Below are 57671 nucleotides of genomic sequence, written 5' to 3'. Positions count from 1 at the left end.
CTGAGTAGTGAGCAACTGGTGTTCAAAATCAGAAATGATCAGTGATAAATCGCAACGCAAAATTGCGGCGATCTCCCGTTTAGCCAGCTCGCTGTCGAGCAGGCTATTCAGGGTGAAATCTTGCTGAGTGCGATGTGCCGCATGGCGTGCGTTGCGAAGACATTGCAGGTCCTCGGTGTCGAGGATTTTAAGCGCATCGGGTGCAAATTTATCGACCCGCCAGCCAAACTGTTCTTCCATCATAAAACGGTCAAACATCACGATATCAGGCTTAAGTTGCGCGATATAGTCGTCAAAACTACTGCAATTGAGAGCGATGGGGGTACAGGTGATCTGTTCCTGACTTAAATCCGCCATATGCTCTGTTTGCTGGGCCGGGCTGGCAAATTCAACTTGCCAGTTCTGCGCGCGGAAAAAGCGCAGTAAGGACATCATATGACTGCCGGCGGCCGACGAGTTCGGCTCCGGCCAGACATAACCTATTACTAAAACTTGTGTCATTTAAATGGAAGATTCTCTGAGTTGCAGCGATACATCCACCAGGGTCCGTACCGCAGGTTGCGATTTATTCATAATTTCTGCCAGTGCCTGGCAGGTGCGTTTACCGATGTCATCTGCATCAATTCGCACGGATGACAAAGCGGGTTTCATTAATCTGGAATCGGCCAAATCATCAAAACCAACTACTTTGATATCTTTGCCTGGCGTGAGCCCGTGCTCTCGCATTGCTTCCATTACACCATAAGCAATGACGTCACTAAAACAGACGATAGCCTGAGTATCCGGGGATTGCGAATACAGAGTATTAAACGCTTCGCGACCTCCCTGGCGGTTGGTCTGAGCGGTAATTTCAGGCATGGGTTCGGGGACTTTGCGTAGTGTGAGTGCGCTGCGAAAGCCAGCTAAGCGTTCATGGTAATCCGAAATCTCGGGTGTACCGCCGACAAAGGCCAGGCGCTGAATCCCCTGTTCGAGTAAATGCATGGTGGCCAGGTGTGTGCCTTTTTGATTATCGGGCAGAATACAGGGGGCGTTACTGTAAGGGATCTCCCGCATAATATTGATAACAGGGAAACCAGAATCGACGAGTTTATTGACCCACTCCATAGTTGTGCCCGGTGCCGGCACCATGACAAACGCGCTGACATTGTATTCTTTGAGCGTATTGACGACCTGTTGCTGACGCGTCAAATCTTCACTGGTATTCACCAGCATAGGCACCATACCCAGTGCATAAATGTGCTTTTCAAGACCCACCGCCAGCTGTGCGGAATAAGGGTTAGTCAGGTCGTTGATCACCAATGCGACCAGGTTGGAGCGCTTACTACGCAGTGCTGCGGCATCACGGTTATAGACGTAGCCTAATTTTTCTATGGCAGCGAGTACCTTTTCCCGGCTCTTGTCGCTGACTTTGTCGGAATGGGTAAGGACTAGGGAAACGGTCGATTTAGATACTTGCGCTTCTCTGGCAACATCGAAGATGGTTACTTTGTCTGGCTTTTTATTGTTGTTCATAATGGCCTGAATAGCTGCTCAAACGGTTGACGAACGCTTAGTTTACCGTAACTTCGCGCCTAGATGCACGTTATACCACTAACATTAGTGCATAACCAATCTGAAGGCTTTAATTGGTCGCTAACGGTATTATAAAATTCTCATTCAGAACAACTAAGTATCAGATATTTTGTTGTTTTAGCGACGAAAATTTTTGTGCTCCGGGTTGACCTGTGAATTGCGTGGATTGCTATTAAACTAGTGCACATTTAGGTAATTTCGTTATATCATGAGAGGTTGAGATAAGAATTCAAGGGTAGAAAAGTGGTGAAAAAGAGCCCGGCTTTGCTGTTTTTTTTAGCTTGTTGTTTGTGGGTTAATACTGCGCTGGCGGCATCGGAAGGTTATCAGGTGCCAAGAGAAGAAATTGCGCAACTGGTAGGTGTGCCGCCAACGCCAGAGGTGCTGCTCAATGAGCAACATGTCTGGATGGCGCTATTAACCAAGCAAACAAGCGTGCAACGGCCAGATGAAGCAGGTCTGCGTTACGGCAATTTACACTTCGATCCCACTACCTTTATGCGGCTGGGCGTGGTGACCTATTCAGGCCTGAGCTTTAAACATGTTGCGACGGGTGCCGAAGTAAAAGTAGAAAACTTGCCACCTGGTGAAGTATTTGCTCCACGGTGGAGTGCAGATGGTCGCTATCTGGCCTTTATCTTGCGCACCAAGCAGGATGGCCGTTTATGGGTCTATGACATCAAGCAGCGAGAACTACGCGCTGTGTCTCGTTTTCCACTTAATGGCGTAACCACGGAAGTCCCTTATCATTGGCTGCCTGACAGCTCCGGGCTGGTGGTCAATAGTGCCGTTAACCACACCGGAGAACGGCAACAAGCAGCTCTTCAATCTCGGCTGAGCGGACCGGTTGTTGCGCAATCACATGGTGCACTTAGTGTTGTGACTGACACTACAAAAAGCCTCTCTACAGAAGCTTTTGCGCATTATGCACAGGGACAGCTAATTAAGGTGCCGTTGCAAGGTCGGTCCGTCGCCATTGGCGGCCCGGCTTATTTCCACCATTTTACACCCTCACCTGATGCGACTAATCTGCTGGTGGCCATGTCCTTACTCGAAGCGCCACAGCAATCACAGCCGCTACAGCGCACGCTGGCGAATCACCCGAGTGTCTGGCAGGTTTGGGGGATGACTGGATTCGCGTTATATGAACTGTATCGACCAGTAATGCCACCCGAATCTTTAAGTGAAGAACAAAATGTGCTGGCGGCTATTTCAACACCTCCGGCTGTTCCAATGCGTAGCCATTTCCAGTGGCGTGCAGACAAGGGAGCAACTGTTGTCTGGGCGCAAGAAGGTGATGCTGAGAACGCGTATGGCCTGTACCATATCTCGTCGCCATTTAAGCGCGCCCCTCGATTGTTTATGGCGCTTCAGGAGCCTCTGGTGTCTCTGAACTGGGGCGATTCTAATATTGCCTTACTCACTCAGGCAGAAAGCGAGCGTTTCTGGCGGACTTCTGTGATCAATCCATTGGCACCGCAACGCAATCCCCTGGAGGTCGCGAGATATAAAGTCGCTGATGCGCAGTCTGAGCAGTGGCTGATGACCCGCAACGATTTGGGTGCCCCGGTTCTGAAAGTTGTGGGCAGCAGATATTTGTTTATTCAGGGAACAGAAAAGGTGCAGAGCGAGGAGTTACCCTTTCTTGACCGGTTTGATGCCAGAGCCAATACGCGTACCCGGATCTGGCAATCTGAGGCGCCTTATTTTGAGCAGTTTGTGGCGTTACTGGATGATGAAGGCATGCGCTTCATCACGTTGAGGCAGTCTAAGCAAGACCAGCCAAATTACTTTGTGCATGATCGGACATTTAATTCTCAGGAGCAGATCACACATTTCAGACATCCGTACCCTGCGTTACGCGGTTTGTCCCGTGAGGTGCTGAGCTTTGATCGTGGGGATGGCACACAAATAACAGGTACGCTCTATTTGAGCGCAAACTATGATCCCAGTCTGGGTCGGGTACCTGTCTTGATGTGGGTAAAATCGCCAGAAAAGACACAACCAGCATTTAGCTCCCCTCATTACTTTGTGCCTCTGGATCCTCTTGGCCCTTTGCCCCACCTTTCGCAAGGTTATGCGGTATTTGAAATAGACGGGTTCACTTTACCTGACGAGCAGGGCAATGCGGCTCAGTTACGGAAGCAGTGGCAGTCTACGGCTCAAGCCGCAGTTGCGGTATTAGCACAACAGGGCATTGCAGATGTTAGTAAGGTAGCAATTGGCGGGCAGGGGGCCGGTGCAACTGTGGTCGTTGATTTGCTTGCCCATACAGATTTATTTGTTACCGGTTTAGCGCGCAGTGGTACTTACAACTTTACGCTGGCCCCTTTTGCCTATGAGCAACAAATTGGCACCTTTTGGCGAGATCCTCAAGCTTATCTGACAGCATCACCTATGACATATGCGGACAAAATTAAAGCGTCGTTGCTTTTAGTCCATGGCTACCAGGACCGCCAGCCTGGGCGCTTTGCAGTGCAAAGCGAGCGCTTATTCAGCGCATTGAATGACTTGGGTAAACGCGCGCGCCTGGTGTTGTTGCCAGAGACAGATCATGACTACACAAACCGACAGGATGTGTTACACATGTTGTGGGAGCAGCAAAGTTGGCTGCAACGCCATTTTGATCCATTGCCGTTGATTGAAGAAATCAACCAGGTGCCAGAGGCGTTGCGATTTGAGCTGGCGCCCGAGTCTGTCACGCCCTGGCCGATGTAATTCTATTGTTTGGCGGACAACGAGCTACCTAATGAAGCGGCGATCACCATAAAGATCGCCAGCCACTGCCAGGTACTTAGTAGTTCTCCTAAGATCACTAAGCCAGCCAGCGCTGCGATGGCCGGCTCCATACTCATCATAATACTAAAGCCCTGGGCTGGCATTTTCTTTAACGCAACCATTTCAAGGCTATAGGGCAAGGCACTTGATAATAATCCAATCGCAATACCAAGAGGGATCAAAGACCAATCAAGCAATGCCGTTCCCTGTGATACGACCCCAACGGGAACAACGGCAAATGCCGCAACACTCATACCGATTGCGACTGTCGCACCGCCACTCCCGTGACCACCACTTTTCTTGCCAAACAGAATATAACCTGCCCAACACGCGCCGGCGGTGAGTGCAAGCAATACGCCGATCGGGTCCAGGCCATCTACTTCGCCCATCTGCGGCAGTAACAGCAATATGCCTGCAAGCGCCAGTGCTACCCAGAGGTAATCTCGTTTACGTCGGGATGAGAATAATGCCACCGCAAGTGGTCCGGTAAACTCCAGTGCGACACCAATGCCAAGCGGGATGCGTTCTATCGCATAATAAAATGTCAGATTCATAATACCCAGGCTTAGTCCATATAAAATCACTGGACGCCAGTTTTTGGGCAAATGCCGCCAGGGCCGAAAGACCAAACATAATATCAGTGCCGAAAATCCCAAGCGATAAGCCGTCGTGCCCTCTGGCCCGACATGAGGAAATAGCTGTTTGGCAATTGAAGCACCAGACTGAATGGTAACCATAGCCAGTAACAAGCACGCGATGGCATACAGAAAGCTTTTGTTTAAAACATGCATCGAGAAATCTCGCTATAAATAAAGGCCGCCAGTCTACTTATCAAAATGGTACTGCTCAATAGTTTTGTATACATTATTCCGTAATTTCCGATTTTGAATAATTCGAGGTGACTTTAATTTAAAAATAATTATCAAATTGTATTTTTTTCTTATAAATGGTGTATTCGTTTTACTTTAAGAGCCTCGTATTTTTGTGTCCGGATATTAACTGTCCCTCAGTTTCATTATATAATCGTATTCGTATATAGGAGAGCCGTGCAGTGAAAAGTATCTATTTGAAAGGTGAAAATCCAGACCTGATTTGGTTAGTTGGTGCTTTGTTAAAGCATCATAATCCAGATGTCTTGCTGGGTAATACGATGACCACGCAACAGATCAGTTTTGGGGCAAAACAAGCGCTATCCGAGTTTGGACTGAGCAGAAACCTGAGCTTCAGTCAAAACGACGTTAATGAGGAAGAGTGCGATATTATGCTTCACCTTACTCAGGGGGCATGCTCTGAACAGGAAGGAAAACAAACACCGCAAACACTGTTCTGGCAACTTGCTTTAGAGGACGTTGATGCGTCTTTTAACCCATATCGTAAGGCTTTATATGAGTTAAATTGTAAAGTGCGTAATCTGTTGGCTGAGCCGCAACAAATCGAGCCCATTACCCCAATGGCTTTTTATAAAGCTATGAGTGACGAGTTAAGGCTGAAAACGCTGCTGCTGATTTTGCAGGAGCAGGAGCTGTGTGTCTGTGAGTTGATGGTGGCACTGGATGAGCCCAGTCAGCCTAAGGTGTCCAGGCACCTGGCACAACTCAGAAAAGCGGGTATTCTGACTATACGAAAGCAAAGTCAGTGGGTGTACTATGCATTGAATTCAGAGTTACCAGGCTGGATGCAGCAAGTTTTACAGCGTACTTTGCTTGGAGAACCCGCTAGTATTGAGATGGAGCTGGCCAGGCTAGACTTGATGGGAGACAGGCCTGCGCGCCAACAAAGCTGTTGTGCTTAGCGTGCATTGAGGTAGGTGAGCCAGTCATTCTCATGCCTGAGCATCATTGCATGCTTTTTTGACCCCAAATGCGCGAGTTTATCTTGCTCGCTCAAAAAGGGTCCTGCACGGCACAGAGCACAATGATTTTGTGTTAGGTAGGGCGGCAGATAAAGCGACTCGCGCAAAACTGCGTGAGATTTTGTCGACCAGTAATAAGTGATGCCGCTGGTATCTTTAACATGTTTATCTCTGTCTACATTGCGGATCCGATAGCCCTCGAATGCATCTATATTGAATTCACTCTGGCCCAGATAATGGTAGTCCAACCCGTTACATAGCGAGTCCTCTAGATTCCATTCACAATAAGGTTTGACATCTTTCGAGGTGATCAATGCGAGCATTGGGCCTGCCGGGTCAAGCGCAAAGCGGTGGCTGAAATCGATAAAGTTACGTAACAAACGTCGATTCAGTGTGTTTGTCGATAGTGGCTGAGCATCAAATGCCTGTTTGCTGGTAAATGCTGGGATTAAAGGAAACTGGAAAATCACAGCATCAAACAGCTTTCCTTGTAAGGCTTCCCAGCAGCTTGGATTATTGACGTCAAATTCGCTCAGCACAGGCACATTTGAATCGCGCAAATGGTCCAAAGCATGAAGCTGGTATTTGTTTCTTAGGGTGGTTTCATCGTCATAGATACTGGCACATAAATTACCGGGTTTTAACTGCCTGCTCAGTGATAAAGAAAAGCTTAGATCACCATCGCCAACGGTCAAAATGCGCCAATTTGCATCTATTAACATAACAATACTACCCAGGAAAATAACAAAGGCGCGATGATAGCAGATGCAAGGTGGGGGATAAACCTGGCGACTCAGATCTGAGTCGCCAGAGATAAAACTAGTGTGTTACTTCATCTAATAATCTGAGCACGTCACGACTCGCCTGTTCCATGCGATTAAGTTCGCCGATGGCTTTTTGCTTTTCACCGGCAACAAACAGAGTCATTGCTTCGACACCGGCACGATGGACCTCTCTATGTGGGCCGTCAATACGATTGAGTAATCCCGATTTATTCATCACTTTGCCTGCTTCACCACTGAGCCACTTACCCAGACGACAGCTTGTGTGATCGGCAAACTCTGTGATTTGCTTGTTACTATTGCCTGCAATGACGCCGTATACTTCACCTTTCCATACAACATGATCGAGCTTTGCTGTTTGTACAAAAGTTTGCAGCGATGCTGAGACAATGGTTTGCTTCATAGAGCCGCAGCAACTGACAATATTACCGTACTCATCGTTGAGGTGGGCAATACTTGAAGATAAATCGTTGTTGGAGTTTTGGATGACATTCACCCCATCGACAGTAAGCTGAGTTGTATCAATGATTTTCTTTACCAGATCTGATACTTCGTTTGCTGATTCGTTGGTATTGTTTGCCAGCGCCCGAACCTCATCAGCAACCACACTAAAACCTCGGCCAGCTTCACCGGCACGGGCTGCTTCGATAGCGGCATTGAGCGCGAGAAGGTTAGTTTGATCAGAGATTTTTGAAATCGTGGTGACAAAAGTATTAATGTTATCTGCCATATGCGACAGGCCAGAAATATTGTCGGTCATGCTGGCCATGTTGGTCGACAGGCTGGACATGCCCGAGAGGATTTTTTCCAGTGACGACTCAGAGGTTTCAAACGAGGCACTGACCTGAGAAATAGAGCTGCTCTCTTCTTCTATCTGATGCAGGCTGCGTAGCACGGCGTCACGTACTTCGTGGATCTGACCAAGCCCGGAAAGTGCACATTGTAAAAGCTGATTGTCCGTGTTGTCGTTTAATTGCTGTTGTGCTTCAACAAGCTCATTTTGCATTGCTTGTTTTTCTGCCTCCAGTTGCTCATATGCCTGTCGTTGTGCGGCCAATTCTGCTTTCAACTGTTGGATTTCCGATTGTTGACTGGTATTGGCAAAAAGATTCTTTAACACTGAGGTTCCCTCGACTATCAAAACTGCCAGCAGCATAACAGTCAAGCCACTAAAGTGCTAGATTTATGTAAATAAACAATGAGCTACATAAAAAATAAGTAAAAACAGCCGGAGCTGGATATAGTTAGAACACCGAAAACTACATAGTTAATACTAAGTATTTATCTGTGTTATCTGACGGAGGTGCGGATACTTTTATTAGCTTTGTTCTCATACATACCGATATCGGCCTTGTGGAGTAATACATCCGGGTCTTCAGCTGGGTCGGCCGCAGTTCTGCCTATGCTCACCCCAACCCCATATTCAAAGACCTCCTCTACCAACTGCGCCCGCAGGGCATCTTCTTTTAATACTGTCTCACTGGTAAAGGCCACGAACTCATCGCCACCTATCCGAAAGCAGGCATCTGCTGTGAATTCTCGGGTCATCGCTTCAGACACTTTTTTTAGTATTTTATCGCCAATATTGTGACCATATTTATCATTGGCTTGCTTAAAGTTATCCAGATCGAAGTAATACAGGTAAGCACTGGAGCTACACAAACGCTCAAATTGCTCAAAGCAGGCACGTCGATTTCCCAGTCCGGTCAATTCGTCGTGTGTTGCATCAAACTTTAACTTTTGTTCCAGCTTTTGGCGCTCTTCAATTTCGTGGTTGAGTGCACAGATGGTTTCGCGTTTTTGCTTAATAATAGTATGCATGCCGTAGCACACCAGCAGAAAGCCCAGATGCTTTAACGATGTGTCAAAGGTGTTGACGGGGATAAGCTCAATGGTCATCAAATCATCAAGGAGATCCAGTAACAGGCCAATACAGTAGATCCCCCAGGCATATAAAAGCAGCTTATGTTGCAGGTGAGGCAGGCTGAACACCAGCACAGTTAATGAAATGGCAAACCATATCAGCTCTTCTACCGTTGCCCCAAAAGAGGCATGATTGCCGTAGAGTAAAATGATGACACAAGCCGTTGCAAGCCAGATCAGGGCCAGTAGTAATTTTTGACGCATGCGCAACCCTCCGTATCCCCTTTAGTTATAGCAGGTTTTAAACGGGCTGTAGCACTGTGAGTTTACCCGGCAAATTCAACTGCCTGTGCGACCATGAATAAATGGCTGACAAAGACAACAGAAGTTAGCGTGAAGCGCATTTTTTGATAATCCTGATGTGTCTCCTGCCAGGCCGGAGCGCTGCGTTCAAAAATCAACACCAACCAATAAGCCACTGACAGGTAGCTTAACACCACAACCTGAGACGCGACGGCAAGCAATGGGAAAGGGACGATCACGAGTATGGCGACTACGGCACGTTGCTGTGACTGCTCCCCCGGACGCCATAAGCTGCCAGCCAAAAAGGCCAAAACGCCCAGGCTGTAGTAGCTAAACGCGTCGATAACGGCCGTTGAGCTGCCAACCATTAATGTGAGTGCGACACAGAGTAGAAAAGGAATAAAGCCAATGTAGGCTAGCATAATGTGGTTAAAGTATGGGTGCATCCAAGTCTCTTAAAAGTTTGTTCTGACTAATGTTTTAATTATATCTGATATACGCATAAACTTTGCCAAAGTTTCATCAATTTTTTGGATTACAGTAATCCGAACAATCCATTTTAATAATATTTAAATCCCCCCTATCTTAGTAATCACACAGAGACAACATGGCTGATACAGCATCAGACCTGTGACCCTTTAACCTAAAAACTGAGAGAGAAAAAAACATGACTACCTCTTTGATTAACACCCAGATCCAACCTTTTAACGCAACCGCTTTTCACCATGGTGAGTTTGTTGATGTGAGTGAAAAAGACCTGCTTGGCAAATGGTCTATTGTCTTTTTCTACCCGGCCGATTTCACCTTTGTATGTCCTACCGAGCTTGGTGACTTGGCGGACCATTATGCACAATTACAAGAGATGGGCGTTGAGGTTTATTCCGTGTCAACAGATACACACTTTACGCACAAAGCCTGGCATGACGCGTCAGAGACCATCAAGAAAATCCAATTCCCAATGATAGGCGACCCGACAGGCAAAATTACCCGCAACTTCGGTGTGATGATCGAGGAAGAGGGACTGGCGTTACGCGGTACTTTCGTCATTAACCCGGAAGGCGAAATTAAAGTGGTTGAAACCCATGACCTGGGTATTGGCCGCAGTGCCAAAGAGCTGGTCCGTAAAGTTCAGGCGGCTCAGTACATTGCCTCACATGACGGCGAAGTATGTCCTGCTTCATGGCAGCCAGGAGAAGAGACCCTTGCTCCGTCATTAGACCTGGTTGGCAAATTATAATCAGTCACGGTGTTCGGGCCGAGTTGGCCCGACCCTGTTAACCCGCAGCAAACTCACCCCTGGGGGTCGAAGAAAATGGTCTATTGGCATAAATTTCGAGGATGTACAGAATGTTAGACAAGCAAATTAAAAGTCAGCTGCAAACCCATTTTGCTGCACTGACCGACCCAATTGAGCTGATTTTAGCGCTGGATGACAGTGACAAGTCAGCAGAGGTGGCGTCACTGGCACAGGAGTTAGCTTCGCTTAGTGATCTGATCACACTGGTGCAGGCGCAAAGTAGTGAGCGCACACCCAGCATGACCATTTACTCGCCAAAGCGAGATACTCGGATCGAGTTTGCCGGGGTGCCCATGGGGCACGAGTTTACCAGCCTTGTGTTGGCACTGTTGCACAGTGGTGGGCATAAGGCAAAAGTGTCTGAGCAGGAATTGGCGGTGATCCAGTCACTGCAAGACGAACTGCATTTTGAAGTTTATATATCTTTGAGTTGCCAGACTTGTCCGCAAGTTGTGCAGGCACTTAATTTAATGGCCGCACACAACCCTAAAATTAAAGCGACGATGATTGACGGCGCGCTGTTTCCTGACGAAGTTGCGCAGCGCAACGTGTTGGCGGTACCCAGTGTATTTTTAAATGGTGAGCTGTTTAGTCAGGGCGCAATCACATTGAGTGATGTACTTGCCAAGCTGGATAACACGCTGAGTGAACAACAAGCTCAGGCGCTTGGCCAAAAGTCGGTATTCGACGTATTGGTTGTTGGCGGCGGACCGGCAGGTGCTGCGGCAGCCATTTATTCGGCCCGTAAAGGTCTTAATACAGGTGTTGTGGCAGAGCGTTTTGGCGGTCAGGTCGCAGATACAATGAGTATTGAGAATTTTATTTCTGTGTCAGCCACGCAGGGACCCAAACTGGTTGCTCAGCTTGAAGAGCATGTGAACGATTATCAAGTAGACGTGATGAAAAACCAGCGTGCCAGTGGCTTGTCTGTGGGCAATAATCTTGAGCTGACGCTGGAAAATGGGGCGACACTAAAGGCCAAATCTCTGGTGATAGCGACCGGTGCACGCTGGCGCACAATGAATGTGCCTGGCGAACAGGAGTATAAAGGGCGTGGTGTTGCATATTGCCCACATTGCGATGGGCCACTGTTCAAAGGTAAATCTGTTGCGGTCATTGGTGGTGGCAATTCAGGTATCGAAGCGGCCATTGACCTGGCAAATCTGGTAGAGCATGTCACTGTGCTGGAGTTTGCTGACACGTTGAAAGCCGATGACGTTTTAATTAAAAAGGCATACAGCCTGAGCAATGTGACCATTATTACGAATGCACAAACGACCGAAGTGCGAGGGGATGGGCAAAAAGTCACCGGGCTGACCTATATTGACAGACAAAGTGACCAGCAACATCAGCTTGAACTTGCCGGGATATTTGTACAAATAGGTCTGATCCCCAATACTGAATGGCTGGAAGGCAGTGGCATGGCACTGACCCCATTTGGTGAAATTGCCATTGATGCAAAGGGGGCGACTAGTATACCCGGTGTATTTGCCGCAGGTGATGTAACCACTGAGCCCTTTAAGCAAATTATTATTGCGATGGGCGGCGGGGCAACGGCCAGTCTGAGTGCATTTGATTACTTGATCAGACATCAGTCAAATTTGGCTGAAGAGGCGGCCTGAAGAGCGCATAGATAACCCAAATTACACCCAAGTCTGTACTCATCTGAGTACAGTTAAGCCACAACTGGATTTGCACTGGTTGTGGCTTTTTTGTCTGTAAGCTTTACAACCATGAGGTTCGACTATACTTGCGGATGTACTTCTATGTGCTGACGATAGGTCACTTTGATTATTGGGCTTGCGCAGGTCGGACAGTATGCAGTAAAAGTGAGCACAGCACCTGAAGAACATGGTGATATGGCAAGGTATCAGTACAGTGCTATATCAGTCTGCATACGTATACAAGGCTGCAACAATGAAAACCTCAATCGCGTCTGGTGCCCCGCGAAATACCTTAGGTCTGGTTTTTTGCTCGTCACTGTTACTTGCGCTGGCTGGATGTGGGGTTGACTCCCCCAGTGCAAGTACTACTAACACTCCACCGACTCAATCAGATCCGCCACAGTCTGATCCACCTCAATCCGATGCGCCTACAACAAAAGGCTACAAGGTAGAGCTGAGTGCAACTCAGTCAATATCGGCTTATGAATTAAAACTGGACTTTAGTGTTGCACCCAATGAAGGGTCAATGTCCATGAGTAACAGTTTTATTGTGTCTGACGGCACTCTGGTTGCTTTGGGCCCTGTGTCGACAGAAGAAGGCAAGTCTTTGCATTTTGGTGCACTTACCTATGGCAATAGTAGTGGTTTTACAGGCTCTGCAGAAGTACTGACATTTGAAGTCAGTGTAGACTCAGGCACGACGCCTGAAGTGTCAAGCAGTAAAACACTTTGCATGAATCGTCTGGCGCAGCAAGTTAATTGCAGCATTTCGGTCAGTGAACAGTGAGGGCGTTACAATGAAATATTTATATATTACAGCGCTACTGAGTTTACTGAGTGCACCTGCTTTAGCCACTGAAGGGTCGACAGCAGGTGAAAACTATGACAAATCACTGGCTCGTTCAGTCCCTGTTGAACAAGCAGCGGCTGTTGGTATGACGCCGATTACTTTCAGTGAATTTCCCAATGGCACAGCGATTACCAACCAGTATGCTGATCGAGGTATTATATTTGGCGGTGATTCACCGTTTATTACATCAGACAGTGCTAATCCAACAACCCCAGTGTTAAGTGGGTCCCCGAGGTTCAACGGAGCCATTGAAGGGCGTTTTGTTGATCCGCAAACAGGCGAGCCGACAACCGTAAACAGTTTTTCTTTAGATGCCGGGTATTTTGACAACTTAAGCTCGACCCGGTTGCAGTGGTTTAACCCGGAAGGTCAATTGATCAGAGAAGTGCTGGACTCACAGTTTGGGATTGAGCACTTTTCGATTCGGGACGAAAACATAGCCTCATTTCGGATAGAGATCATTGCTCAGGAAGATGCTGGTTATGCAATTGATAATGTCGCATTTAACCTTATGGATGCCGCGTTTGACCATACCTTTAACCTGGATAAGGTGATTTTGTCACCAGGCTCTCTTAGCGCAAACCAATTCTCTGTGTATTTTAAAAACTTGGAAGCGCTTAACGGTGCTGCGCTTGCGGATGTCTGTAATTATCAGTTCCATGCCGAAGATAGCAGTTTGAAAGTCACGGCTCAGAACTGTGATGTTAGCACGGATAAAAAGACATTCCGCATCGATTTTGCTTTGACTCAGGCGCCTTATAACCTGAGTGGCGCTCAGGTTTCGGTGTGTAAAGAGGAAGAGTGTGAAGTTATTGACGATGTCAACAATTTGAATGTGTACACCACGGCATTTAACGTTTCTACAGATGGCTTTTCTTTTCAAAATGGCGATTGGAACCGCTTTATGCTTACCGAAGTAAAAGATGTTTCTTTGTCTTCATTCTTATGCTGGAAGTTTGATCGTTGTACACCCGACCAGTTGTCTTACCTGGGCTTCATGCGCAAAGTCGCAAGGTCTTTTGCACAATTCCTGGCGCCGGCAAATAAACGCAAAGCGTATGATGTGATTGGTTATTACCGGCTGGAAGATTATACCCAGGGTCTGAACAGGCTTGACCGGCGGTTTCTCGGTGTATGCCATGGTATGGCAGCATCGGCAATTGCCAACTACAACAATGCCAGCGAAGGGGTAGCTTGGGGAGCTAACATTGATGCGACATTAACGCGTGCCCAGCTAACATCAACCTTCCAGAGCCACTGGGACAACCGCAATAGTGAGTCGCCCAAGCCCTATGTTAAGGCTGTGGGCAGTTACGATGTGAAATCGGATGCTGCGGATGCTTTTCATGGCTTGTCTAAAATCGGTTATTACTTTTTGTCGCAGTCTGCGTTTAAAGGCAGTGCCTGGATAGGATCTCACCCGCGTACCATATTCCCGGGGATATCCGCGATGAATGCGTTTTATTCGCCGCACTTTATGGAAAACAAAATTGCCAGTCTGCGCTTTAGCATTAACCGTCCGAAAAGACGCGGCGGACACTCTATTCTGGCTGCTGGCTTGATCCAGTATAACGATGTGTCTTTGTACATTACCCATGATAATAACTTCCCTGGTGAATATACCATGATGGAGTTTACCAATGGGCTGACATTGAAGCATTTCATCTTCTTCGGTGCGCCACAAAGCGACAGTGAAAAGTATGATCAACATGGTGACTTTAAACTGACAAACTACTATAGCGCGTCGAGCTATGCGCAATTTGGTGCTTATACCGATGTCACAGATCAGCTGCGCATTTATGGCCAACCGGGTGCCAGTGAACGTGCCAATGATGTTCAGAATGCAGAGGATGAGACACCAGTCAGTGTGGTTGAGCTGGAACATCCACAGCATATTACAGTGTTAATTGCAGGGGGACGGCTTGTTGGTGTTAATAAAGTGAGCGACCAAAGTGCTGTCGTATTGCAGCCTATTCTGGACGAGCCTGACACGATGCAAGCCTATCTGAAAAACGCTGAGCTGGTTACCGAGTTTATCTTGCCCTTAACGGATACTTACTCAATTCAGGTGGAGAAATACCCTCAGTATCCCGAAGTTGAAGTGTATGTCACCATTCCACAAACCAATGGCAAGGTACTGGTACTTAACTATGAAGATGTACTGACTCAGAGTGACGAGGACAGTGCCACTGTGCAGCTGAGCGTTGGTCAGGAAAATGAGAATGCCAATATCAGTATTAACGGCGTAGCTCAGGCTCCGACGTATGCTGAGGAAAGCAGCTTTGTTGTGGCGCAGGTTTCTGCACTCAAGGCCATAGTGAATGGACCTGTTGTTTCGCTGAGTTGGCAAAACCCGCAAGGCAGTAACCTGAAGGAAGTGGTGGTGACCAGAACGGTGAACAGTTTGCCCACCTCTATAGACGATGGCGCTAGGATCTTTACCGGTTTAGAGTCGGAGTTTGTTGACAGTGCATTTGCCAATACGCGCTATTACTACAATGTTTATTCGGTTGCTGATGATTCAACTTCTGAGCCCAACAGTATCTATGTTGATACGCACCAGGCAACCTTGCACGGTAAGGTTTCAGATGCCAGTGAAATGGGGATCGCCAGTGTCGAAGTGGTGTTGACCAATGGCGTTGGTTTGAGTCAGGTCGAAATTGCGCGTCAGCTAACTGATACCAACGGCATCTTTAGCTTTGCTAATCTGGCTAAAGGCTTGTATAAGCTCAGTTATAGCCACGCTTCTTACCGTTTTGATGTTTCAGACGATGCGGTTAATCTGACTGAGCCCAGCCAACAGGTGAACCAGCTTGGTGTGGCGGTGCCGGTTTTGTTAATCAATGTGGAGAATGCCATCGGCTCTGAGCAGCAGGTTAGTATCAATTGGTCGGGATTACATATCGCTGATTCAGACACTGTTGATATTGTTTATCAGGTGGGAGATGAGACGACTGAAATTGCCACTGGTGTTGCATTCTCTCAGGGTCGCTACTTGTGGGATGTATCTGCCCCAGGTGATACATCGATATCAGTGCAAATTATGCTGAGTGATGACAAAACCGTGATCAGTGAACAACAGGTTTTTGTTCTAAAAGAAGTCAGCCCGTTTGACTTTAGCGGCGATAGTGTTTTATCCGCGGATGATGTGACAACGATTGTAACCGGATGGTCGGCTACGACGGGCGATACACAATTTGATCCGCGCTTTGACCTAAATGAAGATGGAGAGATTGATCTCAAAGATATTATGCAGGTAGTCGCTGCGCTTAATCAGGAGTAATCCGTGGAGTAATCCATGGAGTAACCAAAGTTTGCTCAGGCCGCGCGTGTTGCCCGGCTTGAGCAAACACCTCGTATGTGTTGTATGTCAGTGTCCTAACCGCATCTAAGTTGAGATTGCAAGGCGGTTCCACAGTTTACAGCACAGCGAGACTCATCAATTAACCCCAGATAATACAATCCGGTCGATTGTCTTTAAATGTCCAGCACGCATTAATTGAATTGCAAAAGTTAGTATTCGGGCAGTTAGGCAAGCCTGTTGCTGCGCCGCCAATCTGAGGGGTTTGCTGAGGTGACAGCTGATTGTTTTGGGATAGCGACTTGATTTTTTTCTTGTTTAAATTGAGTTTCATGCTCATTTCCTTTGTAGTGAGAAAAGCCCAATGCCGGGCTCCGTTATGTTGACCTCCCGCGCACTTCGAAGCGAGCTGGAGGATGTATACCAACCCTGCCTTTGAAGTAAGCCATTAATAGGGTTGGTGTTAATTCCTGTTATTGTGTTGTATTCGTCTCCGCCTCCGGTGCGACTTCATGCCAGGAGAACTCGTCGTAAAAGTTAGTGCAATTTAGGGTGACCTCAGCGGCATTTGCCAGGTAGAGCTGATTAGTATCCGACTGAGGATAAGTAAAGTAGTTGCTACACTGAGCGCTTTGACCTGGGCCGATTACTACCTGAGTGCCTGCTTTTAAAGTGCAACGCACCAGCATATCCAGTGGTGAGTACTTGGGACAAATATTGAATTCGGCCCGGTATTGCGCAACCCCTCCGAGCGGTTTCTCCAGTGACCACCACTTGCCGAATTTAGACCCTTCGTAGGTGCTGTTCCAGGCTCGCCAAATAATGAGATCTTTGCTTACTTCATAGTTGCGTGCGTTACAAAGCCCACCCTGACCGGGCGGGGCAATCACGTTTCCAGGTATGCTCTGTGCTGGCAGTGGGACCAGGTTTGGGTGTTTGAGCTCCGTGAGCGGACAGCTTGCCTCGACACTGGCATTTGTCGACGGTGTTGGGGCTGGTAGCTGGCTGCAGCCTGTGAGTATCAGCAAGGAAAGAGACGTTGCTACGCCAATCTGAATTTTCCTAATCATTATATTAATTTAAATGCAAACTTTTAATAACTATATGGCGTTTTAAATCAGAATAAAAGAGTGTTGGAAATTTTAAGTTAGTGATTTTGTCTTACTGTTTGTCTCGCAAGAGCGATTTATCGTGTTGAACATGATGACCGGATACGAAAGGCAATCTGCTGCGCCTACCCGATTTAGAAAAATTCAACTTCCCTGGCTTGAGGAGTTGCTGTTTAAACACTAGGTTTACTTTTTTAACAAAAAAGGAACTATCCATGTGTCGCTTAATACTTATCCTGCTCGGACTGAGCATCAGCCTTAGCTGCTTCGCTACCGTTTTGCCTGCTACGCACCATGCGCTTATTTACGAGGGCCGGGTACATAAAAACTATCAGCAAGGGAGTGTGGAATTTAACTGGCCGGGTACGGCCATCCACACTCAGCTGGTGGGTAAGTCCATCGCAGTCAGTTTAGTCGGTAATGGTGACCAGTTTGATGTACTGGTCGATGGTCGGTTGCACCAAAAAATCGTGACGGCATCAACGGGTGAAGCTCAGCGCTTTGTGTTGTTTGAACAGGCAGAGCCAGGTCGGGTGCTCATCGAAGTGGTGAAGCGCTGGGAGCATTATGGTGCACGCACTCAACTGTTGCAATTTGAGGTCGATGGGGCTTTGGAGGGGGTATGGGAAACACAGCCACACATACTGTTTATCGGAGATTCAATTAGTGCGGGATTCGGCAGCGAATCGACTAAGCGACAATGTGACTGGCAGGAGATTGTTAATTCGAGTAATGCGCGGCTGGCCTTTCCTTATGTTGCGGCGCAACAATTAAACAGCACGTTTACTCAGGTGTCGTATTCTGGTCTGGGCTTGATCCGCAACTGGAATGGCAACCAAACACATCACACTCTGGTAGATTATGTTGATCAGATATCCGCAGTATATGAGGATGATTTGTCATATCAGGAGCGCTTTCCTCAGTTAATTGTGTTGGAGTTTGGGACTAATGATTTTAGTACCGACCCTCAGCCACACGAACCCTGGCAAACGATAGAGGAAGTAAAAATGGCCTGGGAAGCAGCCATGGTCGAGTTTGTTCATTCGCTGCGAAGCCGCTATCCGGATGTTGCTATTGTGGTGATGCCTCGTCCTGCATACCCCTATGACTTTATTATTCCAGCAACACATGCAGCGTTGCAACAGCTTGCCAATGAAGGGGTTGAGGATGTGTATGCCAATACTTTTGTATCTCCACTGGAAGGCTGTATCTGGCATCCTACGGCGCAGGAGCATGCGAGTATTGCCGGTGAACTGGTCACATTTATTAAGCAGCACAATTTGCTTTAATTGCATTGCCTGACGTTTTGGGGCGCGAAAGTCGTTTTTCTTCAATCTTGTTGTGGTGTCTCTGGGTAGTCTGTAAGCCATGAATGACACTTAAGGAAAAATGATGAAAAGAGCAAGTTATTTACAATGTGCCCCAAAACTGATGCAACACTTGTTTACTCAAGAGCAATTATTAAATGAAGAAGTCACACGTACACTGGATACGAAACTCTGGGAACTGGTTAAACTCAGAGCGTCTCAGTTAAACCAGTGCGGCTATTGCATTGCCATGCACAGCCGTCAGGCAATGGAGCAGGGCGAAAGCGCCCGGCGCATTATTGCCCTGAATGCTTGGCGAGATATGTCAGGATTTACTGCAAAAGAGCGTCTGGCACTGACTTTGTGTGAACAATTGACAAACGCTCAGCCGATTGATGATACTTTATACTGCACTTTGTCTGAGGAGTTCAGTGACGATGCACTGGTGACTCTGACGGTTGCCATTAATGCCATCAACGCCTGGAATCGAGTTGTCAAAATGTTTAAACCTGAGCCAGATGAATAACGAACTAATGTTGCAACGCCATCAACCGGATGGCAGATCCCAGCGGTATGTGCAAGCTGTATGGTTTGCACGCAGCCTGCACTCTGGCACTCGCTGGCTACCTTGCGATGGCGCACAAGGGATCGTCTTTGTGCTCAAAGGTGAGGTGTCACTGGATGAGCATAAACTGACAGCACCTTTTCACATTCAGCCACCCTCAAAGCATGCTGTACAACTCTCTTATAGCGCGGACGCTGAGTTTGCCGGGATCCGATTGTATCCAGCCAGATTGAAGGCGCTCCAGCAGGCTGTTTATCCCTTGTTATCTGAACCCGGATTGTGCGCGCTCGCTGAGCAACTTAGCCAAGCACCGACCCTGTGTACGTTAAAGCAATGGTTACAAACTTTGTCGAGCGCTGCACCCGACCCCAGTTATGCCATGCAGCATACCTACCAGCTCATCAGTTCACTGATGCAGTTACGTCCCCTGGAAGACGCTTATCGCGGCGTGCCGCTGGGGATACGTCAGCTAGAGCGGCAAGTCAAAGCGCAATCTGAATTAACGCCTAAGTATCTGGCACGCATCTACCGGGTTCGGCATGCACAACAACAACTCAGAGATAACCCACTGATAGATTTGGCTCAATTGGCACAGCTAAGCGGCTTTTCTGACCAGGCACACCTGACTCGTGAGTTTAAACACATTCTAAAGATCACGCCGGGCAAATATGCTCGTCAATTATCTGCGTCAGTCACGATTTATTGATTGCCAGCAGCGCAAATTGGGCGTATATATCGCGCTCAAATTTCTAGTTAATCGTCAGGTGAGTGATTGGACCTAGTATGGGTTGTTGTGCTTATTAGTATGAGCGCTGTATTTGCGTTATGCGAGATATCTCTGGCTGCGGCACGTAAAGTGAAATTGCAAAGCAGGCTGGATACGGGTGACCTCCGAGCCAGAAAAGTGATGCATTTGCAGGCAAACGCACATCAGTTTTTCGCTGCTGTTCAGGTGGTATTAAACGCCTTAGCCATTGTGGCAGGCATGATCGGTGAGTCGGTCTTTACGCCATATCTTTACCAGGCATCACAGCTTATTATGCAGTTGTTTGTCACTGAGGTGGCGCAATATCATACGCTGCTATTGCAAGTTTCCACGGTCCTGTCTTTTTTGTTGATCACGGCGATGTTTGTGTTGTTTGCTGATTTGCTCCCTAAGCGGGTTGCTATGGTGATCCCTGAGTCAATCGCCATGCGCTTTATTGGCCTGATGCTGGCAAGCGTGTGGCTGTTTAAGCCCGTGATTTGGCTATTTAACCTGCTGGCGGATGTCATAATCCGGGCATGTAAGTTACCGACTCAGCGCGATGAGTTGATCACCCGGGATGATCTGTTTGCGGTGGTTGACCAAAGTGCCGAGCAGGGCGAACTTGGGGCACATGAGCACAATATCATTGGCAATGTACTTGACCTGGACCAGACCAGTATCACTCAGGCGATGATTAACCGTGACGCAGTGGAATGGCTGAATATTCATGACGATCAACATGTGCTTGCACAGCAAATTCAAAGCCACAGTTTTCAGCAATATTTGCTGTGTGATGAAAGCCTGGATCAGGTGATCGCCGTGGTAGAGGCTAAGCAATTATTGAGTAATCTGATAGCTGGCCGGCTCTTACTTGATGCGCAGCATGAGGCTTTTCTGCGACCTGTGATTTTGCTCGATACGCTGAGTTTATCTGACGCTTTGAATGCGCTAAAGGCCCATCCGTGCAGTACTGGCGTGGTAATCAATGAGTTTGCAACTGTGGTGGGCATGGTGACATTGTCCAGTATCCTGAATTTTATCGCATTAAAAGACGGTGAAGCGATAGAAGCACAATTTCGCCAAAAAGATGCGTCACGCTGGGTGGTGCAAGGGGATATGTCGATGAAAGACTTCCAGTTGTCCGTTGTAGAGTATGAATTTATGCCCGTTGACTCGATTGAGACACTGGCAGGGTACCTAATTCATCACTGCAAGCGCTTTCCGTATCAAGGGGAGTCCATTGAGATAGAAGGCTTTGTGTTTAAAGTGACTGAAATACAAGGTCTGGCCATCAAACAGATTGAGGTCAGTCGTGGGTAAAGTCCAGGGCATTATTCGCGATTGGCATCTTGCAAAGTCTGAACGTGAGATCTGCCCAGGTCGCATGACATTGTGATAGATCAAAGCGCCTGACAGTAGTTGCAATGGTCGTTTTCACTGCCTTTACAACCCCGCTTCTGTCTTCTAGAGTTTTGAATATCCGTTAATTTTAGTGGAGCTGCGCAGTAACATCGGCTCCCTGTCGAGCGAGCAGTGCAATTATCTACACCTTCTCTACTGCTGATGGCTGGTGCCGGGGTGGTTGCCTCTGCGCTGGCCTTGGTGTTTATGTGGCTGGCAAACCGAGATGTCAAGGCGACGCTTTACTGGGCGTTGTCTCCCATCTGTCTGGCATTGAGCATGATATTGTTCGGGGTGCAAAATGAGCTGCCATTGAGTGTACGGTTCTTGTTGCCAAACTTATTTGGTCAGGCTGCTTTAGTACTGGTGTTGATTGGCTGCTATCATGCGTGTGAGAAAACGGTGCCGCTACGTCAAATCAGCTGTTATTTTGCGGCGTTTTTGTTCATCCATTGTATCTTTACTTACGTCATATCAAATTACGCGTCACGGCTGATCCTGGGGATGATCACGTTGACCATCACTTCAGGTTGGATCTGGGCGTGTTTGTATCGTTTTGGCCGACCTCGTTATGCAAAGTCTTTTGTCCTGATCAGTCTGAGTCTGGGGTTTGTTACTATTTTTGCGCTCGGAAAAGCGTTTGATGTTTTATCTCACCCCGGCACTACCAGCCTCCAGCAAGATCACACTCTAAAGGCTCAGCTGTTTGTTGTGTCTCTATTTATGAGCCAATTGGTGTTTAATTTCGCATTTGCGATCATGACCGGAGAATATCGAAATGCCAAAAACCGCGAGATTCAGCGCCAGTTACTGGAGTCCAATCAGGCGCTACAGCAGGAAAAGCAACGCGCCGAGCAACACTCGAAGATGAAATCAGAGTTTCTTGCCAATATGAGTCATGAGATCCGCACCCCAATAAACGGCGTGATTGGGTGTCTGAACCTGTTGCTGAGTCACGACCTGGATGCGCAGCAAAAACAATATGCCAAACTGGCAGACGCCAGCGCGCATTCATTGCTGGGAGTGATTAACGATATTCTGGACTTTTCTAAAATCGAATCTGGCAAACTGGAGATTTCCCCGGACTCTGTTGATCTGTATGAGCTGGTTGATTCAGTGGCAAAATCATTTGCCATTCCATTAGACAAAAAACAGCTCACACTTTTGGTGGACTGCCATGGGCTTAAGCATCGGTTTGTGCGTCTTGATCCGATCAGGGCACGCCAGATCCTGACCAACTTATTGAGTAATGCCGTTAAATTTACGGAGTCAGGTACACTCCAGCTTATCGTGAAGTGTGATGAAGTGGATGTCACAGCCGTCAGCCATCCGGTTACAGTGTTACAGTGTGACGTTATTGATTCTGGGATAGGCATAAAACCTGAAGTCAGGCACAAGCTGTTCAGTTCATTCAGTCAATGTGATGCGTCCACAACGCGCAAATATGGGGGGACCGGACTGGGGCTGGCTATCGTCAAACAACTGTGTCAGTTAATGAATGGCGATATTGAACTGGTTGACAGTACGGAGCCAGGTGCACATTTTCGCTTTCATTTTCAGGTTGAGGCGCAAAAGGGCGGCATATGGGGCAGGGGGATCCCCCCTGAGAACGCTCAGGTGGCGGTGTTGTCTATGCAGTCCCGGCTGGCAAACATCCTGTGCAGGCAGCTCGAAGTACTGGGGTGCCAGCCACAAACATTAATGTTACCACTTAAAACAGAGTTGAATCATGACATACTGGTAGCGGATCTGAGCAACTCATCGTATCAACATAAACTGATTGAGGCGCTTAGCCATCTGCCGGGTAAACGGCGGATCCTCGCTCTATGTAATATGCAATGCGAAATCCAACATGACCCTGTTTTTGCTCAGCATCAGATTACAGTGGTTTACCCCCCGGTCACAGCCAAAGATTTGGTACAGATGTTTACAGATGAGCATAAACCTAACTCACCAGAACCTGCTAATGGGGTGTCACCTTTGCGGGGTGTGCGTGTTTTACTCGCCGAGGATAATCCAATAAATCAGGTGGTTGCAAGTAAGATGCTTGCTGCCTGGGAAGTGGAAGTGCAACTGGCTGAGTCGGGTAAGCAAGCCGTGGATATGCTGAGGGAAATGCCAGAACATGGATTACCTGATTTGATTTTGATGGATTGTCAGATGCCAGAGATGGACGGGTATGAAGCAACCCGGCATATTCGAACTCATCCGGAACTGGAAGCTTGTCGGGACTTACCTATCATTGCGCTGACTGCCAATGCGATGCAGGGTGAGCGAAAAACGTGTCTGGCTTGTGGTATGAGTGGTTATGTCAGCAAGCCCATTCAGGCTGACTTATTGCAAGCAGAAATGCTCAAAATGCTGGTGGATAAAGCCGCAGGTCAGGCATAATTGAGACCAGGCGGCGATTGGGTTTGTTTGTCTTTATTCAGAGCTTTCTTCCCAGGCGTTTTTCAATCTGGCGCTTCTCCCATTTTGCACCGAACAGATCAAATACTTCGAATGCGCTTGCCCAGTGACTGAACAGCCCTATACCCCAACCGAGTGCAGGCCACAAGGCCCAGATATAATCAGGACTGGTAAACATATTTATGGCAAAAAGCCCGCTGTTGACTACAACATAGGTAATTAAGTGCGAGTAAAAATCTTTAATTGCGCGTACCTGCTCTATGATACGTTGTTCCTGATGGGTTATCGTTTCATGGCTCATATCATCTGGCTCCTCTTTGAGATCTGCAACAGTAGTTTCAAAAACAGCAGCTAATGACTTTAATGACTCCAGGCTGGGACTCTGACCGCGCTCTATTCGCTGAATGGTACGAACACTCAATCCGCTAAGCGTTGCCAGCTGCTCCTGCGACCAACCGCGTTGTAATCTGAATTTCCTGATAATCATTACTGTTTTCCCATTTGCTGCTCTGCCACTTGTTTTACGCATATTCTCGTCGACAGAGTACGTCAGCGTAACGACATAGCAATGACAAAGTAAATATTTCAATAAGTTAAGTAGAGGGTGATATGTTTGTTCTGTGCCACTAACTAGTGAACATTATCTTCACAGTATAATATTATTTGCGAATTTAAGTACACCGACCTCATCATGGCTCAGTAGCTGTTACGAGCTTGGTAGCCCATTGGGTAGATTGCAGCCAGACACGGATTAGTTTTCCAACGCTTGCGGGATCACGATACTAAATACCGTGCCTTCTCCGGGTTGGCTGGATAAAGCAATATTGCCTTTCAAACGGGTTTCAACCAGTTTTTTGACTATATATAAACCGAGGCCGCTGCCGCCTGTACCGACGCGTGTTGTATAGTACTTGTCGAAGACTTTACTGGTCCTCTCACATTCAATGCCTTTACCGTTATCTTTTATATACAGGGCTATGTTGCCGTCCTGATGTTCGACGTGGATATCAATTGTACCGGCGACATTGTCTTCAAAAGCATGGATAAGCGCGTTATTGATTAAGTTGATGATGACCTGAGACAGCGCGCCAGTATCAGAAATAAGGTGCAATGTTTGCGGGCAGTTGATCGACACCGTATGCGGTGTGCGCTTTAATTTGGGTGTCAGAACATATTGGATATTGTGCAGGTAATCATGCAAGTTACACTCTGAGACTGTGCCACTGAATTCACCCACAACAATGTGCTTAAAGCTGTCTATGAGGTGCATGACATTGTCCATGCTGGAGAGCACAATTTCACAGCTTTGTGCTGTGTTATCAATAAAGGCGTTTAATTCCTGCTTGGCCAGTGACTGTTTTTGCACTTGCAGCGCAAGCTCCTGCTGTTTTTCATTCAAGTGCGAGATAGCGGTTTTGACAACGCTGAGCGGTGTGCCTAGCTCGTGTGTAAGTTCTCCAACCAGCTCGCCAATATGGCTAAAATGCTGAGAAGTTTCAAGTTGTTGCTCTTTGAGCTTGGAGAGCTTTTCCAGTTCAAGGGTTTTATCTCGGAGTGTTGAAATGAGCTCGTCACGTAAATTGATCAGGGCTTGTAGCTGCAGGTGAGTTGTCACGCGTGCCAACAGTTCTTCTTGCCGTATGGGTTTAGTCACATAATCTACGGCGCCCACACTGAATGCTTCGACGATGTCACTGAGCTCACTTTTACCCGTGACAAAGATAACCGGGATCTCTTTAATTTTGCCAAGAGATTTAAGTCGACGGCAGGTTTCAAACCCATCTATGCCAGGCATCATCACATCGAGCAAAATTAAATGAGGGAGGAAAATGGTTGCTATATTGATGGCTTCTTTACCAGAAGTGGCGAATGCGACTTCGTACCCTTCGGGTTCCAGAAAGTCAGTCAGTAACTCAAGGTTTTCAGCCTTGTCATCAACAATTAGAATCTTGCAATTGTTCAGTGAAACCGGATCATCATCCATCTTGCACCTCGTCGAGCGCTGCAATAAAGCCTGTCATATCAAACCTACTTATAAATTTAGCCAAGTATTTCGTAAGCTGCCTGTTATTTGGCTGTTGTGCGTCAATTTCTTTGAGTGTTTGCTTGATCCGAGAGCTGTTATTGACCTGAGCATAACTTATTAACTGGGCCCGTTGTTCAGCGGGCAACGAATAATCGGCAAGTGTAATCTCATCTGATGGCGCGCTATCTGTAGACGAAGAACTTGTTAACTCAGCGCTTTCAAAATGTTCCGGGAAGAAAGATAACAATGAATCGAAAATTTGTTCGATTGTATAGGGTTTACCAATAAACTGGTCAAAACCAATACTGAGATAATGCTGTACTTCATGATGTAAGCTAAAGGCTGAAATGGCCACGCATTTTAGTTCAGACAAACCCAGATCATTACGAATGACGACGACGGCCTCATCACCACGCATGACGGGCATTAACAAATCCAGAAAAACAATGTCAAAGGCGCTTTTTTGAATGAGCTCAATGGCTTGTTTACCATCCTCAGCATAATCGACCTCAATACCGCATGCCGCAAGTGTCTGGCCAAGTATTTCGCGGTTGTAAGCAACATCATCAACACACAAAGCGCGCAGCGTTTTGTCCGCCCGCACACTTATCTGCTGTAATGTCTGTTTTTGAGTGTGGGTAGTGGTTATCTGTGCAGCTTGTAGTGGCAAAGTAAAAGAAAAGCAGCTGCCTTTGCCGGGCTCAGAGCTCACCTCTAGCTTACCTCCCATCATTTCTACTTGTCTGGACGAAATGCACAGACCAAGCCCGGTGCCACCTTTCTCTACACCGGCACTGCCTTGCGTAAAACTATTAAACAGGTTCTCCAGTTCTTCAGGCAAGATACCGGGCCCGGTGTCCAGTACTTCGAAGCGATGTAAACCTGCTTTTGGTTGTGTGTAGCGAAGTTTAATCGTGCCACTGTCCGTAAACTTGACTGCATTACCCAGTAAATTGATAAGTACCTGCCGCAGTTTACCCTGATCGCCATGAACCCCGGTCGGTTCACTCAGTGTGCTGTCTAATTGCCAGGCAAGTTGTTTTTGCTCACACTTGAGTTTGAACATGCTCCCCAAATCTTCCAGCAGCGCATTGAGCTCAAAGTCAACGGGGTTGAGTTTGCTAGAGCCAGCTTCTATCTTCGAGATATCCAGCACGTCATTGATTATGTCCAGCAAATGGTTGCCAGCTCTGATGATTTTGTTCATGGTGTTTTTGTGACTGGCATTGAGATCTTTTGCTCGTTCGAGCAGCTGGGCAAAACCCAGTACCGCATTGAGTGGTGTACGTATCTCATGGCTCATGTTTGATAAAAACATGCTTTTTGCCAGATTGGCTTGTTCTGCGCGTTCCCGTGCCGCTTGTAATTCTGCGGTACGTTCCTCAACTAAGCTCTCTAACTCAATATTATTGTTGCTGAGCCTTTCCTGCAACTGAGTATTGCGCCAGGCAATGCCTAAATTATGGCCCAGGTTCAGTAAAAGTTGCGCCTCCTGCGCCTCGATTGGATTGCTGTAGCAGGCAATGGCAAAAATAGGAGACCCGTCTGCCTTATCTCCCAGAAATAACACGGCATAGTTTTCTAATATCGCACTGCGTTCTGATTGCGCATTATATTGCGCGATGAACTGTGTTTTCACGGATTCCGGTATGGTGAGGGTAACGTCCTCCTGAGGAAAAAGCTGCTCAAAGGCGTCGGTGCTAAGGTCCAGTTTGACAACAAACACACTCATGGGGGCAGGCTCAAATTGCTGGCTTAGCGGCAAGGTTTCAGTCAGGGTCTGAAATACCCGCAGTTCAAATTCAGCCAGTTCGGAGTCGCTAAGCAGCGCATTAGTACAGGTGATGATTTTGTCTAACCCGGATTGTACCTGCTGTGTTTTATCCAGGTGCGAATAGGTTCTCAGAGCAACTAACACGGAGGCTTTGAGCTTGCTGCTGGTCAGTTCTGTTTTGGTTTTGTAGTCGTTAACATCATATTCCCGGGTAATGTCTGATTCCGGCGCCATGCCTGGTTGACCGGTACGCAGAATAATACGCACTTTATGATTCTGCGCCTCCTCACGTACGTATTTGGCAAAATCCAGACCTGCTTCGGCAGTTTCCATCACGACGTCGAGCAAAATCAGGGCTATGTCATCATGTTCTGCCAAAACCTGTTGCGCCTGAGTGCCGCTGTAGGCATTGAGAAAGGTAACACCCCGGCCATCCAGTTCCATTTGTTCCAGCACTAACCTGGAGATCTGATGAATGTCTTCTTCATCATCGACTAACAAGATTTTCCAGGGTGGCAGGCTGGGTGACTCTTCAGGCTCGTCATCTGAGCCAAACAGGAGCGTGTCATCGTCGAACATATTAGATCCCACTTAACGTACTGAACTTAAAGTGTAGTGAATGATCAACAAAAACGACCAGTGATTTGCATGTATTCGCTCAGAAGGGGATGAATATTGAGATCAGTGACACTGTAATTTTTGACGAGAAATCAGCTGGACAGACTGATCCACTAATAGCAGGTTAGTGGGCATAGGAAGTGATAAAGGCTATTGAGTATAAAGACTCACAGTGTTCATACTCGCAAACCTATTGGGCGAACACCTGAGCGCAATTAATGGGCTTCAGTTAATCTGACTTCCATTGGCTGATAAACAAGGCCGCCAGACTCTGCAATCTCTCCGGCCAGTATAAAGCCATAGCTGTGATAGGCGGGTACGGATGTCAGTGACGCTGACACGGTAACCTTTGGTTCCTTTGCTAGTTTAAGTGCTGCTGCAATAAGGGCTTTGCCAATGCCCTTGCGCTGTGCAGACGGTGAGACAAACAGCATCGCGATATGTCTGCCTGCTTTTAATTCAATCATGCCCACGGTCTGCTCAGCTATTTCGGCAACTAATATCTGGTTGTCTTCCGCCAATCGTGTTGCCAGGGCTACTGGCGCGGCAACAGCCCTGAAGGTGTCACAGCCCTCACTCGACAATGTTGCTGCAAGCGCGGTGTTAAAAGCCTCCAAACAAATCTGACTGAGGGTATCTAAATCCCCGGGCTCTGCGGGTCTTATGTGCATTGTATTGTCTAATCCTGGCGCTCTTGCGCTGCCACCCATAACACCCCAACGCTTTTTTTGACCACTTTGACTGTGGTGCCTTTTGCAATAGGCGTTTCGCTTTTTAGCTGCCAGGTGATCCCGGAGTAAGCATGGGTGAGTTGGCTTTGCTCGTTGAGGTCTTCGCTGAGTGTAAAGGTGATATCAGCAAAGTCGCTATTAACTTCTGTGCTCTGGGCTTTGGCCTGCATGCGCTTGAGCGGTTGCCACAGCAAGCCGGCCAGCGCCGCTGTGAGCACAGCATTAACCCACAATGCATTCATGAGTGTTGCGTCCAGCAGGCCCACAGTCATCATCAGGCCACTCAGGACCAGTGACAGACCCAGAAAAAACAGCACAAAGGTGGCAAAGCCCAGCACGGCAACTTCAACAATTAATGCCAGTAATCCGAGTACAATCAGGATCTGACTCAGGTGCTCAACCAAGAGTGTCACAGTTGCTCCTTTTGTTTCTTATTCAAGCTGTTAATGATCGACATGCCCTGTGCAACCAGAGAGCTGGGGTCAGTGCCGCTTTCAGGAAGCAGTACGACTGATGATTCCCGGGCGATGGCTTCTTTAGCGACAATGGCTTTACTGGCCAAATCAAGCTGGATGGCTTTTTGTCCTTCCTCTGTGTTGGCCGCTTCACCGACTTTTCTGAGGGCATCTGCCTGGGCTTCTGCAACGGCAATAATGGCTTTTGCCTCACCTTCGGCTTTTAGGATTTGCTCAGCTTTTTCTGCTTCTGCGGCCAGTACCTGGGCTTGCTTCTTACCCTCGGCGACATTGATGGCTGCCTGTCTGTCACCTTCTGACTCCAGTATCTGTGCGCGTTTAACACGTTCGGCCTTCATCTGTGCTTCCATCGCTTCCATCACTGAGTTGGGGGGCACGATATCTTTGATTTCATATCTAAGTACCTGAATACCCCAGGGATCAGAAGCAGCATTGATGGCAGAGACAATATTGGTATTGAGCATATCCCGCTCTTCAAAGGTTTTATCCAGCTCCATTTTACCCAGCTCACTACGCATCGTTGTCTGGGCCAGCTGAGTGACGGCAAAGATGTAATCGTCGACACCATAAGTGGCTTTGTAGGGGTCCAGCACTCGAAAATACAGAACGCCGTCGACAATTAAAGAGATATTGTCGCGGGTTATGGCTGACTGAGAGGGAACATCAACGGCTTGTTCTTTGAGGCTGCGATCGGCAGAGACCTGATCAATAAAAGGCACGATAAAGTTCAGGCCAGCCTCTTTGGTCGACTGGTATTTACCAAATCTTTCTATTATCCAGGCGCGATTCTGCGGGACAAATTTAATGCTCCCTTTGAGTACAAAAATGATAAAAATGAGCAGAAACGCCTCAACCGTTAGCAGGTAATTGAGAATGAGCGTAATTGGGTCCATGTTTATTCCTTATTTATATCCATTTATTTACTATAGCAACAATGCTGAAAGTGGACCATTACCAGCCAGAGAAGCGTGGCCAGTAGTCCACTTCATCATCACAGATGACGTGATAGCCCTGGTGTTGAGCAGCGGTAGCACAGGCATGATTGGGCAAAATACGTAATAAAGTACCGATTGCAAAGTGGCTAGTGTCGAGTGTATCTGGAAGCGCCACAATGCCGTGCTCCTGGTTAACACTAGTGATGCACAGCCCGGGCAAAACGTCGCCCTCACTATTACATACCAGTCCGTAACCGCATGGCTGCGATGCAAGCCCCAAATCGCGCGACAGTGCCATCCATCCAGCGTCGAGGATCAACCAGTTTTTTTCGCGATTGTGGCCTATCACCCGGGTGAGAACACTCAATGCAATGTCTTGCGGTTGACACACGCCTAGTCCTGCCATGACCAGGTCCATACTGGCATATACCCCGGCGCGTACTTCTGTTATGTGCTCAAATCCGTCTCCCAGTAAAGCCGTTGGTGTGGAACCGACGCTGACGACGGAGCAGTCTATTTGTTGCGAGCGCAGTGTGTCGGCCGCAATTTGGACAGCATGTTGCTCCTGTTGCGCCATAGCACGAATTTCATCCAAACTCTGGCAGTCATAAGAACCTCCCGCATGAGTCAGAAGGCCTGTAAACAGCCCGGATGAGTCCAGGATTTTGGCAATTGCAATCAGTTGCGGATCCCTGGGTTTGACACCGGCGCGTTTGCCATCGCAATCTACTTCAATAAGGCAACTGAGCTGACAGTCATTTTCGAGGCAAAAGGCATGGATAAATTGTGCCTGCTCAAAACTGTCCAGAAGAATATGTAAAGTGACTCCCTGGTTTTGTATGTCCAAAACTTCCACAAGTTTATGTTCACTGATCCCCACTGCATAGGTAATGTCTTTAAAACCAGCCTGGGCGAATTGCCTCGCTTCTTGGAGAGTCGACACTGTGCAAGGAGCTGATTGATCCGCCAACATATGGCGCGCAACATCTACTGACTTTAGGGTTTTGAGGTGCGGTCGCAATGTAACTTCAAACTGTGACAAATGTTTATTGAGCCGTTCAATGTTGTTTAGCAGCTTCTTTTTTTCCAGTAACAAACAGGGGGTGTGTAAAGCATTGAGTGACATAAAAACTCCTTGTGTAATGGATCACTGACGCAAACTACTTCGGCTTATAAAGGGACTAATCCCTGCATGTTTTCAGATGTTCTGGACCCAGGTTACTTGTATTGGTAAACACTGTGTATTTACACTGAGGTGTGGCAACCAATGTATACGCATTTGTCCCTAAATCAAAGTGTTAATCATCACTGAATCTCAGCCATGTTTAACCAAATTGTCATAATTATGCCTTGATTATTGTCTATGATGGTTTTGAATCAGGAACAAATGACATTGGTTGGAGCGTAGCAACTATGCCTATGCAATATTATGAAGACAACGCATTACAATTAGCGAAATTGTACCAGTCTTACCGCTTTGAACTGCTGCATGCTTCATGGCTAAAATTTGTTACCCCTTTAATGGAAGAATCGGGTCTAAAGTTTTTGGATATCGGCGCCGGGGCTGGCAGAGACGCAAAGTTTTTTGCTGAACAGGCGGAGCAGGCTGAGGTAGTGGCAGTAGAGCCCGTGTGTTCGTTAAACCGCCTGGGGCAGGCCTACACACGAGATATGCCGATCAGCTGGTACCAGGATGAGCTGCCTTGTTTGTATAAAGTTCGCAAGAACCACCAGAGTTTTGATGTGATTTTGGTGAGCTCGGTATTCAACTATTTGCAGTCCAGTTCAGGTCAGCAAGCAATGCTGACCTTACGCAATTTACTAAGCCCCGAAGGGCTACTGGTGATCAAGCTTCGTCATTGTAGTGATGAAGAAGCACTCAACTTACGTGGAATGCAAAACTGCTCTGTGGATTATTTGTTAGATATTGCACAAAAAGCGGAGTTAGCTTGTCTCGAAGTCACCGAGCCTGAAGAGGATGCACAAGGTCGGGCATCTGTCACCTGGCAAACCCTCCTATTTAAGCCAGTTTAATAGACAAAATTTCCTGGCTGTTGCTGCTTGACCAGGCTTGCTCAGCAGCACGTTGCTGGGTGAGCCAGCGATAAGCCAGGTGTTCCCCAGGTGCGAGCTGCACGTCACAGTTTGCCGGCACGCAGATACTAAATACATACTCAGTGTTAATATTCGCACCCGCTATATACCTATGCCGCCATTGCTCTCTGATGGTGTATTGATTGCATTTTTGATGGTCCTGAATACTCAGCCCAAGTGCTTTGGCGTTAATACCGGTCTCTTCTAGTAGTTCTCTATATGCGGTTTCAATGGGCGCTTCTCCGGGGTCAATTCCACCCGTAACGGATTGCCAGAAATCAGGGTCATCGGCACGTTGCAACAGTAAGAATTCATTGTGGCTGTTATAAATGATGACGAGTACGGAGTGGGGGTGTCTGAGTGTCATGGTATTAGTCATGCTGTTTTTAGCAAATTTACCCAAATACAAGCCATGTTGGCAAGTAAAATGGGCCGGGAGCAAAGCAAAAAAAAAGGCAGGAAATGTCCTGCCTAACCTCCAATAGCAACAAAAACTGTGCCAGGAAATACCCAATAAACCAACATCCTTGTTGGTAAGCTCTACTTCTCGGGAGTTCAATTGGAATGACTTGTGTGATGAGTCATGCCCTAAGGAACACCCACATGCTATCGCAGTGTTTTCCAAATGTAAACAAGAAAATGAGAATTCTCATATTAATATTTTTATATTTGTGTTTTATGCCTATTTTTTACCAGTAAAATTAGTTGCTTCTTTTCTTGTTTCTCTACTGGGTTCAAATGTAAAACGCAAACGTTGTTAACATATATTGTTTTTTTGTATTGGTTTTTTGTGGCTTATTTGAGCGGATTGCATTAATGCTGACCAATCTGCCTGGAAATTGTTCTCTGGTATATTAATTGTATCTGTACCATGCTTAACCAGAATGTAATTAGGTGTCACTGACTTATGCTTACAAGCTTGTTGTTTTCCGCCGCTGTCGCTTTAAGTCCAGCGGAGCTGTTTAAAACGCTTAACCAGTTGAAAGAGTTGAACGATAAAAACCCGGCTCAGGCGGTTGCACTGTTTCATCAGGCGCAGGATAAATTGCCGACGGAGCCAAGCAAAGGCCTGTTACAGGTTTACCTCGCCGGGCTTGAATCGGGCGTTCGGGCCCACGACTATGATGCGGTGTCTGATATTATCGCGCAGTTGAGCCGGAACTCGTGGCAGGCATACTTACAGGGAGAGCATATTCATGTTATTGGTTCAGTCGCGATTTATCATCGTCGCATGCATGATTACGAGTATGCTGAGCAGTTAAACAAATGCGCGCTGAATTATGTTGCCGACGAGAAACAATATGCACGTATAGCCAATAACCTGGCAGTGGTTTATCGATTTACAGGACAACACAAGAAGGCAACCGACATACTCAAAGAAGCAATGATGCTCTCGGATGATAGAGAGATAATTGCCAATATTAAAAACAATCTGGGTAATCTTTACTTTGACAGCAGCAGCTATCGAAATGCCCAGCTGATGTATATTCGCGCCTTTTTATTCCACTCTGAGACGGAGCAATTTGGCCATGCGGCCGGTACCGGCCTGAATTTGCTGAATACTCAAATCCATTTACGAGACTGGGGCGGCTTTTTGCGTTTTAAGGCATCGGTTGCTGTTCAGGTAAATGCCAGTGGCCAGACGGTATTCAGTGACTTTTATCAATGGCAATTGGCTGTATTTGATACAGTGGTTGAAAAGCGGCAGTTGCAAGCGACTACGCAAGAAAAGCTGATTGCTTCCATGCCAACCCTGATAGGCTCAGAGTTGACTCCGTCGGTCGATCTATACGTTCAGCTGCTTAACAATATGCCCATTAGTGAAGCCTGGCGAAAGGCAAAAGCAAAGCAACAACCTACGCAGATCAATAAGCCCGATGGCGGACGCATTGTGATAAAGCGGTGGTGTAATCGAGGTGCCAGCTCTACAACTCAGAGCTAGGGTTAGATGGGAGCAGTGTCACTTTGTGTGTCTGTTGATGAGATAGTAACGAAAATTTAAATTTGATCAGTTGTAAATTTGCGGTTAATAATTAAGTTCCTATTTTCATATCTCTGCTGATATGAAAAAGGAATACTCACATGTAAAGGAACTTAATTATGAAAACACTACAATCATTGTTTGCCTTTGGTGCATTGGGCGTTGCTGCACTTGCCCAGGCAGCAATACCCTATAACAATACACCTTACGAATTCACTCAGCCTGACGGTCAGGTGATTAGCTTGTTTCTGCAAGGTAATGATTATTATGCAGAGCAAAGGACCGCAGATGGCCGTTTGGTGGTCTACGATGAAACGTTAAAAGGGATGGCTTATGCAAAGGTCAGTAATGACGGCACTGAGCTGGTATCTACCGGAATACTGGTTGGCAGTCAGAGTAACATATCGGCAAAAACAGTCAGTGAGTCTCAGGCTGGACTGACGGATGCCGCCAGAGCAGCGCAGGTTGAGAAAATGCGCGCACGTATGCTCGGAAGCCATGAGGCGTTTCACACTTCGATGCTTGAGACTCAAAGTGTTGAGGAGATCAGTGGCCAGGTAAAAGGGTTGACGATTATCATCGATTTTCCGGATGAGCGGGGAACGATTTCAAAAGCTCAGGTCGAGCGCTTTTTGAATGATCTTAATTATAACGAGTTTGGTAATGCGCAGTCGGTCCGTGGCTACTTTCGCTCAGTATCCGGCAATAAACTGGATTACACGAATACAGTCACTCAGTATTACACGGCAAAAAAGAACAAAGCATATTATGCCGATTCCAGCCTCAGCTCAACGGTGCGTTCTCAGGAGCTCATCAATGAGGCATTACAATGGCTGGAGTATCAGCAGGGATTTGATTTCTCTCAGTTAACGACAAACAGTAGTAAACAGATCCGTGGCCTCAATATATTTTATGCCGGTAACTCAGACAGTGCCTGGTCTAAAGGGTTATGGCCGCATATGGCGAGGCTTAGCCCACGTTTTTGCGCTGATGGGGTATGCTCCGATCGCTATCAAATCACAGATATGCGCGCCAGTCTGGCAATTGGTACGTTTGTCCACGAGTCTGGGCACCTGATCACTAACTGGCCTGATCTTTATGACTACGATGGCAGCTCCGAGGGCTCTGTCGCCAGTTTTGGTGTGATGGGCTACGGCGCGATCGGGACAACGAATCGTTACAAGCCGACGCCTCCGGTGGCACATTTTCGAGCTATTGCTGGCTGGGACACAGTCACAGAGCTAAACCCGGCCATTAACGCGAATGCACCATCAGGCCGATTAAGCCATACCTCGCACAGCGGTACTTCATATAAATGGACCAACCCGGCAAACAGCAATGAAGCCTTTTATATCGAAGCCATCCATAAGTCAGGTCAGAATTCTGAGCAACTCGATCAGGGCTTAGCTGTCTGGCACGTCGACAGTCGTGGCAGCAATTCCAATGAGTGGTATCCGTATATTCAGATGGAACATGGCGATGGTAATCGGGACCCGGAATACAAGCGCAATCGCGGTGACGGGAGCGATTTGTTCGATGTGGCCGGAGAGTTTACCCATGCTTTACCTAACTCTCAAACGTCTCGCGGTACCAATGCATTGTGGTGGAATGGCAGCGATTCGGGGCTCAGAATTACCAACATTTCAGATCCGGCACAAACCATCTCTTTTACCATTGAATCTGAGGCTCAGCCAGATCCGGACACCTATACCGGGACTCTGAGCGACAAGCAAAGTGTGATAGAGCCAAATGGCAGCTGGTTTCAGTATGGCGGTGGCACCATTGCGCTGACCCTGAGCGGACCAGCAAGTGCTGACTTCGATTTGAAAATAGAAAAGTGGCTGAGTGGCAGATGGCAACAGGTGGCCATATCCGAGACACCAACGTCTACTGAGTCCATCAACTACACTGCCTCATCGGGTTATTATCGATTTATTGTGTATTCCTACTCTGGCGCTGGCAGTTATACGTTGCGTGTGAGTAAATAAACACAGGTTGTGAGCTTGTCCGGGCTGCTGGCTTGGGCAAGCTGTTAAGCTTTGGCTATAACAGGCAAAAAAAGTCGCCAGTTTTGCCATGGCTTTGAAATCTGCGACTATTATTAAAACAGCAATATTAAATGCTGTTGGAGTTGTACTCCAGGGACACATAGCACTGAGAAGTTTACCGTCAGAGACAATAAGGTGAAATCATGTGCAACTCCTCGCTCAGAGTCCAATCCGTGCTATTGCGGACTCTGCCTATGCTACTCTGTCCAGTGTTGGCTGTCGCTGAAACGCAGACCAACACACCTGTTAAAGATCAAAGTGCCATTGAAACGATTGCAGTAACAGGAACGCGGATCAAGCGCTCTATACAATCTGACAGCGCTTCTCCGATATCGAGCACGGAACTGAGTGACCTGACCGATATCGGCGCGAACAACATCAGAGACCTGATTGAAGTTTTACCCTTTAATGCCGGGTCTCAAAACAATTCAGACAACTTGTCGCAGAACTTCACGGTGGGGACCTCAAACGTCAACCTTCGGGGCTTGGGGGTCTCATCAACTTTGGTACTACTCAATGGGATCCGGCAAGTTACGTCAGCGGTAGTGACCGATCAGGGCGCCAGTTTTGTTGATACTGCCTCCTTGGTCCCGACGCTGGCGATTAAACGGGTCGAAATATTAAAAGATGGGGCTTCTGCCATTTATGGATCGGATGCGGTCGCGGGGGTAGTCAACTTTATTACCCGGGATGACCTCGAAGGCACTGAGCTACAATACGAGTACCGAACCCGCTGGAGCGATGGCGATCAGGATGACACCAAAATTGATTTTGCCCATGGCGGATATGTCGGTGATACCGGGCATATGTTATTTGCGGTCAGTTTTCTGGAGCGCTCAAGCTTGTTGCTTGATGAGGTCGACTGGCTACAGCCGGCAACCAGTAGCTTTGGTAACCCGGGCAGCTTTGTTATTCCGTCGATGGCTGATGAAAATAACCCCAATGGCTTAACGGTTGCGGATCCAAATTGTGTGGCCAATGGGGGAATATTCTCCGAAGGGAGTAATGGCAACTCATTCTGTCTGTTTGATTTCGGTCCGCAAATCACAGCGGTCCCAAATGAAGACCGACTACAGGCTTATGCCCGGGCTACCTGGGACTGGAGCGATACGACACGTTTGTGGGCTGAATTTGGTTATGCCAGAAACAAAATTACCCGCGAGGTTTCACCGAGCTTTCCGGTGTTGAATGCGCCCAGTGTGCTTGCCAGTCATCCGGATAACCCCTATGGCGAAGATATCTTCTTTCGCGGCCGCCCCTATGGCGTAGGCAAACCAACCGAAATTAACTACTACGATCACACGACGACTCGGTTTGCATTTGGCGGTGATGGTGAGTTAACTGAAGGGGTATATTGGCAGTTCTCGTTTGTTGCAGCAGCGAATGACGCCATACTGAACCCCAGAGATGTCATTACCGATAATTTTCAAGCTGCTTTGCATGGCTTTGGGGGGATAAAATGCAGCGGCACCACCGCCGCTGAGGCTGGACAAGGGGAGTGTTATTACTTTAACCCCTTTGACCCTCAGGACCCTGATAATGAACTGCTGAGAGACTTCATTATCGGTGACTACCTGGGCGATGCCGAGTCTGAAATGCGTGTTTACGAAGCCGTGATAACGGGAGAGTCCTTGTTTGAAGTCGGGGGGGGAGATGTTGGGTATGCACTCGGCCTTCAGTACCGGGATGAGTCCATCAATAATGTCTATGATTCCTTTACCCAGCAAGACAGCTTTGCCTTTTTGATTGGTAATCAGAATTTTTACGGTGAGCGTGATGTGAAAGCCTTGTTTGCTGAGGTATTGGTGCCCCTGACCCTGGATTTGGAAATTGGTGCGGCGGTGCGTTATGAGGATTACGGTGAGTTTGGTGGCGATACGACCAATCCAAAAGTGTCTTTCCTCTGGCTTGCGAATGACTTGTTTTCGTTCCGGGGTACCTACAGTACATCTTTCAGAGCCCCATCTGTTCACCAGTTACAGGGAGTGCAGACCAACTTTGCCAACATCACAGATCCGGAGGATGGCTCTACAACCTTTGGTGGTAACCGAACTGTGGGCGACCCGGATCTGGTGCCGGAAACCTCACAAGCCGTTAATCTGGGTTTATCTTTCTCTTTGGACGAGCTTTCTGTTGATTTAGATTACTGGGACTTTTCTTTTGAAGATGTGCTTACTCGTGAAAGCCATCAGGCCGTGGTGAATGCGAATCCTAATGATCCGACTCGGGTGATCCGTACGTCAGCGGGCACCATTTCAATCGTGAATACCAAGTTTATTAATGCAGAAGCGATTGATACCTCCGGGCTGGACATCAGCGCAACGACCATTTATCGCACGGATCTTGGTGATTTCAGGCCACAACTGAAGGCCTCTTATCTGTTGAGCTACGATTTAATGGACGCATCCGGCAACACCAGTGATGGACTGGGTAAACTCAACCGTAATACGGTCGGCAATCCGGCGCCGCGGTTACGTGGCAGCATAGGTATGAACTGGTCTGACGGAGAGCACAGTGCAAATATCTATCTTCGTCATGTTGCCAGCTATGAAAATGACGTAAGTGGTGAATCTATCAGCTCTTTCAACACCATTGATCTGCAATATAGTGTCAATCTTGGTGAAGTGGTCAGAGAGGACTCAGAAACTCGCCTCATTGCAGGCATAGTCAATGCGACCGACGAAGATCCGCCTTTTGTGGCCATTGCCGGCAGTTATGACCCCAGGACGGGCGATCCGCGTGGACGCCGGGCCTATATAAAAATCCAGCTGAGCTTTTGATTGATGGCTAACTGTGTGCAGGTGCCGCAACGCGTACTGAATGTCAGGTTTGCTTGCCAGGCTATGTGGCATATAGCCAGGCAAAGAGTCGTGCCTCTATGATTATACGCAGGCTGTTTCATGTTCTGATAGTGCTCTGTTTATTGGGGGCCAGTGTGCCCGAAGAGCGGGTGATCAAGCTGGTCACGCTGGAATATCCACCTTATGAATTCCAGGGAAAAAATGGCCCCAGTGGCATCGCCGTGGAATTAGTGCGCGAGGTTTTCAGGCGCATGGAGCAGCCCTACACAATTGAAATTCTGCCCTGGGGCAGAGCGATTAGAGAAGTTGAGATTGGGCGCTATGATGGCATTTTCACCATTTACAAAACCCCACAGAGACTGACCTTTTTGGATTATGCGGACGAACTCCTGATAGAACAATCAATTGCCTTGTTTACGTTGAGAAAAAACAACATTCACTTCGATGGCCGGCTTAACTCATTGGCACCTTATCGAATAGCGGTGATGCACAAAGTGAGCTACGGCTCCGAAATTGACACTGCGCTAAAAAGGGGGGTGTTTGAGAACGTGGTTACAACGGATACAGGCAAAAAGAGTTTTGAGTTGCTCCTTGCGGACCGCGTTGAAGTGGTCGTGATAAACAGATTGGGGGCGCTCGAAATCATTAAACAGCTGGGGATTGAAGACTTGGTTGCAGAGGTGCCGAGCTACCGATATGAGATACCCAGTTATATTGCGTTTTCTAAAACGCGCACGCTGGATAAAACCAGGCTGGAAGTAGAGCAAACATTGCGAGATATAAAAAAGGACGGTACATACGACAAAATATTGCAAGAGTACCTGAAGCACTACAACAAGGAACAGTCCATTTACGATACGTCACCACAAACAGGTAAAGCAGTTGAAGAGCGTTCTTAAACCAGCGCAATAAAGAGGCTCAGTCACATGAAACTCAAAATAAAATCCAGATTGATCTTGTTGTCACTGATCCCTGTGATCATCATTTCATCGGTTGTGACCTTAATCACGTATCTGGAAGCCAAAAAGCTCAATGAAGTGCAGGTCGACCTGAGCCGAAAAGAGATGATGCGGATGAAACGCGTTGAGCTAAAAGCCTATCTGGAAATTGCCAAAACAGTCCTGACGCCACTCATGCAGGGAGACCACGCTGAGTCAGAAGCCATTGCATTGCTTAAGAATATTAAGTTCAGCGGGACCGGCTATCTATTTGGTTTTAAGCCCGACGGAACGCGTGTAATGCAGGGCGACAGCGATCAGGGTATTGGTAAAAACTTCATTGACTTGCAGGATAAACGAGGTAATTACCTGGTACGGGACATCATTACATCGGCGCAATCGGGAGATGGGTATTCGGTCTACTATTTTCCAAAGCTGGGTCAGACCGAGCCACTACCTAAGCTGGCCTACAGCATTTATATCGCTAAATGGGATCTGATTGTGGGCACCGGCTTTTACACGGACGATGTAGATGCGCTGGTTAAGTCAATGCGAGACGAAAACGAAGTACGGCTTTATGAGAGCATCGCGAATATACTGGTGTTTACTTTAGTGGTGTCTGTCGGGGTTGCCGGATTAGGGTTGATGATCAGTAAAAGCATCACTGTACCTTTGTCTAAATTTGAAGACACCATTCACATTTATGCCGCCAGAGATGCCGATTTAACTGTGCGGATCCCGGATTTTACCGTGCCTGAATTTGATAGTCTGAGTCGGGATTTTAATATCTTTCTGGGGCAGCTCCATGAACTCATCAAGAAGGTGGCTAAGCTTACCAATGAAGTAGTGGATGAAACGCGTCAAATCTCCACAGCGTCGGGCGACATCAATTCAATATTACTGCGCCAGCAAACGGAAACCGAGCTGATAGCCACGGCAATGACTCAGTTGACGGCGTCTGCGGAGGAAATCTCCCGCAATGCCAATGAGGCCGCGAACTCGGCTAAAAATGCCGACAGTAGCGCCAATGATACCCGGCATTCTGTCGATGAAGCCATGAACTCGGTGAATACACTGGCCGAAAAACTGGATGAGGCCAGTAGCGTGATCTCAAAGTTGGAAGGGGATGTCCAGGGGATCTCCGGGTCATTATCCATCATCCAGGAAATAGCTGAACAAACCAACCTGTTAGCGTTGAATGCAGCCATAGAGGCAGCACGCGCAGGGGAACAGGGTCGAGGGTTTGCTGTGGTGGCCGACGAAGTCAGAGAGCTGGCTACCCGGACGCAAAAAAGTGCATCTCAGATTCTGGGCGTGATCAACACACTAACAGACGGCTCAAAAGATGCGGTACGCGCAATGGAGTCGAGCAAAAGTTACAGTGCGACCACCGTTGATAAAGCAGCTTCAGCATCTGAGTCGCTCAAACAGATAGTGCAATTTATTAATGAAATCCTCAGTGTCAATGAGCATATCGCTGATGCAACCAAGGAGCAAAACATCGTTGACAAGGAAGTATCAGAGCGCACTGACTCTATTTCACAGCACAGTAAAGAGTCGGTGTCGATTGGTACTGAGAATTTAGCTGTCAGTACTAATCTGAGTGAAAAGGCAGGCGAGCTGGCTGCTATCGTTAATCGCTTTAAGATCTGAAATGAGGGAGCGCAGCGGATGTCAATGTACCTGTTAGGAAAGTGAAATCATGCTAAAGAAACTTAAAAACCTGGGGCCTGGCGTGATTGTGACCGCCGCCTTTATAGGTCCTGGCACGATCACCGCGTGTACGTTAGCCGGCGCTCAGTTTGGTTATGCTTTGTTATGGGCGTTGGTTTTTGCAACTCTGGCAACCATCATTTTGCAGGAGATGTCAGCCCGCGCCGGGATAGTAACACAGCAGGGGCTGGGGGCCGTGATCCATCAATCGCTGGCCGACTCAATTTGGAAGTGGCCATTGTTTATCTTAATCATTGTGGCCATTTGTGTTGGAAATGCAGCGTATGAGGCGGGTAATTTAGTAGGTGCTGCGCTGGGTATTGAGGCGATCACGACGCCGGGCAAGTGGGTCTTTCGTGGCTCTATTATTGCATTGACGGCGGTTGGTGCCGTGATTTTAATTCTCGGCACTTACAAACAAATAGAGCGCATCTTGATCACGCTGGTGGCAATTATGGCACTGGCTTTTGTGGTCACCTTTTTCCTGGTTGACCCAGATTTAACGGCGCTGCTAAAGGGCATGGCAACCCCTCAATTACCGGAGGGGTCTTTGCTGACAGTGATAGCGCTGATAGGCACAACTGTGGTGCCTTACAACCTGTTTTTACATGCGTCGGCAGCTAAGGCGCATTGGACAAATCCCGAGAATATCCCACAAGCGCGTGCAGATACTGCCATTTCCATTGGTCTGGGTGGGCTTATCGCCATTCTGGTGACCTCTACGGCAGCGGCGAGTATCTTTACCCTCGGTTTGAGTGTTAATAATGCCGTTGATATGGCCAAAGTGTTTGAGCCGCTGTTTGGCAGTTTGTCTAAATACCTGTTGGGCATTGGCTTGTTTGCTGCGGGATTGAGCAGTGTTATCACGGCACCACTGGCAACCAGTTACGTGGTCACCGAGTTGCTGCAATTGAACACCGAAGTAGACATGCGGGCCTTTCGCTTGATCAGCGTTACTGTGATAGTGATTGGTGCCGTTTTATCTATGGCCAATATTAAACCCATAGAGATCATTCTGTTGGCTCAGTTTGCCAACGGCCTGTTATTGCCAATTATCGCCGGTTTTTTGCTGTATGTTATGAACAACAAACGGATGCTAGGGAAATACGCAAATACTACGGTTTCGAATATTCTGGGCTTTTCTGTGCTGCTCTTTACCGCCATGCTGGGTATTCGTTTGATAGCAAAATCTCTGGGGTGGATTTGACACGGCAAAAGCACCAGGCAGGGAAATGAAAAGCTGAAGCGTTTTAGTCGCCTCAGCTTACTTAATATAGTGATGAGATTAACCCGGGTTACCTGTGCCTTTGATTTTTCTTGAATGAAATATCGCCAGGCCAATATACACGCAGGTTGCATAGATATTGATAAAAGGGATTAAAGCAACGAGCACTGCAACGGCTTTGCTGTATTGATATTTATGGGCAATCAGCAAGTTTACTCCCAGACACAGGATAAACTGTAGCGCAAGCACTGTGGGGGCTAACGGAAGATCTCCATTTCTCAGCATGTCTAACATAATGTAAGTCCTTTTATTTTCTGCTCTTCCAGCTCAGGTTAGTACACATTTTTTTGTAGATAAAGTGTAACCCTTGACTTTTTGGAGTCAGGCCCAGTCAAAGTGCTTAGCGTACAGACTATTGCGGTCGCAGCTTTATTCAAGCTGCGCTTTTAAGTATTTCACAGCTTCTGCCAGTTGGTTATCTTGATGTTTTCTGACGCTTTCAATCGTCCTGGGTACCCATATATCAATCTCGACGCCTGCGTTGATCAAGGGGTCACCATTGAGTCGGTTTGCAAGCATACTGGTGAAGACAAAAATATTATCCCGAGACAAGTCATTCGAGAAGTTAAAGAAATCCGCTTTAAAGATTTCTCCGTTGATCCCTGATGTGGCTTCACCCAGGACTTTTATTCCGCCAGCGCGGGCAAACACAAGTGCATGTTCATTCTGGCTTTGGCTTTCCCTTGAGGCCAGCGCAATTGCCGGAATATTCAGTGCGTCCTGTGCTACGCGGATCGTCTGTGGCAGGGTTTGTACCTGCACGTCAGTTTGATTGGGGGCGCCTTGCCAGTAGTGGGCAAGCGTGTTGTTAACGGCATCCCTTTCAATAAACCAGCTGAGTACACCCTGCCAGCCTCGCCAACTGGTTGGGTAGTAGCGCATATCCAGTACAACGGCTTTGGCATCTGCCAACTGCGACTTGAGTGAGTTAAGCGCTTGTTGCTCAACATTATATACGTTAATACGATAAATGTTGTCGCCTAAAGGTTCCAGCACGTCTGGGCTGTGGGGCACATATCTGAGGCCGTTAAATTTGAGAGCGCTCTCCCTCTTTAGCGGGGTAACCGTTTGTCGGATCACGCGCTCGTCTGACTTTTTAATCTCGTAGCGAACGGGTGTCGCTGAGGTTTTGTAAAAGTGCATGCGTGCAACCCGGTTAACCCCTTGCAGCTGGTTGGAAAATGATTGAGCAGCGCGGTTTTGCAGATAAGTCTGCACGGGTTCACCGTCAATGGAGGTTATTTCATCGCCTATCTCGATATCCGACGGATTGTTTTGCTCCGTGCGCGTGACAATGGCTTTCCCTTCAACCATTGCGATGAAAAAGGGCATGTAATAGCCAAACGGGGACAACTCGGGGTTTGGTAAGGCAATATTGAGGTGGTTGTCATTGAGCTTGGTAAATTCGGTATAAATGCGGGTGTTTCGTTGCGTAAGGTCCGATTCAGTACAGGCATTCAAGAGCGGCTTAAGGCTTTGCGCCCAGTTGAGTTCAATCTGGTGAAAATAAGGCCAAAAGTGCTGGATCATGGCCCACATACCAGAGACGGTCGCCATGCATATTTCCGGCTGTTCAAAGTTTTCTGTTAGTTGCCAGCGGCCGACCTGAGAAAACGTATCGCCCGTTAACTGAGTTTGTGTAGGCAGGTACAAAGGTACATAAACTCTTTGCTGGCCATAATCCAATGTCGCATATCGGTTGCTGGGTAAGTACGACTCATTACTGAGTGAACCGTAGTTACCTGAGCGCAGATCTCTTTCATATAAACGCTGAGAAAAAGGCGCATTTTGTTGCCAGGCCATGACTTGGGTTTGTTGCTCTAGTGTGGGCAAGTGGTCTTGTTGTGTTGTGACATAGGGCGCGATTTGTCTTAGTAACTCTATGCCCTTGTCTAAGCGCGCCGCTTCTTCTGTCTGGCTTAACTCGACAATACTTTCGGCAATAAAGAGTGGCCAGTCTGATGCGCTTACTTCTTCAGAGGGATAAAAGTACTGTACTGAATGGGCCAGCGTGACAAAGTGTTCTACGTCATCAATCAGTGCGTCATTAAATGTGACATAGGGACGCGCCTGGGGAGAGTCTGGCAAGCGGTTATTATCCGGCGGAGACACTGGGCTTGAACCCGGAGATTGGGTGTTCTCATTACCTTTGTTACCCCCACTGCCGCCACAGGCCGTCAAACACAAACTTATGCATATAAAAAGCAACTGATTTCGCATCACACATTTCCCTTTTTTATCATTATTAGGTACGAAACTAGCGTTAATTTGTTCAGCTGTAAACCCCACAGGCAGGGGGGAATCTATGTGCTTGTTTAAATGAAAAGGGAGTTTTGGACAGGAAAGGTTGCGCTAATGGCTGATAACCTCCTTCAGCGGACTGGCCTGAAAAGCCAATTAGTTATGATATATGGAGCTGTGCGAAGGCTAATTGTAAAGCCCGGCTACTGACACTGGTTAACCAGCGTTTTGGTTAGAAACTGATTGACCTGGTTTTGGGTCTCACGGTTAAAACTGTAGTGGCCACCGGGTAGTGCTATGTGTTGATATGGATGAGAGAATTGAGCCTGTTCGAGCGACTCGGTAATTTTGTTTGCCATCGCGTGAGACGGCCAAATCTCATCTTGTTCAGCTGAGACCAGGAGAATTGGCCCGTTGGTTGTTTCCACCGGGGTCCTGATGCTGAACCACACAGTTATATTAGCTGAATATCCTGCTAGTGCCTACTGCTGTCGTAGCTGTATCTATGCCATACAACATGTCCACCCCCCGTGCAACAGGCGTTTTGGAGAATCTTTGTGAAAGCGTAGCCTGATGTGCAGCATTGGCTAATGCCTGGCTTGTCGCTAGCATAAAGTTGCCGGTCGCGACGGCCGGACTATCTCCTAGTACATTGGTATTAACCTGAGAGACGGAATCTGTGATCTGACTGTTTACTGCGGTAGGAAATGCCATGAGCTTACTCCTTGTCTGGGTTATAAGTGCCTCATTATTATGGTTCAGTCTTAACTTCTGTACGATTACACCCTATTACAGCTATGTTTATCAGCTAGTTGCGCAAACATCACTATTCCTCATGTGTGTACAATTTACATTTACAGTGTCAGTCCTTATTATGCCTATCTGCAACTGATTATCATTTTTATTATCGGGGCCGTGTGTGGTACAAAAAATACTCTTAATCGAAGACGACAATACGCTAAGCGTTTATCTGGCTGATTTATTGCGTAAAGCGGGCTATCACATAGATCAATGCTTTGACGGGGAACGGGGACTTGAAGTGGCAAGGACTCAGCAGCACCATTTGATCTTGCTGGATAAAATGTTACCTAAACTTGATGGGGTTACTTTGCTGCAAAAACTGCGCGAATCGAGCCAGCAGCCAGTGATCATGGTCTCCGCCAAAGGCGCAGAAGAAGAAAGGATTGTGGGCCTCAGTCATGGTGCGGATGACTACGTAGCAAAGCCGTTTAACGCGACAGAGTTATTACTGAGAATTGAGCGCCTGTTGAAGCGTAGTCATGGTAATACTGCACCCATCACTCAATCTGAAATTACTGTGGACGGTCTCAGGCTCGCACTGCAAACGCAGTCTATAACACTGCATGGTGAACCGCTGGATTTTACGCCGATCCAGTTCAAACTGCTGTGGGCACTCATGTCACAGCAAAATACTATAGTCCCTAAGGCTGACCTTTATTTGTCGGTATTGAACAAAAAGCTTGGCGCATATGATCGCAGCCTGGATATGCATTTAAGCCGGGTACGCAGAAAGCTCAATGATGCCAACTGGTATGGTGAGCGGCTGCAAACGGTGCATGGTCAAGGATACTGTTTTAAATGAAGCGCACATTTCTCTGGAAGTTGTGCATAATTGTGGCAACGGGCCTAGTGGCATTTTTCTACCTGTTACATGCACTGACATTAAAAACAGAAGAAAGCATGAGCATGATTGCAAAAGCGGATCGTGCAGAGCTGACGCAGTGGCGCATCAAGTCCGAACAACTCTATATGGCTAATAATATCCAGGCACTGAATGCCTGGTTAGCGCAACTGATGACGGAAGAATCGACCTGGGCATCGGTCGCCAGTTTCAGGGCGATCCATCTTGCCGGCGAACCGATAGATAAAGACATTGTCGGCACTTACCATTTTGGGCGAAGTATAGAGTGGAAGATTCATCTCTATTTTTCCGCAAATCCGGTGATGGAATTACCCTTTGAGCACAGCAATGCCAGCTTGTTGATAAAGCTACCTAGCAGGATGCGCCCCGGTACTTACTGGGCAACCACCAAGTTTTTGCTTCAGGTCCTGATCCCGATGGGGGTGCTAGCTGTGCTGTCAGTACTACTTTATCAGCACATTATTACTCCGCTGCGCAAGCTGGACAGTGCCACATCGGCGTTTAGCCGGGGTAACTTTAAGGTCAGGCTGGGCAGATATTTAGGAAAACGTAACGATGAGTTTGCTCATCTGGCTGCCACCTTTGACCAGATGGCGGCCAAAATTGGCGAGTTGATCGCCAGCCAGCGTCAGCTCATTGCTGATCTGTCTCATGAGTTACGCACACCGCTCACGCGTCTCGACATTGCGGTCGAGAGCTTTGATGTGGATGATGCTCAGATACATCTTGCACGGATCGCGCGCGAGTCTGCTCAGATCAGAAAGCTCGTTGAAGATTCATTGACACTGGCCTGGTTGGAAAATGAAAAACCAGTGCTAAAAAGAGAAAATGTCGACTTAGTGGACTTGCTCGATGTGCTGGTGGAGGATGCCAGGTTCGAGTTTCCCGACAGGCGTATTATTTTCGACCCTCCCGCTAACGCTATTGTTCAAAACAGCTGCCACCGTGCTTTGTGTCCTGCCGTAGAAAACGTTATTCGCAATGCGCTGCGTTACACGCCGGTGGGCAAGCATGTGCAGATCACACTGACACAGCAATCTGAGCTGTATTGCATTCAAATTCAGGATCAGGGGCCAGGGATCCCGGAGGTGTTTCTTGAAAAAGTCTTTGAACCATTTTTTCGCGTTGATAATGCCCGTCTTGCAGAAAATGACAGTTTTGGTCTGGGTCTGGCGCTGGCAAAGCGCCATCTGGCGAGTGTGGGGGCCAGTATCTCGGCACATAACCCCAGCACTGGTGGTCTTTTGGTTACGATAATGATTCCCATTTGCCAAATGTAACAGTTGTAAAAGTGATTGCCTGAAAAGTCTAAATGACAATAATTCCGATTTAGACTTTTAACTTGTTGTTTGACTGAGATGTAAATCATGCCATTTGCCCCACATAAAAATCATTTGTTTAAGAAAAGTTTATTAGCCTGTTCGGTTGCTCTGAGCGGTTTTGGAACCAGCGTTTATGCTGCGCAGACTAGCGCTGACACTGACGAGCAAAAAATAGAGCGGATCGCTGTCGTTGGTGCCACAACCAATTCAGAGATCACGCCAGAGGTGTTAGAAAATTATCAGGCGAACGACCTGGAAGACGTTTTTCGCCATACTCCGTCGGTTACGGTCGGCGGATCCTTGGGGATTGCACAAAAGATTTTTGTCCGGGGCCTGGAAGATTCCATGGTGAATGTCACGGTGGATGGTGCGCCGCAAACCAGTACCTTGTTCCACCATATTGGCCGGGTTGCAATAGAGCCTGAGTTGCTGCGTAGCGTTGAAGTGCAAGCGGGGGCTGGTGAGGCAACGGCAGGTTCAGGCGCCGTAGGCGGTGCTATTCGTTTTAAAACCAAAAGTGCCGATGATTTACTCAAAGCCAGCGAACGATTTGGCGGTACAGTTAAAGCGAGTTATTTTACCAATGATGGGCACAAAGAAAGCGTATCTTTATACGGTAAAGTCACCGATTCGATAGGTGTGCTGGCCTCGTATGTCACTGTTAGCCGGGAGAACATGGAAGATGGTGATGGTCAGGAAATTCCTGGGACTGCTGCTGATCAGACCCTAGGGTTTGTGAAAGTTAATACGCAACTGACTGACAATCAGGAGTTGGTTGTTAGTTTTGAGCGTCGCAAAGAAGAAGGTAAATTTGGTAAGCAAACCAACTGGGCACCGCTACAAACCGATCCACTGTTCTCATCCTGGGGGGAGCGCGAAACTTTGGTTCTAAACCATACCTGGTATCACAGCGCTTTGGTTAATTTAGAAACCACGGTTTATCAGACCGAGTCATCATTTAAACGTGAGTTATATACCTGGGATGCGTCGATTGAAACGACCGGCTTTGATATTCGCAATACCAGTGATATAGGTACGCACACTGTGACATATGGTATCGAGCGCAAAAATGACAAAGTAGACTCTGAGTCTTATGGCGATTTTGGCGGCATTTATGACGAAGATGGCACAGTGACTGGGCTCTATGTGCAGGATCACTGGCAAATGCGCGACGATTTACTGCTGAGTTTTGGCTTGCGTCATGACAGTTATGAACTCGATCACAGCGGTATTGATGCAAACTGGGTGAAAGTGGATGGTGTCTGGGTTATCGAAAAAGATGCCAATGGCAATCCAGTGACAACCAGCAACGCATTTTCAACGGAAAAACAGGATGGGATCAGTAAAAACGTCGGCCTTGTGTACGAGCTTGCTGACAATCTCAAGCTGTCGTTGGGCTACGCCGAAGCGCTGCGTGGCAGGCAGGTGGCTGATGCCTTCACTGTCGGTGAGTTAACACCCAATGAAAACCTGAACCCTGAAGAGGTTGAAAATACTGAACTGGGTCTGCAATACAACGATGGCACCTGGATGCTGGAAGCGTCACTGTATGTCAGTACCATAGATGATGTGGTATTTGACAAGTTTAAAGGCAAAGAAGGCGTTTTCTATGAAAACATCGGTGAGTTAGAAAGCAAAGGATTTGAGCTGGTTGCAGGATATCAGGCGGATAATTTTGATGTGATTATCAGCTACAACAACAATGATGTTGAACTGAATAATGCCGTATTTAACTTGCCAGATCCGGCAGTCCCGGATTCGACTAAACCCGTTACAATCAATGGTATCGATATGGCCGCCTATGAATATGGCGGGCTGGGGAATGCAGTTGGCGATTCGGTCAATGTTAATTTTAACTACCGCCTGAATGAACAGATCAAACTGGGCTGGAATTATAACCATGTCGCCAGCCTCAATGATATCGAGGTTTTCCATCGCTCTATGGAGCTGGGCTGGGTCACTGAACTGGAAACCATCAGCAAGCCAAGTTATCAATTGTTTGATGCTTACATCAGCTATGCGCCGTTTGAGGCAATAAAAGTGGACTTATCTGTTCAGAACCTGCTCGATGAATCATATCGTAGTCATGGCAGTGTCGCCGACTATGGTCATATCCCTGGCTATGAAAATGTGGTTGGTATCAAAGAAGCCGGTCGTGACATTCGTTTAACGCTGACCTATCAGTTCTAACCTCTAATAATCTCAGCCATAGTGCTCGTTTAGACTGTGGCTGATATGGCGTCTGTTTCTTCATATTATGGTTTTAATATCATGAGCTTATCAGCAAAGCCTAGTCAAGCCTTTGCGCTTGGCTGGCGGCTATTACTTGCCCTGGTTGGCGGATTTGCGATTGCTAACCTCGCCGCCATAGCCATTTCTCAATTACCCGGGGATAACAAAGTGGATGGCATCGTTGCCGGTATGATGTGGAGTTTTGTTGTTTATACATTGGTTGTGATCAGTGTATTTACAGTCAGAACTGCATGGCGTGCAACTTTGCTGATATCGACCCTAATAGCCTTGCTGTATGGCCTAATCCACTTACTTTCTGTATCGGAGGCCCTATGAAAGCAAGGTTTCGACAGTCCATGGGCTGGCTGCACACCTGGAGCGGCGTGGTGTTTGCCTGGTTATTATATTTTATCTTTGTGACTGGCAGCGTTGGTTACTTTGAAAACGAGATTGACCGCTGGATGAAGCCTGAAATTGTCACAAGCAATGATATTTCGGACAAACAAGCCATTGATTTGGCGATGGCACAGCTTGGCGAACACGCTGATGATGCATCTCAGTGGTATGTGAGCTTGCCTACCTCGCGTGATCCTTACATCGAAATTTCCTGGTTACAGCCCGGCGACCCAGAGAAACAGGTCCGTCGTCAGTGGTATGAGAAGCCGCTTGAGCCAAATACGGGAGACATTACGTCTATCCGCGATACCAGTGGCGGAGAAACCCTGTACCGGCTGCACTATAACTTGCATTACGTGCCGCCGCTGGTGGGTTATATCCTGACCAGTCTGGCAGGCATGTTCATGTTAATTGGCTTGGTGACCGGGGTGATCATTCACAGGAAGATTTTTGCAGAGTTTTTTACTTTTCGAAGCGCTAAAGGCCTGCGTTCCTGGCTAGATATTCATAATGTTTTCAGTGTATTGCCATTGCCGTTTCATTTAATGATTACCTACAGCGGCGTTATATTGCTCATGGGGGTGACCATGTCTAAGGTCATTGATAGTCAGTATGGTGAAGGCAGGCAGATGCATCGTCAGTTTTATGATGCTTCTCAGCTGGAGGATTACACCACTCTGGCCACTGAGATTTTGCCCGCGCAGCTAAATGTAGATACGGCACTGTCTGATGCAAAACAGCGAGTGACCGATCAGGCGGTCAACTTTGTCGGTGTCATTGACAGGGGCACTGACACTGAACACATAGAGATCTGGTTTGAAACCAGTGAAGGGGTTGAGTTTGCCTCATTGCTCAAGTACCACGCCCGTACAGAGCGGGTTGAGGTTGAGATAGCAACTGGCAAAGTAGGGCGGGCTGCTGCAGTGTATGATCTACTTGAGCATCTTCACGAAGGCCTGTTTGCCGATATTTATCTGCGCTGGGTGTATTTCCTCTGCGGGTTGTTTGGTGCTGCGATGATTGCCTCTGGGATGATCATCTGGCTTAAAAAGCAAGTGATGAAAGAGGCTACACCTTCATTACTCATTACTTTAATTGTCAGGCTAAACAGAGGCGCTTTGCTGGGTCTGCCAATTGCGATTGGCTGTTATTTTTTAAGCAATCGACTGCTTGCGCCTGATATGCCAGACCGGGCTGCCTGGGAGATGCATGTGTTGTTTGCAGCATGGGTGCTGTGCTGTCTGTATTGTTTAATCAATCGGAGCCGGGAACAGTGGTCAACTTTGCTTTGGAGCGCAGCACTGGTTTATTTTGCTATTCCTCTGGTCAATATGCTCACCACACACCACAGTGTCATAACCAGTCTGTTGAACGCTGACTGGTTGATGCTCGGTTTTGATCTCAGTATGTGGTTGTTTGCGGGCTGCTTTGGGTTGGCGGCGACGGTCGTTTCTCGAAAACATAGAGGCTCCACTGTGGCTAAAAAGGAGCCGTTAGTATGCTGATCACTTCGATACTGATGATATTGTTGCTCGGTTTTGCGCTGCTCTGCGTGGCAATGCAGCGTAACTTTAGTCGGGTTGCCGCTCCATCTGTACACCTGTCTAAGCAGCGGTTGTGGTTATTGCGTATCAGTGGCACGGGTTTGAACCTGATCGCTTTGGTTGTCTGTATTTTTTTCTGGGGCGTGTCACGGGGGCTTGTATACTGGTTTGGGAGTGCAACTATGGTCGTGTTTACGCTGGTTGTTATTTTGACATATCGTCCCAGACTACTTAGGTGGCTTTGTAGATAAGTGGCGGGATGCGACTGCAACATTCTTTTTATTAGAACAAACCTATCACTTTTTACGTAATTACGTTCTTAATCAGCTATGTAATCATATCATTGGTCTACAGGCATGCATGCCTATACTTAACGAAAGAAGTAATCAAACATGTTTAGTTGGTTAAAACAATGGTTGTTGGAGAGCCCTTCAACAGCACATGGAGAAATGAAGATGACAAAAGTACTGGTTTTATATTATTCAAGCTATGGCCACATCGAAACCATGGCAAATGCCGTTGCAGAGGGGGCAGGTTCAGTTGATGGTGTTGAGGTAACCGTTAAACGTGTTGCTGAGTTAATGCCGGAAGAGGTTGCAAAAAATGCTGGGGTTAAGTTGGATCAGGTGGCTGAGATTGCCACACCGGCAGAGCTCGAAGGTTATGATGCCATTATTTTTGGCACCCCCACGCGATTTGGCAATATGGCGTCGCAAATGAGAAACTTTTTAGACCAAACTGGTGGTTTGTGGGCTGCAGGCAAGCTGATTGGAAAAGTGGGCAGTGTATTTACTTCGACGGGTACAGGTGGCGGTAACGAAACTACCATACAGTCATTCCATACGACCTTGTTCCATCACGGTATGGTGGTGGTTGGGTTACCTTATGCAGCTGCTGAGTTAACGGATATCTCAGAAGTCAGAGGCGGCTCACCATTGGGGGCTGCATGTATTGCGGGGGCTGATGGCAGTCGTCAACCTTCAGATAAAGAAATCGCCCTGGCTAAGTTCCAGGGGCAGCATGTAGCGGGTATTGCTGCCAAATTAGCCTAATGGCACAAAATACGGCGCAGCTTAAAACCGCTGCGCATTTCCCCTATAAGCCACTTGTTGTCTGTTTCGTTAAGGATTACAAGTGTTGTAATGTTATTACCGGCTAATAAGTTAGCTGAGCTGCACTTGACGTAGTTTTTGGATTTTTTCTTTGTCTGAAGGAGCGCCATGCAAGCTAGCATTAAGTGATAGAGTATTATTTTACGTATTGCCTCAGGAAATTGTCGTTGTCTGACGACCACGGCTGACTCTGCTAGTGTGTTTGGCATGCTGGTCGCGATAAACTCCCGGGCTGACACCCACAACAGATTTGAATTTTCTGACAAAAAAACTCAGATCGGAAAAACCAACATCATCGCATACTTTAGTGACCCGGCACAGAGGGTCTTCTCGTAACAGTGTCATGGCTGTTTTAATTCTGAGCCTTAACAAAGTTTGTTTGAATGACAGGCCTACATAACGCTTGAATAAAAATGACAAGTGAGAGGGGCTGACACACGCATGACTGGCAACCTCACTCAGATTGACTGGCCTTTTGAAATTTTCTTCCACATATTGCAGTGCTCTGACAAGGGCGGGGTGAGATTTATCGGCTATTTTTTGCAGGTTTACAGGGACAGGATGCTGTACTGTAGCTGCATTATTGGGGTGATATGCATGTGGCTCTCTACAAGCCGTAAGAGACTGAAGTAAAGTGAGGAACTCATTATTTTTTGAGCGTGTCGATGTGGAGAGTGTCCCTGAATACTGAGTAGGTACATCATCTATGATCGGCAACGTTTTAATCAGTGTTTGTTTGGTGTTCTCCTGTTGGGGAGACAATATAGAAAGTGTATCCAGGCAGTGTTTTAGTTGTCTTATATTGCCTGGCCAACTGTAGTGTTTCAGCCATTCCATTGCCTGATCGTCTATTTGCAGCTTGGCGATGTGCTGGCAGGTTGCTTTGTAATGGGCTATCAGAGCCGGTATGTCTTCGCGCCGTTGCGCCAGTGTCGGGATATTCAGTTCAAGGCTATGATAATGTAACCAGTATAAAAATGAGTTTTGCGGTGTGTGCTTTAAAGCTTGTTGATGTTTTTGAATTGTAGTGGAAGTTATCAGTCTTGGTGCCTGGACATTGGTATTCAGATTAAGCCAGTAGTCTTTGATGGCGTCTATTTGCCCGGTATCTAACGCATCTATGTTCTTTAGATATAGCGTGCCTGAAAGAGATTGGGCAATAAGAGAGTCGAGTTTTTTAATCGCGCAATTATCAGCCCACTGGTTCACACAAGAAACGATAAGTGGCTGTGAGTTAACCTTATCTAAATAATGTAAGTGGCTGACAGCTAAATGTTTGCCACTGCCTGGCTGGCCAATGATGTGGACAGGTAAGTTACTTTCAGCGAGCAGGCTAATCTGCTGCTTTAATTTAAAAAGTACATCACTACTGCCAATCCAGGGTTGTGTAATAAAAAAGCGCTTTGAAACTGTGGACATGATATTTCCTTGTTTTCAGGTTCTGCATAAACAAGCCATCCAGCGAAGGCTGGATGGCTTGTCGTGTCGTCAAGGAAAATGTAGTTTTTTATGTGAACCGATTTTGGGTCAGTTACTGGTCACTTTATTGGGACGTCTATCGGGTTGAGGATGCCTGGGGTAGGTGTACCAACTGAAATCAGTACTCTTCGTCTGGCTTTTGAGTGCTTCCTGAATAAGTGGGTGTATAAAATAAAAGTGCTCATCACTTTGTTTGATTAGTCCGCTACAGAGCATTTTGTGCAATACACAGAGCGGTGCACGGATCTGCTCATTGTCGTTGAACTGTTGCAACTGGTGCGTGGTGAAGCTCTGTCCCAGGCTAGCTGCAAATTTGAGTGTTCTGGCTACTTCGCAAGGCATTGCGTTTAAACAGGTGCGGGCAAACTGTTGTAATGCATTTGGGAGTGCGTTGAGCGGATCTGAGTCTGACAACAGCTGCTTCAGAAAATAGGGGTTACCTTGCGCACGTTTTATCGCGTCGGCAGTTTGCTCTCTGTGTTTTTGGGGCTCCCTGCCCTGACAGCGTAATATGTGGGTTGCTAATTGAGCCATGGCATCTGGGTCTAATGGTCTAAGAATGATTATGTGAGCATGATCCAGCCACTTTGGCGGATAAATAAAAGCATGTTTTTGCTGGGATGCAATAATGAAAGTGACTGCATGTGGTGTGTTACACGACGTAAACAGGCGAATGAACTCAAGTGCGTTGGTCGATAAATTATGTGCGTCGTCAATTATAATCGCAACAACACCTTTGTGGTTGGCATAGGTAATCAGGCTTTGAGCAATTTGTTTATCTAACCACTTAAGTCGGGACTCAGAGAGCATGGAGAGTGTATCCGTTTCGCCTTGATTCAAATTGCTGTCTAACCGCTGACGCAGGCGTAATGCACAAAGCACATTGCTGGCTATCAGGTCTATTTTCAGACGAATGTCACGACTCGATGCCAATTCAGTGACAGACATGAGTGCTTTAATAAAACAAGGAATCGAGAAAGTGGGTGCGCTACTATCGTTAGGAGCTGTACAGGAAAAAGCAAGGCACCGTTTACCTGCTGAGGCCAATTGTGATGCGAAAGTGGCCAGCAATCTGGATTTTCCGGCGCCTGTCATCCCTTGTAAATAGACGATTTTAAATGCCGAGTTGTCGAGTGCATAGTTAAGTATGCAATGAAGGTGGTTTAGCTCCCATTCTCTTCCGTAGCAGGGGTTAGGCATATCTTTTATCAAATGACGATAGAGCCAGGGAGGTGCATCATTATCACCGATAAGTGTATCGATACTTACCTGAAAGTAATTGGCGAGGTTCTGTATGGTACGACATAGTACTTGCTTTCCTGCTTCCGCGCGCTTTATTGTGGAAACTGAAACGTTATTGCACTCTTGAGCGAGTTTCTCCCGGCTAAGTGCTTTTTTTTCTCAGCAAACGCAGAGTTGTTTTGTTTACTGCAATTCTTCCGTGGCTGGAAGTGTTCATAGTTATCTCCTTTGGCTTGTGCATCATTACTAATGACAGTATTGCTATTAATATATTTACTACTGATGTCCTTAAGTTTATTTTTATGTTAATTGCTACGCTATTACACCTTAATTACAGTGCTCGTTAGTTGCAACAACTGGCACTGTATTGGGCCTGTCATTCTATTAATGTTGGTTTATTTTTACCCTGACGCCGCAATTTAAATGAACGGCATTTGCGTGTTTTATCGGCCGGTTGCACAACCTTTGTTCGAAACTTAAAACGACATGTTTAAAGTTTTTTAAATTTTCTTGATCTTTGTTTCACAAGGGTGCGTATTGCTCGAATGTTGACCACCTTGATGGAGAAGAACGTGAAAGCACTGATAAAAATAATGTTTATAAGTACCCTGGCCTTGCTCGCGGCTTGTTCCGACGATGATAACGAAGTTGTCGTCACACCACCAGAAGAGAACTCTGTTTATGATGCTGCAAAGGCTGCTGGCAGCTTTAACACACTGGTAGCGGCTATTGACGCTGCAGGCCTGACGGCTACGTTAGACAACACCGCAAATACTTTTACTGTATTCGCTCCTACTGATGCCGCGTTTGCTGTATTAGGAGAAGAGGCCATCAACGGTCTGCTCGCAGACCCTGATACCCTGAGCAAAATACTCACCTATCATGTCCTTGCGTCAGAAGTGAAAGCTGAAACTGCGCTTACTTTAGCCGGGCAGACTACTGAAACTGTTAATGGTGCAAAGCTTGCCTTGTCGTTGTCGGGCGACAATCTGCTCATTAACACGGCGACAGTAACACAAACCGACATAATGACTGATAATGGCGTGATTCACGTTATTGATGCTGTTTTAATGCCGCCGAGTGATGCGACATCAACAGCAAATATTGCACAGGTGGCGACACAAGCAGGCAACTTTACGACTCTGCTAAAAGCGGTCGAAACGGCGGGCTTGACCAGTGCACTCACTGGCAGCGATGACTTGACTGTTTTTGCTCC

Annotated in this window: 49 protein-coding genes (2 of these 49 cut by a window edge); 26 read left to right on the top strand and 23 right to left on the bottom strand. The window is 47.3% G+C overall.

Going from position 1 to position 57671, the window contains the following annotated elements; all coding sequences use genetic code 11:
• Both MHN31_RS01450 and MHN31_RS01445 read right to left on the bottom strand, forming a co-directional pair.
• Positions 1–501, bottom strand: partial view of a glycosyltransferase gene (locus tag MHN31_RS01450; RefSeq protein ID WP_239443254.1) — the 5' portion only. The gene continues 735 nt to the left of window position 1, outside the view; the window shows 501 of its 1236 coding nt (coding positions 1–501); its start codon is at positions 499–501; its stop codon lies beyond the left edge, outside the window.
• Positions 502–1515, bottom strand: coding sequence for a LacI family DNA-binding transcriptional regulator (locus tag MHN31_RS01445; protein ID WP_125557392.1), 1014 nt, complete (start codon positions 1513–1515; stop codon positions 502–504).
• Positions 1516–1839: 324 nt separating this feature from the next.
• Between MHN31_RS01445 and MHN31_RS01440 the strand changes: the two genes are divergently transcribed.
• Positions 1840–4293, top strand: a complete 2454-nt coding sequence (locus tag MHN31_RS01440) for a prolyl oligopeptidase family serine peptidase (RefSeq protein WP_239443253.1) — start codon at positions 1840–1842, stop codon at positions 4291–4293.
• Between the two features lie 2 nt (positions 4294–4295).
• On the opposite strand, the gene MHN31_RS01435 is transcribed toward MHN31_RS01440, so the two are convergent.
• Entirely contained in the window at positions 4296–5144 is an 849-nt protein-coding gene (locus MHN31_RS01435) for a DMT family transporter (protein ID WP_125557388.1), read from the bottom strand.
• Between the two features lie 260 nt (positions 5145–5404).
• Here MHN31_RS01435 and MHN31_RS01430 point away from each other — a divergent pair, with 260 nt between their 5' ends.
• Positions 5405–6145 (top strand): metalloregulator ArsR/SmtB family transcription factor, encoded by a 741-nt coding sequence (locus MHN31_RS01430; protein ID WP_230090687.1) that lies wholly within the window; start codon positions 5405–5407, stop codon positions 6143–6145.
• Here MHN31_RS01430 and MHN31_RS01425 read toward each other — a convergent pair.
• From MHN31_RS01425 to MHN31_RS01405, 4 genes are all read right to left on the bottom strand, one after another.
• The gene (locus tag MHN31_RS01425) at positions 6142–6927 is read right to left on the bottom strand and encodes a class I SAM-dependent methyltransferase (protein ID WP_239443252.1); all 786 of its coding nucleotides are present in this window, start codon (positions 6925–6927) and stop codon (positions 6142–6144) included. The genes MHN31_RS01430 and MHN31_RS01425 overlap by 4 nt on opposite strands.
• A gap of 97 nt (positions 6928–7024) precedes the next feature.
• Positions 7025–8107, bottom strand: coding sequence for a methyl-accepting chemotaxis protein (locus MHN31_RS24140; RefSeq protein ID WP_040645652.1), 1083 nt, complete (start codon positions 8105–8107; stop codon positions 7025–7027).
• A gap of 170 nt (positions 8108–8277) precedes the next feature.
• Positions 8278–9114 carry a GGDEF domain-containing protein gene (locus MHN31_RS01410; protein ID WP_125557384.1) on the bottom strand — a complete coding sequence of 279 codons (837 nt, stop codon included), beginning with the start codon at positions 9112–9114 and terminating at the stop codon, positions 8278–8280.
• 62 nt (positions 9115–9176) lie between these two features.
• Complete coding sequence (locus MHN31_RS01405) at positions 9177–9599, bottom strand: DUF3429 family protein (RefSeq protein ID WP_239443251.1); 423 nt, start codon at positions 9597–9599, stop codon at positions 9177–9179.
• Positions 9600–9820: 221 nt separating this feature from the next.
• Here MHN31_RS01405 and ahpC point away from each other — a divergent pair, with 221 nt between their 5' ends.
• The 4 genes from ahpC (at position 9821) to MHN31_RS01385 (ending at position 16247) form a co-directional block, all read left to right on the top strand.
• On the top strand, positions 9821–10390 hold the full coding sequence (ahpC, locus tag MHN31_RS01400) for an alkyl hydroperoxide reductase subunit C (protein ID WP_010380696.1): 570 nt from the start codon (positions 9821–9823) through the stop codon (positions 10388–10390).
• 110 nt (positions 10391–10500) lie between these two features.
• On the top strand, positions 10501–12072 hold the full coding sequence (gene ahpF, locus MHN31_RS01395; protein WP_239443250.1) for an alkyl hydroperoxide reductase subunit F: 1572 nt from the start codon (positions 10501–10503) through the stop codon (positions 12070–12072).
• 295 nt (positions 12073–12367) lie between these two features.
• Entirely contained in the window at positions 12368–12901 is a 534-nt protein-coding gene (locus tag MHN31_RS01390; protein WP_125557378.1) for a hypothetical protein, read from the top strand.
• A gap of 10 nt (positions 12902–12911) precedes the next feature.
• Entirely contained in the window at positions 12912–16247 is a 3336-nt protein-coding gene (locus MHN31_RS01385; protein ID WP_239443249.1) for a carboxypeptidase-like regulatory domain-containing protein, read from the top strand.
• A gap of 160 nt (positions 16248–16407) precedes the next feature.
• Here MHN31_RS01385 and MHN31_RS01380 read toward each other — a convergent pair whose 3' ends face one another.
• Together MHN31_RS01380 and MHN31_RS01375 are read right to left on the bottom strand one after the other, a co-directional pair.
• A complete protein-coding gene (locus MHN31_RS01380; RefSeq protein ID WP_125557374.1) occupies positions 16408–16599 on the bottom strand; it encodes a hypothetical protein in 192 nt (63 codons plus the stop codon).
• Positions 16600–16738: 139 nt separating this feature from the next.
• Positions 16739–17335: a hypothetical protein gene (locus MHN31_RS01375; protein ID WP_239443248.1), complete on the bottom strand. Its 597-nt coding sequence runs from the start codon at positions 17333–17335 to the stop codon at positions 16739–16741.
• A 254-nt stretch (positions 17336–17589) separates the two neighbouring features.
• On the opposite strand from MHN31_RS01375, the gene MHN31_RS01370 reads away from it, so the two are divergent.
• The 5 genes from MHN31_RS01370 to MHN31_RS01350 all read left to right on the top strand — a co-directional run bounded on the left by MHN31_RS01370 (position 17590) and on the right by MHN31_RS01350 (position 23786).
• The gene (locus tag MHN31_RS01370) at positions 17590–18663 is read left to right on the top strand and encodes an SGNH/GDSL hydrolase family protein (protein WP_138538012.1); all 1074 of its coding nucleotides are present in this window, start codon (positions 17590–17592) and stop codon (positions 18661–18663) included.
• A 103-nt stretch (positions 18664–18766) separates the two neighbouring features.
• Complete coding sequence (locus tag MHN31_RS01365) at positions 18767–19207, top strand: carboxymuconolactone decarboxylase family protein (protein ID WP_239443247.1); 441 nt, start codon at positions 18767–18769, stop codon at positions 19205–19207.
• Complete coding sequence (locus MHN31_RS01360) at positions 19200–19952, top strand: helix-turn-helix domain-containing protein (protein WP_239443246.1); 753 nt, start codon at positions 19200–19202, stop codon at positions 19950–19952. The genes MHN31_RS01365 and MHN31_RS01360 overlap by 8 nt, the downstream gene beginning before the upstream one ends.
• A gap of 66 nt (positions 19953–20018) precedes the next feature.
• On the top strand, positions 20019–21314 hold the full coding sequence (locus tag MHN31_RS01355) for a hemolysin family protein (protein WP_239443245.1): 1296 nt from the start codon (positions 20019–20021) through the stop codon (positions 21312–21314).
• Between the two features lie 213 nt (positions 21315–21527).
• On the top strand, positions 21528–23786 hold the full coding sequence (locus tag MHN31_RS01350; protein WP_239443244.1) for an ATP-binding protein: 2259 nt from the start codon (positions 21528–21530) through the stop codon (positions 23784–23786).
• Positions 23787–23823: 37 nt separating this feature from the next.
• Here MHN31_RS01350 and MHN31_RS01345 read toward each other — a convergent pair whose 3' ends face one another.
• The 7 genes from MHN31_RS01345 to MHN31_RS01315 form a co-directional block, all read right to left on the bottom strand.
• The gene (locus MHN31_RS01345) at positions 23824–24291 is read right to left on the bottom strand and encodes a helix-turn-helix domain-containing protein (protein WP_125557360.1); all 468 of its coding nucleotides are present in this window, start codon (positions 24289–24291) and stop codon (positions 23824–23826) included.
• Positions 24292–24555: 264 nt separating this feature from the next.
• Positions 24556–25788 carry a hybrid sensor histidine kinase/response regulator gene (locus MHN31_RS01340; RefSeq protein ID WP_239443243.1) on the bottom strand — a complete coding sequence of 411 codons (1233 nt, stop codon included), beginning with the start codon at positions 25786–25788 and terminating at the stop codon, positions 24556–24558.
• Positions 25781–28183: a response regulator gene (locus tag MHN31_RS01335; protein ID WP_239443242.1), complete on the bottom strand. Its 2403-nt coding sequence runs from the start codon at positions 28181–28183 to the stop codon at positions 25781–25783. Before MHN31_RS01335 ends, MHN31_RS01340 begins: the two co-directional genes overlap by 8 nt.
• A gap of 254 nt (positions 28184–28437) precedes the next feature.
• A complete protein-coding gene (locus MHN31_RS01330; RefSeq protein WP_239443241.1) occupies positions 28438–28893 on the bottom strand; it encodes a GNAT family N-acetyltransferase in 456 nt (151 codons plus the stop codon).
• 8 nt (positions 28894–28901) lie between these two features.
• Positions 28902–29366, bottom strand: a complete 465-nt coding sequence (locus MHN31_RS01325; protein ID WP_239443240.1) for an NfeD family protein — start codon at positions 29364–29366, stop codon at positions 28902–28904.
• A complete protein-coding gene (locus tag MHN31_RS01320; protein WP_239443239.1) occupies positions 29363–30322 on the bottom strand; it encodes a slipin family protein in 960 nt (319 codons plus the stop codon). The genes MHN31_RS01325 and MHN31_RS01320 overlap by 4 nt, the downstream gene beginning before the upstream one ends.
• 58 nt (positions 30323–30380) lie before the next feature.
• On the bottom strand, positions 30381–31490 hold the full coding sequence (locus MHN31_RS01315; protein ID WP_239443238.1) for an alanine racemase: 1110 nt from the start codon (positions 31488–31490) through the stop codon (positions 30381–30383).
• 287 nt (positions 31491–31777) lie between these two features.
• Between MHN31_RS01315 and MHN31_RS01310 the strand changes: the two genes are divergently transcribed.
• On the top strand, positions 31778–32398 hold the full coding sequence (locus MHN31_RS01310) for a class I SAM-dependent methyltransferase (protein WP_125557338.1): 621 nt from the start codon (positions 31778–31780) through the stop codon (positions 32396–32398).
• Here the strand turns inward: MHN31_RS01310 and nudB are convergent.
• Complete coding sequence (gene nudB / locus MHN31_RS01305) at positions 32385–32825, bottom strand: dihydroneopterin triphosphate diphosphatase (protein ID WP_138538000.1); 441 nt, start codon at positions 32823–32825, stop codon at positions 32385–32387. The two genes, MHN31_RS01310 and nudB, sit on opposite strands and share 14 nt — an antisense overlap.
• A gap of 540 nt (positions 32826–33365) precedes the next feature.
• Here nudB and MHN31_RS01300 point away from each other — a divergent pair.
• The 6 genes from MHN31_RS01300 to MHN31_RS01275 all read left to right on the top strand — a co-directional run bounded on the left by MHN31_RS01300 (position 33366) and on the right by MHN31_RS01275 (position 43146).
• Positions 33366–34400 carry a tetratricopeptide repeat protein gene (locus MHN31_RS01300; RefSeq protein ID WP_125557334.1) on the top strand — a complete coding sequence of 345 codons (1035 nt, stop codon included), beginning with the start codon at positions 33366–33368 and terminating at the stop codon, positions 34398–34400.
• 158 nt (positions 34401–34558) lie between these two features.
• Positions 34559–36427 carry a M6 family metalloprotease domain-containing protein gene (locus MHN31_RS01295; RefSeq protein ID WP_239443237.1) on the top strand — a complete coding sequence of 623 codons (1869 nt, stop codon included), beginning with the start codon at positions 34559–34561 and terminating at the stop codon, positions 36425–36427.
• Positions 36428–36681: 254 nt separating this feature from the next.
• A complete protein-coding gene (locus tag MHN31_RS01290; RefSeq protein ID WP_239443236.1) occupies positions 36682–39267 on the top strand; it encodes a TonB-dependent receptor in 2586 nt (861 codons plus the stop codon).
• Between the two features lie 98 nt (positions 39268–39365).
• Complete coding sequence (locus MHN31_RS01285; protein ID WP_239443235.1) at positions 39366–40187, top strand: transporter substrate-binding domain-containing protein; 822 nt, start codon at positions 39366–39368, stop codon at positions 40185–40187.
• A gap of 27 nt (positions 40188–40214) precedes the next feature.
• A complete protein-coding gene (locus MHN31_RS01280) occupies positions 40215–41879 on the top strand; it encodes a methyl-accepting chemotaxis protein (protein ID WP_239443234.1) in 1665 nt (554 codons plus the stop codon).
• Positions 41880–41928: 49 nt separating this feature from the next.
• Positions 41929–43146, top strand: coding sequence for an Nramp family divalent metal transporter (locus tag MHN31_RS01275; protein WP_239443233.1), 1218 nt, complete (start codon positions 41929–41931; stop codon positions 43144–43146).
• Between the two features lie 78 nt (positions 43147–43224).
• On the opposite strand, the gene MHN31_RS01270 is transcribed toward MHN31_RS01275, so the two are convergent.
• The 4 genes from MHN31_RS01270 to MHN31_RS01255 all read right to left on the bottom strand — a co-directional run bounded on the left by MHN31_RS01270 (position 43225) and on the right by MHN31_RS01255 (position 46179).
• Positions 43225–43458 carry a hypothetical protein gene (locus MHN31_RS01270; RefSeq protein ID WP_239443232.1) on the bottom strand — a complete coding sequence of 78 codons (234 nt, stop codon included), beginning with the start codon at positions 43456–43458 and terminating at the stop codon, positions 43225–43227.
• Positions 43459–43593: 135 nt separating this feature from the next.
• Complete coding sequence (locus MHN31_RS01265; protein ID WP_239443231.1) at positions 43594–45444, bottom strand: peptidase S41; 1851 nt, start codon at positions 45442–45444, stop codon at positions 43594–43596.
• Positions 45445–45668: 224 nt separating this feature from the next.
• Positions 45669–45893, bottom strand: a complete 225-nt coding sequence (locus tag MHN31_RS01260) for an acyl-CoA thioester hydrolase/BAAT C-terminal domain-containing protein (RefSeq protein WP_239443230.1) — start codon at positions 45891–45893, stop codon at positions 45669–45671.
• Positions 45894–45924: 31 nt separating this feature from the next.
• A complete protein-coding gene (locus MHN31_RS01255; protein WP_239443229.1) occupies positions 45925–46179 on the bottom strand; it encodes a RebB family R body protein in 255 nt (84 codons plus the stop codon).
• 205 nt (positions 46180–46384) lie between these two features.
• On the opposite strand from MHN31_RS01255, the gene MHN31_RS01250 reads away from it, so the two are divergent.
• From MHN31_RS01250 to wrbA, 7 genes are all read left to right on the top strand, one after another.
• Entirely contained in the window at positions 46385–47068 is a 684-nt protein-coding gene (locus tag MHN31_RS01250; protein ID WP_125557316.1) for a response regulator transcription factor, read from the top strand.
• Positions 47065–48408 carry a sensor histidine kinase gene (locus MHN31_RS01245; protein WP_125557314.1) on the top strand — a complete coding sequence of 448 codons (1344 nt, stop codon included), beginning with the start codon at positions 47065–47067 and terminating at the stop codon, positions 48406–48408. The genes MHN31_RS01250 and MHN31_RS01245 overlap by 4 nt, the downstream gene beginning before the upstream one ends.
• A gap of 87 nt (positions 48409–48495) precedes the next feature.
• Complete coding sequence (locus MHN31_RS01240) at positions 48496–50640, top strand: TonB-dependent receptor (RefSeq protein ID WP_239443228.1); 2145 nt, start codon at positions 48496–48498, stop codon at positions 50638–50640.
• A gap of 81 nt (positions 50641–50721) precedes the next feature.
• The gene (locus MHN31_RS01235) at positions 50722–51018 is read left to right on the top strand and encodes a hypothetical protein (protein WP_239443227.1); all 297 of its coding nucleotides are present in this window, start codon (positions 50722–50724) and stop codon (positions 51016–51018) included.
• Positions 51015–52583 (top strand): PepSY-associated TM helix domain-containing protein, encoded by a 1569-nt coding sequence (locus tag MHN31_RS01230; RefSeq protein ID WP_239443226.1) that lies wholly within the window; start codon positions 51015–51017, stop codon positions 52581–52583. The genes MHN31_RS01235 and MHN31_RS01230 overlap by 4 nt, the downstream gene beginning before the upstream one ends.
• The gene (locus MHN31_RS01225; RefSeq protein ID WP_239443225.1) at positions 52577–52873 is read left to right on the top strand and encodes a DUF3325 domain-containing protein; all 297 of its coding nucleotides are present in this window, start codon (positions 52577–52579) and stop codon (positions 52871–52873) included. Before MHN31_RS01230 ends, MHN31_RS01225 begins: the two co-directional genes overlap by 7 nt.
• Positions 52874–53077: 204 nt before the next feature.
• Complete coding sequence (gene wrbA / locus MHN31_RS01220) at positions 53078–53674, top strand: NAD(P)H:quinone oxidoreductase (protein ID WP_010380774.1); 597 nt, start codon at positions 53078–53080, stop codon at positions 53672–53674.
• A 213-nt stretch (positions 53675–53887) separates the two neighbouring features.
• On the opposite strand, the gene MHN31_RS01215 is transcribed toward wrbA, so the two are convergent.
• Both MHN31_RS01215 and MHN31_RS01210 read right to left on the bottom strand, forming a co-directional pair.
• Positions 53888–55153 carry an AraC family transcriptional regulator gene (locus tag MHN31_RS01215; protein ID WP_239443224.1) on the bottom strand — a complete coding sequence of 422 codons (1266 nt, stop codon included), beginning with the start codon at positions 55151–55153 and terminating at the stop codon, positions 53888–53890.
• A gap of 108 nt (positions 55154–55261) precedes the next feature.
• A complete protein-coding gene (locus MHN31_RS01210; protein WP_239443223.1) occupies positions 55262–56413 on the bottom strand; it encodes an ATP-binding protein in 1152 nt (383 codons plus the stop codon).
• Positions 56414–57027: 614 nt separating this feature from the next.
• On the opposite strand from MHN31_RS01210, the gene MHN31_RS01205 reads away from it, so the two are divergent.
• A protein-coding gene (locus tag MHN31_RS01205) for a fasciclin domain-containing protein (RefSeq protein WP_239443222.1) crosses the window boundary here: on the top strand, positions 57028–57671 show its 5' end (the start). The gene runs 1525 nt beyond the window's last position; only the first 644 of its 2169 coding nucleotides appear in the window; its start codon is at positions 57028–57030; the stop codon falls past the right edge of the window.

The organism is Pseudoalteromonas sp. McH1-42 (genome assembly GCF_022347845.1).
In the GTDB taxonomy this organism is placed as follows: domain Bacteria; phylum Pseudomonadota; class Gammaproteobacteria; order Enterobacterales; family Alteromonadaceae; genus Pseudoalteromonas; species Pseudoalteromonas rubra_D.
This window is presented reverse-complemented; position numbering and strand designations above follow the sequence as displayed.

Excerpts from the sequence above, each read along its gene's own strand:
- MHN31_RS01245 (WP_125557314.1), top strand. The coding sequence starts at position 47,065 with ATGAAGCGCACATTTCTCTGGAAGTTGTGCATAATTGTGGCAACGGGC.
- MHN31_RS01380 (WP_125557374.1), bottom strand. The coding sequence starts at position 16,599 with ATGAAACTCAATTTAAACAAGAAAAAAATCAAGTCGCTATCCCAAAAC.
- MHN31_RS01410 (WP_125557384.1), bottom strand. The coding sequence starts at position 9,114 with ATGCGTCAAAAATTACTACTGGCCCTGATCTGGCTTGCAACGGCTTGT.
- MHN31_RS01365 (WP_239443247.1), top strand. The coding sequence starts at position 18,767 with ATGAAAAGAGCAAGTTATTTACAATGTGCCCCAAAACTGATGCAACAC.
- MHN31_RS01215 (WP_239443224.1), bottom strand. The coding sequence starts at position 55,153 with ATGTCCACAGTTTCAAAGCGCTTTTTTATTACACAACCCTGGATTGGC.
- MHN31_RS01360 (WP_239443246.1), top strand. The coding sequence starts at position 19,200 with ATGAATAACGAACTAATGTTGCAACGCCATCAACCGGATGGCAGATCC.
- MHN31_RS01300 (WP_125557334.1), top strand. The coding sequence starts at position 33,366 with ATGCTTACAAGCTTGTTGTTTTCCGCCGCTGTCGCTTTAAGTCCAGCG.
- MHN31_RS01435 (WP_125557388.1), bottom strand. The coding sequence starts at position 5,144 with ATGCATGTTTTAAACAAAAGCTTTCTGTATGCCATCGCGTGCTTGTTA.
- MHN31_RS01235 (WP_239443227.1), top strand. The coding sequence starts at position 50,722 with ATGAGCTTATCAGCAAAGCCTAGTCAAGCCTTTGCGCTTGGCTGGCGG.
- MHN31_RS01270 (WP_239443232.1), bottom strand. The coding sequence starts at position 43,458 with ATGTTAGACATGCTGAGAAATGGAGATCTTCCGTTAGCCCCCACAGTG.
- wrbA (WP_010380774.1), top strand. The coding sequence starts at position 53,078 with ATGACAAAAGTACTGGTTTTATATTATTCAAGCTATGGCCACATCGAA.
- MHN31_RS01425 (WP_239443252.1), bottom strand. The coding sequence starts at position 6,927 with ATGTTAATAGATGCAAATTGGCGCATTTTGACCGTTGGCGATGGTGAT.
- MHN31_RS01225 (WP_239443225.1), top strand. The coding sequence starts at position 52,577 with ATGCTGATCACTTCGATACTGATGATATTGTTGCTCGGTTTTGCGCTG.
- MHN31_RS01285 (WP_239443235.1), top strand. The coding sequence starts at position 39,366 with ATGATTATACGCAGGCTGTTTCATGTTCTGATAGTGCTCTGTTTATTG.
- MHN31_RS01330 (WP_239443241.1), bottom strand. The coding sequence starts at position 28,893 with ATGCACATAAGACCCGCAGAGCCCGGGGATTTAGATACCCTCAGTCAG.
- MHN31_RS01405 (WP_239443251.1), bottom strand. The coding sequence starts at position 9,599 with ATGCACCCATACTTTAACCACATTATGCTAGCCTACATTGGCTTTATT.
- MHN31_RS01445 (WP_125557392.1), bottom strand. The coding sequence starts at position 1,515 with ATGAACAACAATAAAAAGCCAGACAAAGTAACCATCTTCGATGTTGCC.
- ahpC (WP_010380696.1), top strand. The coding sequence starts at position 9,821 with ATGACTACCTCTTTGATTAACACCCAGATCCAACCTTTTAACGCAACC.
- MHN31_RS01280 (WP_239443234.1), top strand. The coding sequence starts at position 40,215 with ATGAAACTCAAAATAAAATCCAGATTGATCTTGTTGTCACTGATCCCT.
- MHN31_RS01230 (WP_239443226.1), top strand. The coding sequence starts at position 51,015 with ATGAAAGCAAGGTTTCGACAGTCCATGGGCTGGCTGCACACCTGGAGC.
- MHN31_RS01370 (WP_138538012.1), top strand. The coding sequence starts at position 17,590 with ATGTGTCGCTTAATACTTATCCTGCTCGGACTGAGCATCAGCCTTAGC.
- MHN31_RS01310 (WP_125557338.1), top strand. The coding sequence starts at position 31,778 with ATGCCTATGCAATATTATGAAGACAACGCATTACAATTAGCGAAATTG.
- MHN31_RS01210 (WP_239443223.1), bottom strand. The coding sequence starts at position 56,413 with ATGCCTAACCCCTGCTACGGAAGAGAATGGGAGCTAAACCACCTTCAT.
- ahpF (WP_239443250.1), top strand. The coding sequence starts at position 10,501 with ATGTTAGACAAGCAAATTAAAAGTCAGCTGCAAACCCATTTTGCTGCA.
- MHN31_RS01375 (WP_239443248.1), bottom strand. The coding sequence starts at position 17,335 with ATGATTAGGAAAATTCAGATTGGCGTAGCAACGTCTCTTTCCTTGCTG.
- MHN31_RS01320 (WP_239443239.1), bottom strand. The coding sequence starts at position 30,322 with ATGGACCCAATTACGCTCATTCTCAATTACCTGCTAACGGTTGAGGCG.
- MHN31_RS01335 (WP_239443242.1), bottom strand. The coding sequence starts at position 28,183 with ATGTTCGACGATGACACGCTCCTGTTTGGCTCAGATGACGAGCCTGAA.
- MHN31_RS01340 (WP_239443243.1), bottom strand. The coding sequence starts at position 25,788 with ATGGATGATGATCCGGTTTCACTGAACAATTGCAAGATTCTAATTGTT.
- MHN31_RS01275 (WP_239443233.1), top strand. The coding sequence starts at position 41,929 with ATGCTAAAGAAACTTAAAAACCTGGGGCCTGGCGTGATTGTGACCGCC.
- MHN31_RS01315 (WP_239443238.1), bottom strand. The coding sequence starts at position 31,490 with ATGTCACTCAATGCTTTACACACCCCCTGTTTGTTACTGGAAAAAAAG.
- MHN31_RS01265 (WP_239443231.1), bottom strand. The coding sequence starts at position 45,444 with ATGCGAAATCAGTTGCTTTTTATATGCATAAGTTTGTGTTTGACGGCC.
- MHN31_RS01385 (WP_239443249.1), top strand. The coding sequence starts at position 12,912 with ATGAAATATTTATATATTACAGCGCTACTGAGTTTACTGAGTGCACCT.
- nudB (WP_138538000.1), bottom strand. The coding sequence starts at position 32,825 with ATGACACTCAGACACCCCCACTCCGTACTCGTCATCATTTATAACAGC.
- MHN31_RS01240 (WP_239443228.1), top strand. The coding sequence starts at position 48,496 with ATGCCATTTGCCCCACATAAAAATCATTTGTTTAAGAAAAGTTTATTA.
- MHN31_RS01295 (WP_239443237.1), top strand. The coding sequence starts at position 34,559 with ATGAAAACACTACAATCATTGTTTGCCTTTGGTGCATTGGGCGTTGCT.
- MHN31_RS01290 (WP_239443236.1), top strand. The coding sequence starts at position 36,682 with ATGCTACTCTGTCCAGTGTTGGCTGTCGCTGAAACGCAGACCAACACA.
- MHN31_RS01345 (WP_125557360.1), bottom strand. The coding sequence starts at position 24,291 with ATGATTATCAGGAAATTCAGATTACAACGCGGTTGGTCGCAGGAGCAG.
- MHN31_RS01390 (WP_125557378.1), top strand. The coding sequence starts at position 12,368 with ATGAAAACCTCAATCGCGTCTGGTGCCCCGCGAAATACCTTAGGTCTG.
- MHN31_RS01255 (WP_239443229.1), bottom strand. The coding sequence starts at position 46,179 with ATGGCATTTCCTACCGCAGTAAACAGTCAGATCACAGATTCCGTCTCT.